Source organism: Nonomuraea sp. CX421 (assembly GCF_059358955.1).
This window is the reverse complement of sequence record NZ_JCADBK010000004.1, coordinates 510,518-552,324: the sequence shown is the minus strand read 5'-3', so window position 1 is coordinate 552,324 and position 41,807 is coordinate 510,518. Positions and strand designations below refer to the sequence as shown.

Sequence of the window (41,807 nt, the reverse complement as noted above, 5' to 3'; positions counted from 1 at the left end):
CTACGTAGCCCGCGAGCTCTATCGACTCATCACATCAAACGATCAAGAACACGTCGCTTGACATCCATAGGAGCATCGCCCCTGCGCGGGACGGCGTCCGGGCGGGGATTACGGGCGGCCGAGGGCGCGGTAGTGCCAGCCGGCGGATCGCCAGGTCTCGGCGTTGAGCGCGTTGCGGCCATCGACGATCTTGCGGGTGGCGACGGCCTGCCCCAGCACCTCGGGGTCGAGCTCGACGAACTCGGGCCACTCCGTGAGCAGCAGCACGACGTTCGCGCCGCGGACCGCCTCCAGCGCCGAGTCGCCGTAGCGGAGCTCGGGGTGCGCCTTGCGGGCGTTGTCGAGCGCGATCGGGTCGTAGACCGTGACCTGCCCGCCCTGATGCCCTATGGTGACCGCCACGTCGAGCGCGGGGGAGTCGCGGATGTCGTCGGAGTTGGGCTTGAACGCCGCTCCGAGGACGCCCACCGTACAGCCCTGGAAGGAGCCGCCCGCCAGCTCGCGCGCCAGGTCGACCATGCGGGCACGGCGGCGCATGTTGATCGCGTCCACCTCGCGCAGGAACGTGAGCGCCTGGTCGGCGCCCAGCTCGCCCGCGCGCGCCATGAACGCCCTGATGTCCTTGGGCAGGCAGCCGCCGCCGAACCCGAGCCCGGCGTTGAGAAACCGGCCGCCGATGCGGTCGTCGTAGGACAGGGCCTCCGACAGCTGCTTGACGTCGGCGTGCGCGGCCTCGCAGACCTCGGCCATGGCGTTGATGAAGGAGATCTTGGTGGCCAGGAAGGCGTTGGCCGCAGTCTTGACCAGCTCGGCGGTCGCGAAGTCGGTGACCACGATCGGCACCTCGCCCAGCGGCTGGTACACCTCCCGCAGCACCTTCTCCGCCCGCTCCGACCGGACGCCGATCACGATGCGGTCGGGGTTGAGGGTGTCCTTCACGGCGAAGCCCTCGCGGAGGAACTCGGGGTTCCAGGCCAGCTCGGGCTGGACGCCGTCAGGAGCGAGCCGGGCGAGCTTGTCGGCCAGGCGGCCCGCGGTGCCGACGGGCACGGTCGACTTGCCGACCACCAGGCACTCGCGGTCGAGGTGCGGGGCCAGCGACTCGATCGCGGCGTCCATGTACGAGACGTCGGCGGCGTACTCGCCCTGCTTCTGCGGGGTGCCGACGCAGACGAAGTGCACATCGCCGAACGCGCCCACTTCCTCGTAGGAGGTGGTGAAGCGGAGGCGGCCGGAGTCGAGGCCGCGACGCAGCACGGCTTCCAGGCCGGGCTCGTGGATCGGCAGCTCACCGTTGTTGAGACGGCGGATCTTGTCGGCGTCGATGTCGAGGCCCAGGACGTCGAAGCCGAGATCCGCCATGCACGCCGCGTGTGTGATGCCCAGATAACCGGTCCCGATCACCGTGAGGCGATATGGCACGAGTGAGCTCCTTTCGATCGCCAGGGCATGCTACCGGGCCCCCGCTATACCGTTCTGTGCCACCTGGCGTTTTGGGCAAACCGTACCCAGTGGTAGCAAGATGCTCGGACGTCCTAGTATCTGGGGTATGGACTTTCCTCTGTACGCACCCGCTGAGGAGCATGATCTGCTCCGTGAGACGGTCAGGGCGCTGGCCGACGAGAAGATCGCCCCGCACGCGGCGGAGGCGGACGAGACCGGGGAGTTTCCCTGGGAGGTCTACAAGGCCCTGGTGGCCTCCGACCTGCACGCGGTGCACGTGCCGGAGGTGTACGGCGGCGCTGGTGCGGACGCGCTGGCAGCGGTGATCGTGATCGAGGAGGTGGCGCGCGCGTGCGCGTCGTCGTCGCTGATCCCGGCGGTCAACAAGCTGGGCACCGTGCCGCTGCTGCTGTCGGCCTCCGAGGAGGTCAAGCGGCGCTATCTGGAGCTGGTGGCGCGCGGTGAGGCGATGTTCTCGTACGCGCTGTCGGAGCCGGAGGCCGGTTCGGACGCGGCGGCGATGAAGACCCGCGCGGTGCGCGACGGCGATGACTACGTGCTCAACGGCGTCAAGATGTGGATCACCAACGCCGGGGTGTCGGACTACTACACGCTGATGGCCGTCACCGACCCGGCCGCCGGGGCGCGGGGCATCTCGGCGTTCGTGGTGGAGAAGGCCGACACCGGGGTGTCGTTCGGGCCCAAGGAGCGCAAGCTGGGCATCAAGGGCTCACCGACCCGGCAGGTGATCCTGGAGGACGTGCGGATCCCGGCCTGGCGGATGATCGGCGAGCCGGGCACCGGGTTCAAGACGGCGCTGGCCACCCTCGACCACACCCGCATCACGATCGCCGCCCAGGCGCTGGGCATCGCGCAGGGCGCGCTCGACTACGCGATCGGCTACGTCAAGGAGCGCCGCCAGTTCGGCAAGCCGGTCGCCGACTTCCAGGGCGTGCAGTTCATGCTGGCCGACATGGCGATGAAGCTGGAGGCGGCCCGCCAGCTGACCTACCACGCCGCGGCCAAGTCCGAGCTGGCCATGCACGGCAAGCCGCAGAAGGACCTGACGTTCCTGTCCAGCGCGGCCAAGTGCGCCGCCTCGGACGCCGCCATGGACATCACCACCGACGCCGTCCAACTCCTCGGCGGCTACGGCTACACCCAGGACTTCCCGGTCGAACGCATGATGCGCGACGCCAAGATCACCCAGATCTACGAGGGCACCAACCAGATCCAGCGCATGGTGATGGCCCGGCAGCTTCTCAAGTAGGCGTTGACCAGCGAAAACCCCGCCTGCCGGTTGCCGGGGGCGGGGTTTGCCGTCTTGAGTTCGAGGGGCTGAACGATCACTGTTCCGTGAGAGACCTCACGCGGACGGAACAGGCGGTCATCGATCGCGCGACGTCCGCGCACAGACCACGCGCCAGCGGTGGCGGCAGATCCACGACCTGCCCGACAAGGGGGTGGGGCCTCCTGGAGTGCGCCCGCGGCCTGAACCTGTCCCTCAACACCGTCAGCTTTGGTTTCTCATGTCGGTGGTGACACAGTGCAGACATGCATCTTCGGGCGATGGGGACGCCCCGAGCAGACTCGGACGGGAGAAAGCAGCGATGGTTTCTGTCAGCAGGGAGAGGCCGGAACAGACGGAAGAGCGTCTGCGCCGGGTGATCGCCCAGGCCGATCTCCTCGTGCATGATGGTGTCTGGTGTTTTGAGGAGTTCACCATCGACCAGCCGCCGGTGCTCACCGGCGACGAACTGGCCGTGGTCCGTGACGACCAGAGCTGGAGCCGCCTCGTCCCCCACAGCCCGGAACACGAAGACGTCGAACGTTTTGGGATCTTCTCCTTTCACTTTCCCGCTGAGCTCGACAACAGCGGCTTCGTTGGTTGGCTGGCCAGTCACCTGAAGGTGAGGCTGGGGACGGGGGTGTTCGTCATCTGCGGGAGCAATCGTGCCCGTGGTGGCATCTATGACTATTGGGGGTGCCCGGTCGACCTGCTCGACGAGGCCGTCGCAGTGGTCAAGGCACTACGCGTGGCCTTCCCCGACACGGACAGTCACCCGGCAAGCACGGGTGGCATGGCTGAAGGATCAGCTCTCCGGCAGGTCCGCTGAGGAGATCGTGGACTTGGAGGATCCTGGCGGCCCGAGGCTGGAACAGCCCGGTTATCGATCGCCTGTCTGGGCGCGCTCATGTGAGCCCGGCATCATGTGAGCGTAGACACGCAGGGTGAGAACGGGATCGGCGTGCTCCAGATGCTCGGCAAGCTCTTTGGCCCAGACCCCGCCAGCGAGCACGACGCTGGCGTAGTAGTGACGCAACCTTCGGTGCCCCGCCGGTCGCGGAGGAGGCTATCTCCGCATGAAAGGGACGTCGTACGCAGGCGGGCCGTTCATTACATCAGTCAGGTCGCCATCGGTGAGTTCGAGGTTGAAGGCGCTGCCTGCTTGCCGTGGATCCCAGCCGCGATCAAGCGCCAGGCGTACGGTCGCCGTCACGAGCGCCGGCCGAATGGCGGTCGTCCGCTCTCCCCACCACGCGTCCGGTCGTGAGCAAGGAAGCGACACCAGGAGCACGCGGCCCGACGCGTCGGCCAGTTCCACCGCGAACGTCATCGGGCCCCAGCTGTTCCCCTGGCAGTACGTGGGCTTGCGACGAACGCGCCAGCGAAATCCAGTGCCGTCGACGGTGATGAGCCGCGAGCCCTTCTTCGGGATCGCCATGAAGCAACCTCCTGGCCTGTTCCGTCACTGTTCCGTGGGATGGCCGAGAGTAGCGGGAAACGACGAGAGCCAGTCGCAACCGTAACCCTTCTCAGGTTCCTGGTCGACAGGGTTCCTCAGGTGGGCGGGCAGGGTGTCGGAGATCATCCAGAACCAGATCCAGCGCTTGGTGATGGCCCGCCAGCTTCTCAAATAGCCGGCCTCGCGGGCGGAGACCCGGCGGACGATCGTTAACGCCGCCGGGTTCCGTGTCCGAGGGGCCCTGCCGCCGCGCCGAGGTTTTCGCGACCCCCGCAACCTAACGGTCGCCGTTGTGAACGGGGATGCCGCTGGGTATAGGCGCAGTCATGATCTACCTGAGGCGGGCAGCTCACGTCGCCGTACTCACTCTCGTGGCCCTCCCGATCACCGCCGTCCTCGCCACCTCGCAGGCGGCGGCCGAACCGCGCAAGCGATCACAGGCCCAGGCCGCAGCCCTCGCCCGGCTCAGGCTGGCCCAGCTCAAGGTCGCCAGGCCCTTATCGATCCGCGGCTACAGCCGCAAGCGGTTCCAGCCTCGATGGGCGCAGTACCAGGGCGCGTGCGACGTTCGCGAAGCGGTCTTGGTCCGCGACGGGCGGCGGGTACGCCGCAACGCCGCCTGCCACCCGGTCAAGGGCCTCTGGTACAGCCCGTACGACGGCAAGTGGCTGAGAAGCGAGAAGCACGTCGACGTCGACCATGTGGTGCCGCTCGCCTATGCCTGGCGCTCAGGAGCCAAGCGATGGAGCCAGGCCAAGCGGCGAGCCTTCGCCAACGACCTGACCCGCCCCGAGCTCCTCACCGTCAGCCACTCCGCCAACATCGCCAAGGGCGGCCAGGGCCCGCAGAGCTGGCGCCCGCAACGCCGCGCCCACTGGTGCCAGTACGCGACCTCATGGATCAGCGTGAAACACCACTACCGGCTCTTCGTGACCCGCAAGGAGAAAGTGGCCCTGCTCAACATGCTCCTCACCTGCCGTAGGTAGCGTTCCCGGCGATCCGCCGTGGAACGTACCAACCGTTCACGTGCCGCACCGGGTCGCGCGAGCGCGGCCCGTCAGCGGGACCGGCAGGTGTTGAGCCGGGCGGCCTGGCGCGTCAGGTGGTCGCGCTCGGCGAGGTTGGGTGCCTTCTGGGCGGCCTCGGCGTACAGCCGTGCCGCCGTCGCCAGGTCGCCGTCGCGCTCGTGGAGGTAGGCCGCCACCGCCGCGTGGCGGGGCAGTGAGGTGTCCAGCGCCGCGAGCGACGCCAGGCCGGCGCGCGGGCCGTCGGCCTCGCCGACGGCCACCGCGCGGTTGAGCCGGACGACCGGGCTGTCGGTCAGGCGCGCGAGTTCGTCGTACCACTCGACGATCTGCACCCAGTCGGTCTCTTCGGCGGTGGGCGCGTCAGCGTGGAGTGCCGCGATGGCGGCCTGGGCCTGGAACTCGCCCAGCCGGTCGCGGGCGAGGGCCGCCTGCAGGATCTCGACGCCCTCGGCGATCGACTCTGTGTCCCACCGGCCGCGGTCCTGCTCGGCGAGCGGCACCAGGCTGCCGTCGGGGGCGGTCCGGGCCGCGCGCCGGGCGTGGTGGAGCAGCATGAGGGCGAGCAGTCCTGCCACCTCGGGGTGGTCGATCGCGGCCGCGAGCTGCCGGGTGAGCCGGATGGCCTCGGCGGCGAGGTCGACGTCGCCGGAGTAGCCCTCGTTGAAGACCAGGTAGAGGACGCGCAGCACGGTGGCGACGTCGCCGGGCTGGTCGAACCGCACGCCGGAGACGGTGCGCTTGGCCCGGCTGATGCGCTGCGCCATGGTCGCCTCGGGCACCAGATAGGCCTGGGCGATCTGGCGGGTGGTCAGCCCACCGACGGCGCGCAGCGTGAGCGCGACCGCGGACGACGGCGTCAGCGACGGGTGGGCGCACAGGAAGTAGAGCTGGAGCGTGTCGTCCACCGTGGGCGCGGGCCCGGGGGGCGGCTCCTCGTCGACGAGGTCCTCACGCCGGCGGCGCGCGGCGTCCGCCCGGGTCGCGTCGAGGAACCGGCGCCAGGCCACGGTGACCAGCCAGCCCTTCGGGTCCTGCGGCAGGTCGGCCGGCCAGACGCGGATCGCCTCGACCAGTGCGTCCTGCAGGGCGTCCTCGGCCGCGGCGAAGTCGGCTCCGCGGCGGACGAGGATCGCGAGCACGCTCGGCGTGAGGCTCCGGAGCAGAATCTCGTTCACCCGGGAGGTCACTCCGTGATGGTGGGGGGCTCGGCCAGGAATGGGCGCACCTCGAGCCACTCGTGGATCGGCTTCCCGCCCGCCCCGGGGGCGGCCGACAGGTCCCCGGCCAGCTCAACGGCACGCTCGTGGCTGTCGACGTCGATCACCATCCAGCCGGCGATGAGGTCCTTGGTCTCGGCGAATGGGCCGTCGGTGACCGGCGGGCGACCCTCGCCGTCGTACCGGACGAACATCCCCTCGGGGGCGAGCGCCTGACTGTCGACGAACTCGCCGGTCTCTTCCAACCGGGCCGCGAAGTCGTTCATGTACTGCATATGGGCCGAGATCTCCTCCGGCGTCCACTGGTCCATGGGCACGTCGTTGACCGGCGCCGGGGCGCCGCGGTAGTGCTTGAGCAGCAAATACTTGGCCATCGTGTCTCTCCTCGGTGCTGGCGCGACCCATTGTGGTCGCCTCATCGCGGGGACGGAGCCGGTCACGGATTCTCGACATCGCCGCAGCGACCGAGCAGCCGAAAGTCCTCCCGCGTGGTCAGCCGAACAGAAGACCGGGGCTGCCGTACGTATCATCTCGGCATGGTGCCGAACCTGGGGCTACGGCTCAGCCGGCGAGCGGTGCTCCTGGCCGCCGGAGGGCTGCTCGCCGGGTGCTCCCAGCAGCCCGAGGTCGACAAGGTTCACCTGCGACTGGCCACCGGTCCGGCGGGGGCGGTGTACCGGCGCATCGGCGGCGCGCTGGCCCAGCACATCTCCGAGCAGGTGCCGGGCACCGCGGTGATCACCGTGCCGAGCGGGGCGTCCACCGACAACATCCGGATGCTGCGGGCCGGCGAAGTGCACCTCGGGCTGACCAGCCTGGACGCGCTGATCACGAGCGACGGCAGCGCGCCCGAGGGGCTCTCGGCGATATGCCGGCTCTACGACAGTCACCTGCACCTGGTGGTCATGGCGGGTTCCGCGATCGACGAGTTCCGGGACCTCAAGGGCAGGCGAATATCGCTGGGCGCCCGCGACTCGGGTACGGAGTTCACGTCGCTGCGGGTCATGGAGCTCGGCATGGTGCGGGCCGACGGCCGGTACCTCAGCCAGGCCGAGTCGGCGGCGGCGCTGCGCGACGGCGAGATCGACGCGATGTTCTCCCTGACCGGCGTCCCGACACCGGCCATCACTGAGCTGGCGCAGCGGCACCCGATCCGGCTGATCCCGTTGGACGCGCAGGCGGACGCGCTTTTCACGGCGTTCCCGGGCCCCTATGCTCCGGCCATGATCCCCGCGACCGCCTACGCCGACGTGCCGGCCACCCGCACCGTGGCTGTGCCGAACGTGCTGCTCGGGCGCAACGACCTGCCCGACGACCTGGTCTACGCCATCACCGACACGATCTTCACGCACACCCGCACGATCACCTCCGTCGGCCGCGACGACGCCGAGGCCGTTCCGGAAGCGTGGCAGATCAACGTGCGTACCGGGATCTCCACCGCGTCGGTGCCGCTCCACCCCGGCGCGGCCGCCTGGTTCCGCGACCGCAAACGCTGACCTGGGACGGCGACAGCCTGGCGACGGACTCCGAGACGGCGACAGCCTGGCGACGGACCCCGGGACGGCGACAGCCCGGAGCCTCAGTCCGGCGATGGAGCCGCGGCGTCGGATGTCGACGTCCGTGGAATGAGTGGCAACGCGATCACCGCGGCGAATCCGTGCCCGGACCCGTCCGGACGCGGCAGGCCGTCCTCCAGCCGTAGCTCGCCCCCGGCCGCCTCGACCAGGTCGGCGCAGATGGCCAGCCCCAGGCCGGTCCCGGACACGTTCTGGTGCCGCGGCGATCGCCAGAACCGCTGGAGCGCCTGGGCCCGTTCGGACGCGTCGATCCCCTGGCCGTCGTCACGGACGGCGATCGTGACCACGCCTCCGGGCGCCGCGCCGTCGCCGGGTCCGGTGCCCGCTCCGCCAGGGCGGCCGCCTCCCACCCCATAGGGGGCGACCCGGGCGGTCACCTGCACCAGCCGCGCGTCCGACAGCCGTAAGGCGTTGCTGATCAGCTCGTCCAGGATGCTGCCCAGGCCGCCCGACGGCTCCAGCAACCGGAGTCCCGGCGGCACGTCGACCGCCAGCGTCTGGCCCGCCGTCGCGGTCAGCGCCCGCCACCGGTCGACCCGGGTCGCCAGCACCGCGTCGAGATCCACCGGCGACGCTGTCCGGATGCTCTCCATCCGCGCGCTGGCCTGCAGCGAGTTCAGCAGCCGCTGCATCGCCTTCAGCTCGTCGACGGCGACGTCGTACACCTGCCGCCCGTCGCCGGTCGCGCGCAGATGTGGTTCCAGACTCTCCACGGCGAGCCGGAGGCTGGTCAGCGGGTTGCGCAACTGGTGTGACGCGTCGGACACGAAGGCCCGCTGCCGCTGCACGGCGTTCTCGACCGCGTCCATCATGGTGTTGAACGACTCGGCCAGCCGCCGCAGCTCCACCGGGCCGGCCTCGGCGTCCGCGCGGATCGTGAGGTCGCCCTGTGAGATCCGCGAGCTCGCCGCGTCCAGCTCCCGCACCGGCCGCAGCACCCACGCCGACACCGGCCAGGCGACGGTCACCAGCGCGATCAACGGCAGCAGCCCGAGCCCGGCGAGCTGAGCCCATCGCACGAGGATGCGGTGGCGCGTCCGCGACAGGTCGGAGATCGTCACGACGGTGCCGACGACCTCGCTGTCCCGGCCCACCGGCTCGGCGACCACGAGCGCGGAGTCGTCCCAGGGGGCCCATTTCCCGGATGGTTCGGGCCTCGCTCCGGCCAGCGCGGCGGTGACGATCCGGGGCAGCGCCGGCTCGGCCCGCGCCGCCTTCTGGTACGCGCCCGCCGGCCCGAGCAGCACCGTGCCCGACGTGTCGATCACCGCGACCGGAATGCCGTACAGCTCGTGGTAGCGCGCGAGCTCCTGCTGGAGCGCCTCGGTACGCCCGGTGGACAGCGCGGTCTCGGCCAGCGACGCGAACCGGCCGACGTCGTTGAGCCGGTCGACGTACGTCTCCTGCACCTCCCGTTCGGCCACGGTGACGCCGAGCGGCAGCCCGAGCGCCGCGACGAGCAGCACCGCGAGGGGGACCAGGACGACCAGCAGGCGACGGTGCACGGCGGGTCAGCCGGTGAGCTCCGGCCGGTCGGCCAGGAGCCGATAGCCAACCCCGTGGATCGTGCCGATGAGCACGGCCGGCCCGAGTTTGTGGCGTAACGCCGCGATGTGGGTGTCCAGGGTGCGGCTTGAGGACTCCCAGGTCGCGCCCCAGATCTGGTCGAGGATGACGTCGCGGCTGACCACGTTCGGCGCCCGCCGGGCCAGCAGCAGGAGCAGCTCGAACTCCTTGCGGGTCAGCGTCAGGGGCGTGCCGTCGACGGTGACCTCGCGGGTGCCGATGCAGATCCGCATCGGGCCGAGGACGAGCGGCTCGTCCGGGTGGCTCAGGGCGCGGGCCACGCGGGTGCGCCGCAGGACGGCGTCGATCCGGGCGAGCAGCTCGGGAATGCCGAACGGTTTGACGATGTAGTCGTCGGCGCCGGCGCGCAGGCCACGGACCCGCTCATGCTCCTCCGAGCGTGCCGTCACGGCGATGACGGCGGTCTCCGGGCGGTCGCGCAGCCTGCGGATCACGTCGAGTCCGTCGCCGTCGGGCAGGCCCAGGTCGACGAGGACCACATCGGACGGGGCGGCACGCACGGCCTCGGCGGCGGTGGCGATGCGGTGGACCTCGAAGCCCGCCTGGGCCAGGACGGTCACCAGACCGCGCGCCACGCGGTCGTCATCTTCGATGATGGTGATCCGCATACCGGATTGTACGACCCGGCTTGACGCGCGTGTTAGCCCATCAGTCTTGGGATTTCTCTGACATCTGCCGCATTCCTTGGGATTCCTCTGACACTATCCGCGTCCCCGCCAGCCCAGACTGAGGCGGCGCACTCACCGACGAACGCGAATGCGCTGACGAGGAGGCCGCGATATGAGAACGACCAGCAGGTGCCGGGCCGCCGCGCGGATGATCGCCGCGATCGGCGTCTTTTCGCTAGTCGCCGCCTGTGCCGGCAACGGGGGCAGCACCGGCGGAGGTGCCACCAGCGGTGGCTATCCGGACCAGAACATCACGTTCGTCGTGCCGTTCAGCGCGGGCGGCCCGACGGACACCGTCACGCGCATGCTCGCCGAGCCGATGGCCGCCAAGCTCGGCGGCAAGGTCGTCGTCCAGAACGTCGAGGGCGCCGGCGGCACGGTCGGCGCCGGCGAGGTCGCGCGGGCCGATCCCGACGGCTACACCGTGCTCATGCACCACATCGGCATGTCCACGGCGCCCGCCCTGTACCAGAACCTGGGCTACAAGCCGCTCGAGGACTTCGAGATGGTCGGTCTGGTCACCGAGGTGCCGATGACGGTCGTCGCCCGCAAGGACTTCGCGCCCGCGACGCTCAAGGACCTCGTGACCCACGTGAAGGCGAACGCCGACAAGGTCACGCTGGCCAACGCCGGCATCGGCGCCGCGTCCCACCTGTGCGGCCTGCTGTTCCAGAGCGCCGCCGGTGTCAAGCTGCAGGAGGTCCCGTACGAGGGCACCGGCCCCGCGCTGACCGACCTCGTCGGCGGCCAGGTCGACTTCATGTGCGACCAGACGACCAACACCAGCGGCCAGATCTCCGCCGGGGAGGTGAAGGCGTACGCGGTCACCACGCCGGAGCGGGTGAAGAGCCTGCCCGACGTGCCCACCACGGCCGAGGCCGGGCTGCCCCAGCTCCAGGTCAGCGTGTGGCACGGCCTCTACGTTCCGAAGGGCACGCCGCAGGAGGTCGTCCAGAAGCTGTCCGAGGCGCTGAAGACGGCCCTGGCCGACCAGAAGGTCATCGACCAGATGGCCAAGCTCGGCACCGCGCCGGTCGCGGCCGAGAACGCGACCCCGCAGGCGCACCGGGCCAAGCTCCAGGAGCAACTCGGCACCTGGGCGAAGGTCATCGCCGACGCCGGCGTCAAGGCCTCCTGAGATGGAGCGCCGCCGGTCCTTACCGGACGTCCTCGCCGGGGGCATCTTCGTCCTGATCGGTGGCGCGTTCGTGGTGGGGTCGCTCGGCTACCAGCTGGGCACCCCGCTGCGGATGGGCCCCGGCGCCTTCCCGCTGCTGGTCGGCCTGATCGTGGCCGCGCTGGGCCTGGCGATCGTCGTCAAGGGACTCATCGCCGGCGAGGTGGTCGCGTTCGGGCCGATCCCGTGGCGCGCGGTCGCCGTCATCGTGCTCGCGCTGGTGTTCTTCGGATTCACCGTACGGGGGCTCGGATTCGTGCCGACGTCGGCGGTGACCGCCCTGCTCACCACCCTGGCCAGTGCGCGCGTACGACCGGTCATGGCCGTGGCCGTGACCGCCGGGCTGACCACGGCCGCCACGCTCATCTTCGTCGTCGGACTTCAGGTGCGGATCCCGCTATGGGGCCCGTGGCTGGGGTTCTGACGCGACATCCGGAATGAGGCATGGAACTTCTCGACAACCTCGCGCTCGGCTTCTCCACGGCCCTGCTGGTCCAGAACGTCCTCTACTGCTTCGTGGGAGTGCTGCTCGGCACGCTGGTGGGCGTGCTGCCCGGCATCGGGCCGACGGCGACGGTGGCGATGTTGCTGCCGATCACGTTCAGCTTCGAGCCGGTGACGGCGCTGATCATGCTGGCCGGCATCTACTACGGCGCACAGTACGGCGGCTCGACGACCGCCATCCTGATCAACCTGCCCGGTGAGTCGTCGGCGGCGGTCACCGCGCTGGACGGGCACGAGATGGCCCGGCAGGGCAGGGCCGGCGCGGCTCTGGCGGCCGCCGCGATCGGTTCCTTCATCGCGGGTACGGTGGCCACCGTCGCGCTGGCCGTCGCGGCCCCGCCGCTGGCCCGCGTCGCGTTACAGTTCGGCCCGGCCGAATACTTCTCGCTGGTGCTGCTCGGCCTGATCGTGTCGATCGCGCTGGCGCGCGGCACCGCGCTCAAGGCACTGGCGATGATCGCGCTCGGCGTCCTGCTCGGCACGATCGGCCAGGACCTCTACACCGGCACCCCCCGGTTCGTCTTCGACCAGCGCGAGCTGTACGGCGGCATCGACTTCGTGTCGGTCGCCGTCGGCATGTTCGGGGTGGCCGAGATCCTGCGCAACCTGGAGAACGAGCAGACCCGTACGGCGATCGTCGGCAAGGTGAAGAACCTCTGGCCGACCCGCGAGGACCGGCGCCGGATGGTCGGCCCGATCCTGCGTGGCACCGGTCTCGGCGCCGCGCTCGGCGTCCTGCCCGGCGGTGGCCACGTGCTGGCCTCGTTCACCTCGTACGCCGTCGAGAAGCGGGTCTCGAAGCGGCGGCAGGAGTTCGGGCACGGCGCGATCGAGGGCGTCGCCGGCCCCGAGTCGGCGAACAACGCCGCCGCGCAGACGTCGTTCGTCCCGCTGCTCACCCTGGGGCTGCCCGCCCACCCAGTCATGGCGCTGATGGTCGGCGCGTTCATCGTCCACGGCATCACCCCCGGCCCGAACGTCATCACCGACGAACCGGCGCTGTTCTGGGGCCTGATCGCGTCGATGTGGATCGGCAACGTGCTGCTCGTGCTGCTGAACCTGCCGCTGATCGGCCTGTGGGTGCGGATGCTGCGCATCCCGTACCAGGTGCTGTTCCCGATGATCATCCTGTTCGCCGCGATCGGCACCTACTCGCTGGGGTTCAACGCGTTCGACGTCTACGCGATCGCGTTCTTCGGGATCCTGGGCTACATCCTGATCAAGTGCGGCTGCGAGCCGGCGCCACTGCTGCTCGGCTTCGTTCTCGGCCCGTTGCTTGAGGAGAACCTGCGGCGGGCGCTCATCATCTCCCGCGGCGACGCGACGGTGTTCCTGACCCGGCCGATCTCGGCGGTGCTCCTGGCCCTGACCGTGGCGGCGCTCGTCGTCGCCGTCCTCCCGGCGATCCGCAGGCGCCGCGAGGTGGTGTTCACGGAAGATGACTAGGGACTCTTCGGTTCTCGTTCGCTCTCGGGGTCCGTCCGGTTGAGCCGATCCGTGGGCTCCTCCGAGGTGGGTGATCGTCGTTGACGATCACGCACCTCGGAGAACGGGCGCGTCGGTGGTCAGAAGATTTCGTCGCGCTCACCGTTGAGGTAGTCGCGAGTTCGCTGTTCCAGCTCGGCCGCGTCGATGTGGTCCGAATCCACCAAAATGGAATCGAGCGCCTTCAGCCAGCTCTCGTAGTACGCCTCGCCTCCGGTCTCGCCTTCGGTGATGGCCTGCACCAGCCGGTCGCGGAAGTCGTTCCACCCGATGGCCTGCCGCTCCTGGAGCGCGACGGCGATCCCGAAGACGCGGCCCTGCCAGGGGGCCTCGAAGACGAGTTCGCCATTGCTGCGTGGGGGTGCGTCCGCCGCTTCCGCCATGTCGTTGATCACTACGGTCGGTTCCATGACTATCTCCTGTCCGGGACCAGTGCCGGGGCGACGCCGATCATCGAGTCTCTCGTGACGAGGCCGGCCAGTTGCTCCTCGGTCATGTCTTCGGTGCCGGCCGGACGCTCGGGAATCACCAGGTAGCGGATCTCGGCGCTGGAGTCCCACACCCTCACATCCACCTCGTCGGGGAGCTCGGTGCCGAACTCCTTCAGCACCGCGCGGGGTTCCAGGACGACACGGGAGCGGTAGGCGAGATCCTTGTACCACTTGGGCGGCAGGCCCAGGACCGGCCACGGATAACACGAGCACAGCGTGCAGACCACGACGTTGTGCACCTCGGGTGTGTTCTCGACGGCCACCATGTGCTCGCCCTGTGTGCCGGCGAAGCCCAGCTCGGCGATGGCGGCGGTCGCGTTGGCGCGCAGCCGCTCACGGTACTCCGGGTCCACCCAGGCGCGGGCGACGACCTTCGCGCCGTTGAGCGGTCCGATCTCGTGCTCGAAGGCGTCGACGATGGCGTCCACGGCCGAGGGGGTGAGCATGCCTTTCTCGTACAGCAACGACTCCAGAGCTCGGGCTCGCGCCTCGACCTCGCTCATCTGCTCGGGGTGATGTCCGCTCATGACCGGCTGTTCTCCATGTTCTCGCCGTCCGACGTTCGCTCGATCAGATAGCTCTCCCACAGATCGAGGTGCACGCACCCCGCTTGTGCCTCCGCCTCGTCGCCCCACAGGTCATGGGCGTCGAAGCGGACGGTGTAGAGAGGTTCGGGGTTCTCACCCCGAAGGTGGGCTCTGCTGTCCGGCAGTACGTGGGACCCGTGGTAGGCGATGATCGTGCCGCGCTTACCGCGGGCGTAGCCAGGCAGGCGAGTGTGGGTGCGCGAGATCCATGGGGTGGTGACCACCTTGTCGCCGATCGCGAACTTCGGCGTGGCACCCGTCTCTCTCAGGGATGGGCCACCGGTGGCGATGGCGTCGCGCACCGTTCGGGCCAGCTCGCCATCGTCTGGCACGGACTCAGGACTCGGCAGAGGTCTCCCGGACAGGATGTCCCGCACCCTCTCCACGCGCTCCGCCTCGTCGATGATGCCCTTCTGCACCAGCAGCGTCTCCATCCCCACCAGCCAGTGCTCGTAGTAGCTGGTCGAGAGGTAGGTGACGTTGCCCATGCGCTCGATCGCGTTGCGGTTCTCGTCCGCGGCGGCCACGCCCTGGCACAGCGAGGCGATGGCGATCGCGAAGGCCTGGCGTTCCCAGTCCGCGCTGAAGACCGGCTCGTCGGATTCGCTGACCACCGGCCCGAAGCCGAGGACGCCGCCGACGTCATGTGCACCGTTCATCTGTCACGTCCCCTTTCTCGTACCGGTATGACCGGCGAACCATCGAGTGAACGAACGATCGTTTTCATGGCGACTGCAGCCTTTCTCAGGAAGGGGTGAGACTGGTTCCGCTGTCGCGTCCCCGTGACCTCCACCACAGCGCGGCCCCGCCCCAGCAGAGGGCGAAGATCGCCGCGATGCCGTAGCCCAGCAGCTCGAAGTGCTCGGCCAGCGCGCCCAGCGGACCGAGCCAGTCCACCTGGCCATGCTCCGTCAGCAACGCCGCGAAGTAGATGGCGGCGACGAATCCTGCGATCACCACGGTCATCGCCGTGGTGGCCGTGTTGAAGAACAACGTGCGAGCGGGGTCGCGATATGACCACGAGTAGACCCTGGTCATCAGCAGGGAGTCGGCGGTGTCGAAGGTGCTCATCCCCGCGGCGAACAGGAGAGGGAGGCTTAGCATCCCGAGCAGCGGCACCCCGCCTTGCGCCGTGGCCGAGGCGGCGAGGCCCAGCAGGGCCACTTCCGACGCCGTTTCGAGGCCCAGGCCCATCAGCAGCCCGACCGGATACATGTGCCAGGAGGACTTGATCAGCGAACGTATGCGACTGCCCAGCAGCCGGTGGACGATTCCGCGCTTGGCGAGCAGCCGCTCCAGGCTCTCCTCTGCCACCTCCGCGCGACGCAGGCCGCGCCGCAGCACCAGCAGGTCACGCAGGACGAACGCATTGAGCACCGCCACGAACAGCAGGAAGATCAGGGCGACGAGTTGCGCCAGCAGGGCGCCCGTCGTACGCGCCGCATCGAGGTCGGACTGGTGCAACGCGGCCGCCCCCAGCGCGACGACCACCGAGAGCAGCAGCACGACCGTGGAGTGCCCCATCGCGAAGAAGAAGCCGACTCCCAACGGCCGCCGACCGCGCAAGAGCATGAGGCGGGTGGTGTCGTCGATGGCGGCGATGTGGTCGGCGTCGAACGCGTGACGCACGCCGAGGAGGTACGCGAGGATGCCGGCGCCCGCGAGCCCGCCGGCCGTGGCCGGGTCTCCGGAGTAGAAGAGATACAGGGTGATGCCCAGCACATGGAGCAGCAGGATGGCGCCGCCGATGCCGGCCAGTCGGCGCCGTTCCGCGCCGGTCCAGCCTCCGGCCGTGGGGACGGCATTGGTCGTGTCCGTCACGGCCGGGCCCGCTGCGCGCGCGTTCCGGCAACTCGCCCCGCGAGCGTCCGGTCGGGTGTTGCACTCTCGCCGAGATTCGCGGACGACGTGGGGGGTCTGATCACGATCTACCTCGTCTGTGAACCTGATCCTGCGAATCGGAGGAGAGGCCACCTTCCCAGTTGCAGCTGTTAGGGCGGCGTTTCGAAAGGTTGTCCGCAATTCGATAACTAACGAGACACATTTGCCTGCAAATGGACTTTAACACTGTTTGTCTTATTTGAGGAAGTGGTTTCGGTCCCGGATTTCGGCCAGGTCCGAGGCTGCTCGCGGCACCCTGGCGACCTTACGTGCTCGGCAGGTTGCGCAAGGTGGCCTCGATCCAGTCGTACGCGATCGTGGGCTCCGGCGGCCAGGGCGTGCCCTGGATGATCGCCACCAGCTCCCACTGCCTGGCCGCCCGCGGATCGTGCTCGTCGAACGAGCGCAGCAGCTCCTCGCGGCTCAGCCCCATGAGCGCCAGAATCCGCTCCAGAACCGGCTCGGACTCGGGTGAGCCGGGCTCGACGCCCGCCCGCGAAGCGGTCATCGCCTCCCGCGTGACCTGGGCGTTGACCTCGTTCCAGGCGTCGACCTCCCTTCCCTCCTCCCAGAACTCCCTGCTCTGGCGGTGCAGGCGGGCGCGGTAGTCGGCGTCGGCGAGCAAGTCGGCCAGCTCCAGCCACGCGTCGAGTTGCTCGACGGTCGGCTCCTCGGGAAGCTCGGGGAGCAGGGCGTCGCGCCTGCAGGCCAGCCACTCGTGCAGCGCCTCGACACCGCCGCCGACCTCGTCGACGAAGTCGTCGAGCAGGAGCTCCATCTCGGCCGCGCCGACCCGGCCGAGCGCGTGGAGCCTGCGCAGATCCTCCTCGACGGGATCGCCGTCGCGGGCCAGCGTCGCCCTGAGCACCGCTCTGGTCCGCTGGAGCGACCTGAGCTGCGTCTCGACCGTCTTGAGGTGCAGATCGAGTACGTTCCTCAGCCGGCGGTCGCCGAGCGAGCGGATCGTGGCCAGGTCGACCCCGATCTCTCTGAGCGTGCGGATCAGCTCCAGCCGGGCCCGGTCCTCGTCGCCGTAGATGCGGTAACCGGCGGGAGTGCGCTCGCGCTCGGGCAGGACGCCCGCGTCGGAGTAGAAGCGGATCGTCTTCACCGGCAGGCCGGTGAGCTTGGCCAGGCGGCCGATCGTATAGCTCATAATGCGGTTGAGTCTCCAGTAACGGGAGACTTTACCGTATCCGGCATGGCGAAGAACAAGGTAGCCAGGGTCGTCACCCTGCACATTCGGGCCGGTGAAGCGGGCCCGGCGAACGTCGGCAAGGACCTCGGGCCGCTCGGCATCAACCTCATGGAGTTCTGCCGGCAGTACAACGCGCAGACTCAGGACCGGCGCGGGTTCGTGATCCCCGCCGTCATCACGGTCTATGAGGACAGGTCGTTCGAGGTCGTCACCAAGCAGCCGACCACGGCCTCGCTGATCCGCAGCGTCGCAGGGCTCGACGGCGGCAGCCCGCGTCCAGGTCACCAGAGCGGTGGTTCGATCACCCGTGCCCAGCTCCGCGAGGTCGCCCAGGCCAAACTTCCCGACCTCAACACCGCCGACCTGGACCAGGCCGAGAAGATCGTCGCGGGCACGGCCCGCTCCATGGGCCTCACCCTCCGCGATTGACGGTCAACCTTCGAGCAGTACGTCCGCGAAGGCGTGCGCCATCGCGGCGGAGTCGGGCAGCCAGGCCCACTGCCCGTTGGGGTTGCACTCGATGAAGACCCATTGATCGCTGACGGCTTCGAGAACGAAGTCGAAGCAGCCGAAGACCAGGCCGAATCGGTCGAGGTAGCCGCGTAGCGCGTGCTCGATCGACGCGGGCACGTCGATCGGGTCGTAGCCGATCTGATCCGGGTCTCCGCCGCGCCAGTCGAGCGTGTCGTCGGGCGCGGTGATCCTGCTGGCGAACACCTGACGCCCGATCACGGTCACCCTGGCGTCAGCGCACTTGCGCACCTCCTTCTGGAACAGGTGCGCGGTCACCGAGATCGAGTCGTCGAGCTCGTGCTCGGCGACCCGTTGTGTCCAGATCGCGGCGACACGGTCAGCTGGCTCGCGGGGGACGCCCCGAAACGATTTGTAGACGATCGGGCCGTGCTCCGCGGCGAACTTCCGCGCCTGCGACACGTCGTTGGTGATCAGGGTCTCCGGGACGGCCAGTCCCAGTTGCGCGGCCATCCGCAGCTGGGCGGGCTTGAAGTCGGCCCGGTTGATCGCCGCGGGATGGTTGACGTACGCGGCGCCGTAAAGGTCCTCAAGGAGGCCGCCGAGTCCGTGCTGGGCCTCGACGGCGGCGAACTCCGCCTCCCTGACGGGCAGGTGAGCGAATCGGGCGGAGAAAGGGGTGGGGCGGCGGTAGTACACAGCCCTGACGTCGTCGAACTCGATGTCGCGACTCGGTGTGCGGAGCCGGCCGGCCCACTTCTCGCGGCCGGCTCCCATGCGTGCGCCGAACGACAGGGCGTCGCCGATCTCGGCGGGATCCACGCGGGCAACCCGTACGTCGCGCTCGATCAGCGCCTCGATCACCAGGTTGGCGGTGATGTCCTCCGCGGACGTGATCACCATGACGGCGCCGCGCGGGGGCCGCATCCGTTACCGCTGGCCGCTGCTGGAGTCATCCTCCGCGTTGGGCGCGTTCTTCGTGCTGCCTCCCGGCTGGGACACCGTGAGCGCCGCGAAGACGCTGGGGTCGACGATGCGCTGCTTCTCGTCGTAGAAGTGGCTGAGCTGGGTGGAAGGATCGACTCGTGTCGTGGCGTACGGGGGCGAGACTTCTGGCAGGTCTTCCGATGCTCGTCCCAAACCCCAGGGCCGCGTGGGTTTACCAGTGGACATGGCGCATGACCCCTTCGGGAAGTCGAGGAGGATTCCTGTGCTAAAGGCTACCTGTCGAGGAGGCTTTCGCCCTCGGGGTGAACGGGACTGTGGCCTGCACCGTACCCAGGTCGGGCCTGTACGGGATCACCGGCTCGCCTCGTTCTGAGGCGATGACGCCGAGGGGAACTCCGCGCCAGAGGAGCATTCGTGATAGTTCCGGGCACAAGACGGGAAACGTCTGCCTGCCGAACGAGACCGAATCGGAGATCCATATGTCCATGTCGCCGCAGTCCGCGGGCACGTTCGCCATCGGGGACAAGACGGTCCACCGGCTCGGGTTCGGTGCCATGCGCCTGACCGGACCGGGCATCTGGGGGCCGCCCCGTGACCACGACGAGGCCATCAGGGTGCTGCGTCGCGCCGTCGAGCTGGGCGTCGACTTCATCGACACCGCCGACTCCTACGGCCCGTACATCAGCGAGGAGCTCATCCGCGAGGCCCTGCACCCCTACCCCGACCAGCTCCTGATCGCCACCAAGGCCGGGTTCGTCCGGACCGGCCCCGACGCCTGGCACATGCTGGGCAATCCCGCCTACCTGCGGCAGGAGGTGGAGATGAGCCTGCGCAGGCTCGGCCTGGAGCGGATCGAGCTGTTCCAGCTGCACCGCGTCGATCCCGAGGTGCCGCTGAGCGACCAGGTCGGCGAGCTCAAGGCACTCCAGGACGAGGGCAAGATCGGCAGCATCGGGCTGTCCGAGGTCGGTGTCGAGGAGATCGAGCAGGCCCGGCGCATCGCCGAGATCGTCACGGTGCAGAACCGCTACAACCTCACCGACCGCGTCTCCGAGGACGTCCTGGAGCACTGCGAGAAGCAGGGCATCGGCTTCATCCCGTGGAATCCCATCGCGGCGGGCGCACTGGCCGAGCCGGGCGGCCCGGTCGACCACGTCGCCCGAGCCACGGGCGGCACGCCCTCCCAGGTCAGCCTGGCCTGGTTGCTGGCCCGATCGCCGGTGATGCTGCCCATTCCCGGCACCGCCAGCGTCGCCCACCTGGAGGAGAACCTCGCCGCCGCGAGCCTGTCCCTGACCGCCGAGCAGGTGGCCGAACTCACCACGCGCACCTGACGGCGCGGCGGGCGGCGCCGGCGAAGCTCCTACGTGGCGGGAGGCGGCGCCGGGATGCTCCTACGTGGCGGGAGGCGCGGCGCCGGGATGCTCCTACGTGGCTTCCCGCAGCGCCTGCTCGACGGCCAGGAGCGTGGCGTCGTCCAGCATCTCGCCGTGACCGCCGACGAAGTAGCGTTCCACCATCTCGAAGATCACCACGTCGCTCGCCGCGATCCGCTCCACCACCTGCCCCGTCCCCGCCCTGGCGGGCGCGTCGCTGCGCATCACGGTCAGGTCGGCGAAGTACGGCGTGACCCAGGGCGCCGAGTTCCGGGTGAACGAGTCGCCGATCAGGACGGTCTTCGGCTTGAACAGCGGGGCCTTCCTGGAGGTGTTGGACACCCCGAACCACAGGGGCGTCCCGCTGTCGTCCCGGCTCACCTGGCGAACGCCGTCGCGCTTCAGGCTCCACAGCTCGATGACCTCCTCCCGGGGGACGCCCATCAGCGGGCCGAGGTCTCCCGTCCTGGCCTGGCTGCCGGCCCGGGTGAGCGTGGTGCCTTCGGTGAGACCGGGCTGGACGGCCTCGGCGAGCAGCGTGCCGTACAACGCGGCGGAGCGGTCGTTCCAGTGGCTGTCGGTGCGCCAGTAGACCGGCTTGCCCGTCTCGTTCCGCATTGCCAGCAGGGCCGAGCGGAGGTCGACGTACCCCTCCGGATCGACGCGCTCCAGCGCGGCCCAGAACTCCCGCTTGCGCCGCTCCATGCAGCCCTTGCCGAGAAACCGCTCCGGCAGCCGCTCGGGATGGACGGTGGTCTTGTCGGGGGCCACGGTGAACACGAATTTCCTGCCGGACTGCCGGACGATCTGCGCGAGGCGGTGGACACGGTCCAGCGTCTCCTCGATCGACCACTTCGGCCTGCATCCCTCGGCCACGTCGTCTCCGAAGTAGAGCCATCCGTCGCGGCCCTCGATCACCCTCGGGTACGTCGGCGGCCCGCCGGAGTGGTAGGTCGGAGGCTGCTCGAAGAGCAGGTGGGACAGTGCGGCGTTGCCGCTCACCGCGTGCTGCCGCAGCGGCAGATGGGCGTTCGCCCAGGATTCGAGCTTGGGGATGACCGCCCATCCCTCGGTGAGGTCCGGGAAGCCGGGGAGCTTCCGGTTCTCCAGTTCCACGGCCCGCGCGCCCGTGGCGAACGCCACCACGGGGCCGAAGAAGAGCAGTCCCGCGGCGAGAACGGCCGCCGCGCGCCGGGCGCGCGGCCGGCGGACGCCGGTGTTCTCCCCGGGTCTCGTACTGTCGGACGACGTCATTGACCTGCCTCAGAACTGGTAGTAGAGGAACGGGCTGAACGTGCCGGCGGCGACGAGCACTCCGGCGTACGGAGCCGCCACCCACGTCATCACCGCACGCGCCGCCGTCGCCACGGGCCCCCGGCCCGTCTCGACCAGCCGGCCGAACGAGAACGAGACGGGGAACAACACGACGGCCAGCGCGAGGACGAGGATGAGCGAGCGCTGACGATCGAGCGCGAACACGACGAACTCATCCGGAGCGCCCGGCTGCCAGGTGAACATCGCGCCGAGCATGTGCACGGCCTCGGTCATGGTCTCCGCGCGGAAGAACACCCAGCCGACCACCACCAGCAGGAAGGTCACCGCCCGGCGCGCCACCAGGAGGAGGACGTTCTCCGGCAGCCGATCGAATCCGCACGCCCGCTCGAACACGAGCAGCATGCCGTGGTAGAGCCCCCAGGCGAGGAACGTCCAGTCGGCGCCGTGCCACAGCCCGCAGAGGACGAAGATGACGCACAGGTTGCGGTAGGTGGCCAACCGGCCGTGACGGTTGCCGCCGAGCGGGATGTACACGTAGTCCCGGAACCACCGGGACAACGACATGTGCCAGCGTCGCCAGAAGTCGGTGATGGAGTACGCCGAGTACGGGCGATCGAAGTTGTCCGGCAGCCGGAAGCCGAGCATCAGGCCGAGACCGATGGCCATGTCCGAGTATCCGGAGAAGTCGAAGTAGATCTGGATGGCGTAGGCGAGCGCCCCGAGCCACGCCGTCGCCGTGGTCATCTGCCCGTCCGCCTGCGCGAAGGCCGCGTCCGCGACCGGCGCGATCGAGTCCGCGATGATCACCTTCTTGGCCAGCCCGAGGGCGAAACGGGGGAAGCCCGCGGCCAGGTCGTCCAGTTTCCGGCGATCGGTGTCGGCGAGCTGTTCGGAGATCTCGTGGTAGCGGACGATGGGTCCGGCTACGAGCTGCGGGAACATCGCGATGTAGGTGACGAACTGAACCGGGCTCTTCTGCGCGGGCCGGCTGCGCCGGTAGACGTCCACCACGTAGGACAGGTGGTGGAAGGTGAAGAAGGAGATGCCGATCGGCAGCGCGAGACTGATGATCGGCGTGTGTCCCAGCCCGAGCGCGCTCGACAGCGCGTCGATCTGCTGGCTGGCGAATCCGGCGTACTTCCAGACGGCCAGGATCGTCAGATTCCACACCACGGTGGCGATCAGTAACCACAGGCGGGGCCGGGGCCGGTCGCGCAGCCGATCGGAGTCGATCGCGATACCGGCGGCGTAGTTCACCGCGATGGCTGACAGCAGGAGTCCGGTGTAGGCGCCCGCGCCCCAGGTGTAGAAGACCAGGCTGACCACGGCCACCAACGCGTTGCGCCACCGGCCGGGGAGCAGCCAGTAGGCCACGAGTGTGACCGGCATGAAGAACCAGAGAAAGATCGGTGAGGCAAAAGACATCGGTCTCCTGAGCGGCGACAACGGAGGTCCAGGAGAGCGCGCGAGGGAAAATCGGGTCCTGTGCCCGTTATGGGGACGCGCGCGAAATTTCCGGGCCGCACACGGAAAGGACGGACCGGATCACCCGGTCCATGACCTGTATCCCCACGCCTGGACAGCACCCGGGCCCTGCCGCGTCGCACCGCCCCGACGCCCTGGCCACCGGTCGGCGCGGGGACGCCGGACCAGTCTTGGCCGCCACCGTCGTGACCCCGGCCTCGGCAACCCTCAAGCGGCGCCGCTCTGGGTCATATGTGCCCCCGTCTCGCTTCGCGGGAGACCCGCGCGTCACCGGCTGTGCCGTCGCATCGGAGAACCACCGGCGAAGCCCCTGCCCAACCACCCCCGGTCGGACGCGGGACCACGGTCTTGGCCCACGCGAGCGGAACGCCCCCTCGATCAGCTCTTCGCGGACCTCCAGAATTCCGGTGATCTGAACATCGCGAAAGTGTAGCAATCAGGAGTAAAGCCCTTGTAAGCAGATTTAACAGCGCCATCGACAACATGTGGTTCGGTGGTTCCCGGACCGATCGCATCGCGCTCTGACCTGGCCGACCGCCCCGGTCAAGAGGAGCGAGGATGCCGCCAGGGTCCGCCCTGGCCCTGATCCGACAAGGGCCTGCGTAGTTCCTGCCAGATGGCGACGCTCACCGTGCCCCAGCCGATGGTGAGCCCGACGTAATCGGACAATTCGATCGGGACGCCCCACCAGATGCCGAGCGTGAGAAGGATGGTCATGACCAGCCAAACGACGGCCATGCCGTTCCAGAAGGACAGCATGTCGTTGCTCATGCCGTTGATCGAAACATGATGAGGAATGTGAGCGCTAGCCCACTTTTCCGCACGTAAGTGTTCCTCAGCACCTTGACCGGCGGAAAACGTGGGCTAGCGGGAATTGTCGTCCGGCGGGGGAGCGAACTCGCCATAGCGGACGGACCGGTTCTGGTCCCATCTGGGCGGCTGGCCCTGGCCTTGAGGGGGCCATGGGGGCGCCTGCTGACCGGATCCGTGCTGGAGGTGGCCGTTGTGCGGGGCCGACCCGTACGGCGGGGCGCCGTATCCGCCGGGGGCGTACCCGTTGGGGTCGTACCCGCCGGGGCCTCCCTGCCCGTACGGTCCCTGCGCCGGCTGGGCCGGAGGCGGGAGCTGGGCCTGACCTGCCGGCAGCTGCTGCCAGTGAGGCGGCGGCACCGCGCCGTACCCTCCGCCACCGGGCGGGCCGAAAGGCGGCTCGGGACGACGGCGGCGACGGCGCAGCAGCATGACCACGACCAGGATGAGCACGACGACGAGCAGCACGCCGGCCCCGATCAGCACCCACATCAGGATCGGCTTGGGTGACTCGTCCTTGCCCGCCGAGATCGCCTGCTGCGAGTCGCTGATGTGCTTGGCGACGTACGGGTGGTTCGGGAACAACGCCTGGACCTCACGGAACTTCGGCAGCGCGTCCTCGTAGTAGTGCCGGAAGTAGTCGTTCAGCGCCTCGTTGTAGCGGGTCGTCGTGACGGCCTGGGCGGGCTTGATGTTCTTCTCGCCGAGCTTCTCCTTGATGATGCTCACCGGCAGGACGAAGCTCTCGCTCTCCGAGGCCTCGCCGCCCTCGCTCACCGTGCCGGCGATCAACATGCCGATGACCTTGCCGTCCCTGCTGAACACCGGGCCGCCGGAGTTGCCGTGGTAGGAGGGCGCCTGGGTCTGGATGTACGGCACGCCGGTCTGCGTGGCGCGCTTGGCGTTGTACGGGCCCTCGGTCAAGGCCGGCTCCAGCCTGGACTCCAGGCTGAAGAACGCCGTGTTGGTGACCAGCCCGGGGAAGCCGCTGATGTAGAGGGTGTCGCCGGTACGCACGTCGGCGTCGTCGCCGAGCGGCACGGTCGGCAGGTTCTGCTGGCCGTTGACCTTGAGCAGCGCGAAGTCCTTGCCCGGATAGCTCTCGCCGACCGACACCAGCTCGGCCGGGACCGGCTTGGCGGTCTTGTCCACGCCGCCGCCGGGCAGGCTCTGGATCACCGACAGGCTCTGCTTCAGGTTGCGGAGCTTCATGTGGCCGGTGTTGAAGGTGACGTAGATCTGCTGCGCGAGCTTGACGATCTCCTCGTCGGCCTCGATGCCCCGCAGGCCGCTGATGATCTCCTTGGCGTCCTGCTTGTTGAACTTGGCCAGCGCCTGCTGCGCGAACAGCTGGCTGAGCTCGCTCTCGCCGACCTGCACGCAGTGCGCTCCGGTGACCATGTAGCCGTCGGGGGTGACCCACCAGCCGGTGCACAGGCCGCCGACCTCGGCGTCGACCGTACGCTCGGGGGTGGTCGCGGTGAGGTAGGTGTCGACGTTGGCCGCGATCCGCTGGAAGATCCACTTGGCGATGCTGCGCTCGTCCGAGGAGATCTTGCCGGACAGCACGGTGGCGGTGGCCTGCTCGACGAGCCGGTTGAACGCGTTCTCGTTGATGGTGCTGGTCGGCACGGCGACCGTGCCGGTGTAGGTGAAGCTGGTCAGCTGCACCGCCGGCTGGGTGCGCGCCGCCAGCCAGGTGCCGACGGGCACGTCGGGCCGCGCATCGGGCGCCTCGTCAGCCGCCGCGGGGAGGGCGGGCAGCGTCACCGCCATCACCACCGCCGCGGCTGCGGCGATCTTCGTAAACCTTTTCCTGAAATATCCGCTCACAGCTGGAAATGGTGGGCGATGGCTCTTGTGCTCGGCTTGGAACCAGCTTGGGGACCCGGCCTCATCGACGAGAACCTGCGTCAGTGGCTCCAGTCGCCTCCGGCCGTGCCAGGTAGAACTTGCGGCTACGTTTCAGGATGCGTCGTCACGGCGGAGGACGACGGATCCTCTGCCGGGCTTGGTGATGATCAGCCCGCGTTCGCGGAGAATCGCGAACGCCTTGCGGATGGTCGCCCGGCCGACGCCGAAGTGGTTCTGAAGTCGCACTTCAGACAGCACGGTGCGCGGAGGGTAGTCGCCGGATTTGATCCGTCCTCCGACCCAGTCCGCGATCTGCTCGTAGCGGTAGAACTCCGGATTCCAATCATCCGCGGTCCAAGGCGACTCAGGCAACATCACAGGCGGACCCTAAACCGACACCGACTTCTATAGATAGACCTAACAGTATAGACCGCGTCTGGGCTAGGCATGTACAGGTCGGACTAGGTTGAGCTAAGGTCGCCCTGTGACGCTCGGTTACGGGATGTCACTGAAGCCGTGTCGGGAGTAGAGCCAACCGAGAGGAGATCGCGTCATGGATCTGTACGGCAGTCACCTTGAAGGGGTGTCGTTCAGCAGGTTGTGTGGCGGTAACCAGCAGGAGGAGGATATGGAGAGCTGTGTCCTGATCGCTCCGATTCCTGGCATCGAGGACGCCTATGCCGTCTGTGACTCGAAGAACCCGGACGCCGGGACACTCCGGTTCACCGGTGACGAGCTTCGGGCCGCCGGACTGACCACGATCTAGGCATCACCCCGAGCACGGCGGTCCCTGCCTGGTCGAAGCAGACAGGGACCGCCGCCCCCAGCACTCTACGGGAGCGCCTGTCCATGCATTGGCACGCCTATCAGTGGCTCGGCGCGGGCGCCGACCGTGGCAACGAGGCCGAGCGCCGACCGGCCTCGCCCGACTTTCTCGCCTCGATGGTGCCGCCGATGCGGACCGGTGACTGGCTGGCCAAGCCGGCGTCGCGGATCGCGGCGACGTTCCACGAGGTCGAGCAGGCGGCGGGCTGGATGGCGGGCGAGTACGGCAAGGTGCGTGGGGCGTTGCTCCTGCCCGAGGGGATCCCGCTTGAGGAGCGGCTGATCGGCGCGCGTGACCTGCTGCCGCGTGGCGTGGACGTGCAGTGGGGCGAATGGCTGCACGGTGGCCGGTTCGTCACGATCGGCATGATCTGCTGCCCGAACCGGCATGTCCAACATCCCTGCCCGACCACGTCGTCCCGCTGAGCAGCCTGCGGCGGCTCGCCCACCGAGTTCACGCGGGTTCGGCGGGGGTCACGTGTCGGGAGCCTGACGACGTGATCGGCCTGAAGGTCGCCATGGTGGTGAAGGAGCTCTACGGCCCGCATGTGGCCCGCGTACGGGAGGGGCACGAGGTGATCGACTGGTCCGACCCGGTGCCCAGGTCTGAGTCCGTCAGGGTGCGGAGCCACACGTGTGAGTGCCTGGTGACGGTGTACGAGTTGTGCGCGGCCGGCGGGCTGGTACATATGCGCCGGACGGTGCGGGCGTCCGGCGGCAACGGGGTCAGCGAGAGCCCCTGGCTTCGTGCCGCCGAGGGAAACCGGCTGTGGGAGAGCCTTCTCGCAGGTGGCGCGCGGTAGCGCGAGAGGTTGTACTGACGTGGAACCGACCTCCGCTGGGGCCTGCTGGGCCGTGAAAGTGACGTAAATCATAGTGAGTGATTTGGTTCGGGAAAGCGGCTTCCGTGCCACATGCGTTGACCAGCCCGGCATGGCATGCGTGATTGACAAATTCTGACTGTGAGCGTCGGGTAAGTGACGCTCCCGCCGTTGACCGATCTTCGTTCGTCGATCACATTCCGTTTGATCGTTCTTATGTCTGCCTTAGGCGCGCGAAAGGCCTCTTTGCCGAGGTCTGCGGCAGCGTGCCCTTGAAGGGATGCGGGATGCGGAGTCGACGTCTGCCGATGTTGTTCGCGGCGCTGATCATCGGGCTTTGCTCGCTGGTGCTGATCTCGAGCGTCGGGGTGCCGGACGGGCTGGTGTCGCGTGCCGCCGCCGCTGCGCCTGATCCGGAGCAGTCGGTGGACGGGCGCTTGGTGCCCGGCAAGAAGGTGGTCAAGGGTGCGGAGGAGTCCGTGCCGAAGGTGGAGCGGAAGAAGCCGGTGTGGCCGAAGGCGGGCGCCGCTGAGGTGCGCATGCCTGAGGTTGGCAAGGTCTCCGAGGTCGGGGCGCTGCCGGTGCGGGTTGGCCCGGTCAAGGGCGCGGGAGTGGACCAGGTCAGGGTGGAGACCTTGGCGCCGGAGGCGGTGCGCTCGCTGGGCGGGTTCGGGATCGCCGCGAAGGTGGCGCGGGCGGACGGTGGGGGCGCTCCCGGCAAGGTGCGGGCGGAGTTCTCCTATGCCGGGTTCCGGGATGCCTATGGCGGAAACTTCGCCAATCGGCTGCAGCTCGTGCGACTGCCCGCGTGTGTGCTGGAGACGCCGCGTCCGCGCTCGTGTGTGGTGCAGCCGTTGGTGGTGGCGTCGGTCAATGACGTCAAGGCGGGGAGGCTGACCGCGGAGGTGGAAGCGACCCCGCTCGGTGCTGTCGCGCCGCGGGTCAAGCCGGTGACGCCGGGCAAGGACAAGAAGGCGGCGGCCGCGCAGGCGGCGCGGGCGGCGCTTGAGGCGCAGTTCGCGGCGGGGTCGGTGTATCTGCTGGCGGCCGGCCTGACCGGGCCGGACGGTAACTGGGGTGCGACGGATCTGAAGCCGTCGGGCACCTGGCAGGCGGGCACGTCCGGTGGCGGATTCGACTATGACGTGCCGCTGCCCGAGGCGCCGTCGCCCGCGGGCAACGGCCCGGATCTGTCGCTGCAGTACGACGCGTCGTCGGTGGATGGGCAGGGGCGGTGGACCAACAACCAGTCCGGCGTGGTCGGGGTGGGCTGGGATCTGAACGCGGGGTTCATCGAGCGGCGCTACCGCCGCTGCTATGTGGACAACTGGTACAGCGATGACACCGGTGAGTTGATCTGGAAGGCCGAGGAACTGGGCATCGGCGGGAAGGCGTTGTGCTGGGAGTCGCCGGACCAGAACGACGGTGACGCGTCCACCAACGACCAGACGCAGTCGGATCTGGTGCTGTCGGCAGGTGGCCGGTCAGCGTCGATCGTGCAGGATCGTACGTCCGGCGCTTGGAAGACGGTGCCGGACTTCGGCTGGAAGATCGAGCAGGTCGCCGGGGGCGCGGACGGGCAGCCGTACTGGAGGATCACCAGCCAGGACGGTCAGGTGTGGCGGTTCGGCTACAACCGGGACGCCCAGTGGCAGACGCCGTACGTGGGTAACGAGCACGACCCGCTGGTGGTGGCCGATGAGCCGTGTTACGACCGCTACTACTACGACGAGATTCCGCCGACGTGTACCGGGGTGTGGCGGTGGAACCTGGACCAGGAGGTCGACAGCAACGAGAACGTGATCGACTACTCCTACACCCGCGAGACCAACTACTTCTGCCTGCCTTCGTGCCTGCATGAGACCTACCGGGTGCTTCCCTACGATCGGGGCGGGTTCCTGGCCGAGGTGCGGTGGGGGCACAACACGCAGGTGGCCGGCAGCGTGCCGACGGCGCGCACGATGTTCACCACTGCGGCCCGCGATGGCGATGACATCCCCACCGACCTGCTGTGCACGACGCAGGTGGGGTGCGCCAACGATGCGATCGCGTTCTACTCCACCCGCAAGCTCACCTCGGTGCGCACCGAATCGAAGAACCCGGTCTCGGGCGTGTGGGATCCGGTGGACCGGCTGGACTTCACGCACGAGTGGATCTACCAGCGCACCGACTACGCCTGGGCCTACGACCCGGTGATGTGGCTGGACACCGTGCAGCAGACCGGTCTGGCGGGCGGGTCGCAGGTGGTGTTGCCGCCGCTGGACTTCGACGCGGTGATGCTGGCCGGGAAGATGGACTACGACACCATGTCGGACTGGACCGACCTGCTGTCGTGGCGGATGGTGCCGCGCATCGCAGCCATCCGCAACGGGATGGGCGGCCGCGTCGAGGTCACCTACGGTCAGGCTGATCCGTGTGGCGGCGGCAAGGGCCGAGTCGGTGGCAACTATCTGGCCGACCAGGTCGGCGACTGCTATCAGGTCGACATGGGCAGCGACCCCGACCAGGGGTACGAGACCTGGAGCCGGTTCTTCAAGCAGCTCGCGGTCAAGGTCGTCGAACGCGACATGGTGGCCGGCTCACCGGACATGGTCCACGCCTACGAGTTCGTCGGCAGCCCTCGCTGGAACGACCCGAGGCAGCCGGCCGAGCCCGGCCAGGCACCGCCCGCGTCGGACTGGCGTGGCTACAGCCAGGTCCGCACCGTCGAAGGCTCCGGCACCGATCCGTCCGCCTACACGGTCACCAGCCGCACGTTCCTGCGCGGCACCGGCGAGACGGTCACCAACTTCGACGGCGGCACGGTCACCGATGTGCCGATCCTGCAGGGCAACGTGCTGCAGGAGCAGTCGTGGAAGATGACCGCGCTCAGCCCGCGTGCCTACACCGAGGTCGACTCCACCCGGTATGAGTACACGATCCAGAACACCGGCAACGGACCCGGCACCATGGACCCGGCGTACGTGCTGACCACCCGGGAACGATCGCGCGAGAAGCTCAGCACCGGTGCCTGGCGCTACACCGACGAGCGGACCGCTTACAACGCCGACGGCCTGCCGATCAAGGTCAACGACTACGGCCAGGAAGGCGTGGCCGGCGACAACACCTGCACCAGCTCCACCTACGCCCGCAACACCGACGCCGGGCAGTGGCTGACCGCCTTCCCCTCCGTCGTCGAGGAACGAGCCGGCGACGACTGCACGACGGGGACGCTGATCGGCAAGACGATCACCTTGTACGACCTGGGCAGCGACCCGGCCACCAACAAGCCCAGCGATGGCAACCCCACGGAGGTCCGCTCCTACGCCAACGCGAGCACCATCTCCACCGCCAAGGCGACCTTCGACGACTACGGCCGCTCGCTGACCTCGACCGATCCGCTGGGCAGGACCACCGCCACCGCCTACAGTCCGGCGACCGGCTGGCCCGGCACCGGGGTGACCACCACCAACCCGCTCGGTCACACCGTCACCGCCAAGCTGTCGCATGTGCTGGGTGAGCCGGTCCTGGTCACCGACGCCAACGGCAAGGTCACCGAGATCGACTACGACGCGCTCGGCCGTACCACCGCGTTGTGGAGACCCGGCCAGCCGCGCAGCGGCGGCACCCCCACAGCCACCGTCGCTTACACCATTCCGTTCGACGGCTGGTCAGGCCAGCCCACCGCGCCGATCAAGACCACGGTCAACCAGTTGCTGTCCGGCACCGGCGGCAACGCCACATGGACCAGCACCCACAGCTACGACGATGGCCTCGGCCGCACCCGGGAGGCGCAGACCGCCTCACCGTCCGGCGGGCGGATCGTCACCGCCACCACCTACGACCCGCGCGGCCTGACCGTGACGGAGTCCGAGCCGGTGCACAACACCGACCCGCCCGGCAGCGGCCTGCTCAACCCGGCGACCACGGGTCTGCCGCAGTGGACCAAGACCGTCTACGACGACCAGGAACGGCCGGTCGCCGCGATCGCCTACCACCTGGGCACCGAACTACGCCGCACCAGCACCGCCTACCCGGGCAGCGAGCGCACCGAGGTCACCCCGCCGGTCGGCGGCAAGACCGCCACCGTCACCGACGTGTTCGGCCGCACTGTCAAGGTCGAGGAATGGTCCGACGCCACCAACCACGCCGACACCGGCTACGGCTACGACCTGAACGGCAACCTCACCACGATGACGGACGCCAACGGCAACGTCCGCACCTACACCCACGACTGGCTCGACCGGCGCACCGCCGCAACCGACCCCGACGCCGGCACCTCCAGCCACGGCTACGACCTGGCCGGACGGCAGCTCTGGAGCATCGACGGCAACAACCAGAAGATCTCCAGCAAGTACGACGAGCTCGGCCGCCGTATCAGCCAGTGGGCCGGCGAGCCGGACACCGGGACGAAGCTCGCCGAGTGGACCTACGACACCGTGGCCAAGGGCCAGCCCACCGCCGCCACCCGCCACGTCGGAGGCAGGGCCTACACCCAGACGGTCACCGGCTACGACAGCGACTATCGGCCGATCGCGACCAAGGTCACCGTTCCGGCCGGCGAAGGCGCACTCGGCCGCGACTACGCCTTCACCTCCGTCTACGACGCCGCCGGGAACCTGCGCGAGCAGACGCTGCCCGAGGCCGGTGGCTTACCGGCGGAGAAGCTGACCTTCTCCTACACCGACCTCGGCTTCGCCAAAGGCATGACCTCCGACCTGGCCGGCGGGTTCACCTACGTCAAGGACACCACCTTCACGTTGACCGGCAAGCTGGAAAGCCGGTCGCTCGGCACGAACGGCCAGATCAAACGCCTCCTCGAACGCGACTCCACGACCGACTGGTTGTCGCGCGTCACCACCCAGACCAAAGCGAACACCCCCACCCCGGACACCGTCCAGGACGACCGCTACAGCTACAACCTCGCCGGCAACATCACCCGTGTCCTGGACGCCGCCTCGGCCACCAGCGGCACCGTCGGCCAGTCCGAATGCTTCACCCACGACGGCCTGCTCCGGCTCAAGGCCGCCTACACCACCACCGCGAGCTCCTGCACCGGCACCGGCGACGGCCTGGGCATTGACCCCTACAACCAGGCCTACGCCTACGACAAGGTCGGCAACCTTACCACCCTGACCGACAACGGCCAGATCGCCACCTACACCTACCCCGCACCCGGCCCCACCGCGGTCCGCCCGAACGCGGTCACCGCCATCACCCGCCCCGGCGGCACCGACACCTACGCCTACGACAACGCCGGACAACTGGCCGCCCGCACCGTCGCCGGCGAACAGGCCACCCTCACCTGGAACCCGCTCGGCCAGCTCGACCAGGCCACCATCGACGGCCAGAACACCTCGATGGTCTACGACGCCGACGGCGAACGCTTGCTCCGACGCGACCCCGACGGCAGCACCACCCTCTACCTCGGCCCGATCGAGCTGCGACTGGCCGCAGGACAAGTCACCGCCAAGCGCTACTACAGCGCCTCCGACGCGTCCCTGATCGCCATGCGCCAGACCAGCGGCCTCACCTGGATGCTCGCCGGCCAGCACGGCAGCACCCAACTCGCCATCAACGACACCACCGGCTCTGTCAGCCGGGAGCGCTACCTGCCCTTCGGCAAGCGCCGCGGCACCGACGACCTGCCCTTCACCGACCGCGGCTTCCTCGGCAAGACCGAAGACCCCTCCACCGACCTCACCTACCTCGGCGCCCGCTACTACGACCCCGCCATCGCCAAGTTCATCTCCACCGACCCCGAACTCGACCTGCGCACCCCCGAATGGGCCAATCCCTACAGCTACGCCGCCAACAACCCCATCGACCAATCCGACCCCGACGGCCGCCGCGTCGACACCGGCAACGCGAAATCCGACAAGGCTTTCGCGAAGACCCACAAGGCCAGCGGCGTGAAGAAGCAGAAATATGAGATGAAGCTCGAGAAGAAGCACAAGAAAGCCGTCGCTGCTCAGGACCGGAAAATGAAGCGGCAGCGGGCTGGCGAGAATGCTCGGGACGCGCTGATACGCGATAAAAAAGAGGTGGGTGAGAACTTCCGACGCAGAACACAGCGCACCACCAACAAGGGGGAGATGTGCAAGCGCTCCCCGGACTGCGGTGCAGGATATGCCGAGGAGACAGACGATGCGGCCGTCGCCATTGGGGCGGTCACCGGCATCGGAGGCATCGCGAGAGGTACACTCCGCGCATTGCTGGGCAGCGGAGCCAAAAAAGTCGCTACCAGTGGCGCTAGGAGCTCTACTGCATCTAGCGCCGCGAATGGCGAGCGCCTTAGACAGCATCTAAGTCAACTCGAGAAGTACGGTAGGGCTGGCCATCGAACTCTCGGCAACGGAAGAATCAGATACTACGGAGAGATAAAGCCTGCGAGCAAGCCTGGTGAAATGATCGGCCGTAGAACTGTCCGTGAATGGGATCCCGCCACAGGCGCAAAGCGCACCTGGCAGGAAACCATAGACAGATCCGGGAGAATCCGTCAGGTTCGCCCTCAGGAAAGTATCACGGACGGGAAGAAGGTACACTACACATTCGACAGGGACGGAAACTATACCGGGAAATGGTAGCATATGGAGCCCAAACGCGATACCTTGCGCAAAGCAATCATAGACATGCTGGACGGGCATCGAACCCGAGAGGATGTCGCCTCATGGGCCGAGCGTTTGATGCTAGATCTAGAGGATACGAAACTATCTGATCCGGCGATCTGGGATTCTCTGCAAACGCTGGCTGGGGCAGATCTGAAAGATGCCCCAGACAGTTACCTTCATAACAATGAAGACCTCCGTGCTTGGATGGCTGAATTGGATTGAGGTCAGCCGCAACCTTGGGGATGGTGACATGTCCACTGTCGTAATTCCCATGCACAAAGAACCCGGAAGCGCCGTCGGGCTCGCTCGGATTCTCAACAAGTTCCCTGCAAATATGTGGACCTGGAGCATACTGGAACTTTGGGGAACAGGCACTGCACCTCAAGGGATGACGATGCAGTCTTTCGAAGACCTTATCTCGTCCTCCGATGTCGGCTATCCGCTGAGCTGGCGCGAGCTGATAGGGGTCGCTTCCGGTCTAGATCAAATTCACGACTGTCTGATCATGGCCACTGAATCCCGTCGCGCCCTCTCACGTCAAATTGTCCGGCAGGCTTCAAATCCAGAACTTCTCGTAGTGATCGAAGGTTTGGACAGCACTCAATGGGACATCGGGATCAACGAACATCTCGATGGAGCCGAGGAAATAAGAGAGCGGCTTACGTCACTGAGATGATCTCAGCGAAATCATTCGTGGCGATTGGGGATTTATGGGATGCAGTCGGTGATGTTCCGGGCTTTTCGGGAGGAGTCGTCGAAGGCCGGAGACAGGCCGGCTGCGTGGCACCCCGAAGACAGCCGGGCCCTGAGCCCGTTCCGGCAAGGCGGTCATGGCGCTGTGCTGGTTCCGCGGCGAGCACGACATCCCCAAACTCGGCCGCGACCGCCGCGTCTCGCGCGCCACCACCTACCGCGAGGTCGAACCCGGCTCCGTCCACGATCTGACCGCCGCCCGCACCGCGATTCACCCAGCCGCGGCCGGTGAACCGGGCACTCGCATCGCGCGGCAGGCACCCGCCGCGACGGTCCCCAGGCCCGCTGAACGCGGACGTGAAAGGGCGACCCTCACCTGGTACGCCGGTGGGTCAGGATTCCCACGACCAGCAGGACGATCGCACTGCCGTAACCGGCCACCGGCAGCAGACGCCACAGCAGCCACGGGATCCTTCCTTCCCAGCCCGCGCAGCCGAGCAGCGTGAAGTACGAGAACGCGATGAACACCCAGTCGAGCGCGACCACCGCCACGACCAGAATGGTGAGCAGCCCCACCATCGTGCTGAGCGGTCGCCTCGCCCAGGCGGCGACCAGGGTTGACAGTAAGACACTCACGGAGGGCAGGCCGTTCAGGACCAGTGTGTGTTCGAGCACGGGTTCACGCAGACGGAGCCATGCCCAATGAAGATCGGACCACAGCTCCGCCAAGCCGAACGGAAGCGAGTCATAGCCGGCGCAGCCGGCCGCACCGTCCCCCTCGAAGAGATGCGGCAGCCACAGGGACAGGAAACTCAGCACGCACATCACCAGTGCGGCCGACCACCATCGCAGATAGCGGCTTCGAGGCATGGGGCTGCCTTTCAAGGCGCATGATCGACAGCGTCGGCCGTAGTCCCTCCTGTGGGCACCCGCTGCCAGGGACGGACGCGACATTCACGCGGAGGGTTCGTGGTGAAACTGATCATGAGGAAGGCTCGCGAGCTAGATCCGATTGGTACCCGTAGGGTGCCGACCTGGTCGCGAAACCAGGTGAGAAGGAAGCCCGCGAATGGCCTCACGGCCAGAGTGCGAGGAGAGCGGGAAGGCTAGAATTTCATTCAGAAAGAGTGAGAAGGAAGCCCTCCCATAGCCTCGCGATCTTCACCTTATCAGGCGGGGATCAGCTCGTGCAGGGTCCCAGGCGTGTACACCCGCGCACCCTCCGGCAGGTCGGCCGGCGCCTGCAGCCCGATGTACGTCGTGTGCCCGGCCGTCGAGTTCTTCGCCCGCAGCAGGTCCGCCAGGTAGCGGACCCGCAGGTGGTCGCGCTCCACGATCGAGCGCACCAGCAGGGAGGAGGTGACGCGGTTTCCTTCTACCTGATTGCTGAAGGAGGGATGCCCCTTCAGGTAAAGGTGCAGCCACTTCACCCGCCAGCCGCCGTCGTCGCCGCGCAGGACGACGAAGGGCAGCGCGACGCGGCCCGCGCCGCGCAGGTCGGACTTCATCCGCACCGTGCGTGGTTCGAACGGCCTGCCCTCCTGTTCGGCGTTTCTGGTCATGTAGCCGAAGAACGCCTCGGCGGCCTCGTCGAACGCCTCGCCGGTGTAGATGTGGACCTGCGGGATGATGATCGGCCGGGTGGCGTCGGCGAGCCGGATGTTGATGAACTCCGACGCGCCGTCCTTCGCCTCGGTGAGGTCGCCGGAGTACTCGGCGAAGTCGTTGCCGTAGTTCGTCCACGAGATGTGTTCGGGGTCGCCGTAGTCGGCGTCCAGCATGAGTGCGGACAGGTCGTAGTCGGTACGCCGCCCGGCCTGCCGCCAGTGCACGAAGAACCGCAGGAGCTCGCCGTCCACCGCCGACAGCGATCCGCGCGGCAGCATCCCCAGGCCGGGGACGACGGCCTTGCCCGACAGGGGCAGGGCGACGTCGAGCACGTCGGGATCGATGACCAGCTCGCCCGGGTCGGGCAGGCGGCGGGTGATCTCCTCGTCCAGGACGGTGACCGCCCGCGACAGGACCTGCTCGTCGAGTGGCGCGCGGGCGTCGGAGGCCGCCCACGCTCTGCCGTTCCGGTTGGTGAAGACGCGGCCGGCGGCCGGGGCGAGGCGGTTCTGCAGGTGCTCGCGCAGCGACAGCAGGACGCGACCGGAGGCGCCCGCCGCCGCCTTCTCCGCGGCGTCCAGCACAGCCGGCGCGGAGTGGCCCGACCGCAGCAGGTGGTCGAGGCGGCGCAGCAACGCGCCCGGCGCGTTCTCCAGGAGCGCGACGGCGTCGCCGGTGCGGCCCGCCGACAGGGCGGCCTCGACGCGGCTGTCGAAGCTCGCGGCCTGGCGCACGCCTCTGGCCACCTCGAAGACATGGGCGGCGCGAGGAAGCCGCGGGTACTCGTGGGGGTGCAGCCGCTCGCCGAGCCGCTTCCACCGCTCCCGGTGACGGGGCACATCACCGAGCTTGGCCGGAACGGCGACGGCGTCCAACGCCTCAAGCAGGGCGCGGCGCTCGGCGCGGCGGAACGAGCGGAACCTGGTCGGCGTAGCCAGCGTGACGTCGCCGCCGGAGACACCGCAGGCGAGCCGCAGCACGTCGGTCACCGTGTCCACCAGCAGCGGCCGTCCTGCCGCCAAACGAACCTCGTTGACGATGGCGCGGCTCTCCCGCACCGGGATGCGCTCGGGCTCGTCGGCGCAGAACACGGCCAGCGTACGGAGCGCCGCCAGATCCTCCTCCGCGAGCGGGACCTCCGAACCCGCCAGCGAGAAGTAGAGCTCGCGCGCCTCTTCCTCCAGGCTCGCGCCCAGGTCCAGCACGGTCACCCGGTCGCTGGCCAGCGGGAGCAACTCGGCGTGCGCGGCCAACAGGTCGGCGTAGCTGTGCTGGTAGCGGCCGTACCCCGGCAGCGCGAGCAGGTTCAGCGTCGCCGGCTGGACACGCGTGGCGGCGACCGGGTCGAGCAGGGCCTCATGCAGGAGGCCGACCCAGAACTCCATGGTGTCGGGCACGTTCTTGGGGAAGTCGATGAAATAGGCGTTGTGCTGGACGTGGTCGCCGACCAGCGCGCGGACGGCGGCCAGCACACGGACGCCGAGATCGATCACAGTCTCGCCGCGCAGCCTCGCCAGGCGTTCGAGCAGGGCCGCCGAGCATGTGAAACCGACGCTCAGCAGCGCCGCGTCGAGCTGGCGGGCGGCCACCTCTCCCCAGCCGGGATGGGTATCGCCGGGTGCCTCGCCGATCGGAACGCGCAGCCGCCGGGCGATGACAAGACTCTCCACATTGTCCACCAGCGCACCTTATAGGTGGTGCACGCCTCAGGACTGTGGGTTTTCCTGGCGTGCGGTCCCGCCCGGCTCCGTCGCATGGGACAGGGGGCGGACAGGAAGTTCGCCGCGCCCACGCCAGAGGGCGAACCTGGCGACGAACTCAGCCCCCGATTTGGCACCATTTTTCCGCTTTCGAGCTAGCAGATGAAGCGGTAATTTCTTCTCATTGTGAGTTTCCTTGTGATTCGATGAGCGGTGTTTTCGTAGCCAACTGGAGGGCGACGTCCCGGTGAATCCTGGTTTCCTGATCAAGGATCCTCGCAGTCGCATCGAGTTACGGTTGAGTGCTGCCGCCTCCTCGCAGGAGCGGCTCGCGTTCCTCAATGACGCGAGCACGCGCATCGGCAGCACTCTTGACCTGGCTCACACCTGCCGCGAGGTCCTGGACGTCGCCGTGCCGAGGTTCGCCGACACCGGCGGGATCATGGTCCAGGAACGGCTCATCACCGAAGGAGAGTTCCCCGTCCGCCCCAAGGACGGCTCCGCGCTGGTCCGGCGCGTGGCCACCGCCGTGGCGGTCGACAACCCCTGGGACTGGAACACCGCCTTCCCGGTCGGCGAGGTCGCGGTCTACCCGCCGCTGCTGCCGCAGGGGCAGGCCATGGCCACCGCCAAGACCGTGCTGGTGCCCAGGCTGGAACAGGTGGTCGGCGACGAGAACGCCGAGGCGTTCGGCCGCCCGATCATCGCCCGGTTGCTGCCCGGCTGCTCGTTCCTCGTCACGCCGCTGGTCGCCCGCGGCAACGTGCTCGGATTCTTCGTGCTGGTACGCCGGGAGTCCAGCGAGCCGTTCCAGGACGGCGACATCGCGCTCGCGGAGGAGCTCGCGGCGCGCACCGCGATCTGCATCGACAACGCCCGGCTCTACGGTCGTGAGCGGCGCACGGCGCTCACTCTGCAGAGCGCCCTGCTCCCGAGCCTCCTGCAGGAGTCTCCGGGCCTGGAGATCGGCTACCGCTACCTGCCCGCCGGCGACCTGGCTCATGTGGGCGGCGACTGGTTCGACGTGATCCGGCTTTCGGACGACCGTACGGCGCTCGTCGTCGGCGATGTCATGGGCCACGGCATCCGGGCCGCGGCGACGATGGGCCAGCTGCGGACCGCCACCCAGACCCTGGCCAGCCTCGACCTGGACCCGGGTGAGCTGCTGTTCCGGCTGAACCGGGTGGCCCAGCAGCTCGACGCCGACCAGCTCGCGACCTGCGTCTACGCGACGTACGACCGGGCGACCGGGGCCCTCGCGATCGCCAGTGCGGGGCACGTGCCGCCCGTGCTGGTCAGGCCGAACGGCCTGACCGAGATCGTCCCGGTCGTGCCGGGGCCGCCCCTCGGAGTCGGCGGCGAGCGGCTGGAGATCTGCGACGCAACCCTGCCCGCCGGCGGCATGCTCGCCCTCTACACCGACGGGCTGGTGGAGACCCGTGACCGGAGCATCGTCGACGGCATCGCGGACCTGTGCTCGCTGCTGACCGGTCCGCCACGACAGATCGAGCAGATTTGCGACCTGATCGTCAAGGCCCAGCGTCCGGCTGACAAACGGGACGACATCGCTTTACTCCTTGCCAAGGCGATACCGGTGGAGCAAACCGCCCCTCTTTGTTAGCGCATTCGGGGTGAAGCGCGGTTTGTCGCCCCGCGTAGCGGCTATTGCCGCTGGAAACAGGGGAGTACGGCATTCGTGCCGCGATATCAGGTCATTTCGCGATTATTCGGACATCTCCGGAAGTGCTTTTCGCGATGACGGCGTTGTCGCTCTTGGTGTCCTTGAGCTGCGACCGCACCCTGCCGTGCGTGCTCTCGGCCGTGACCCGGTAAGCGCCGTCCGGGACCGTCGTGGTGACCCGCCCTTCGCGGGATACCGCGTCCACCTTGGACGGCCGCGCGGCGAACGAGAGGTTGATCGACCCGCTGACAGTCCGGGCCCGGACGCTGGACGACCTGAGCCGGTCGCCCGCGATCACACTGTCCTCGGCCAGCAGCCGCAACCTGCCTGACGTGCCGTACGCCCTGATCGGCCCGGAGGCCGACACGTCAATGTCCTGAGGCAGCCCGTCGAGGACCACCCCCTCGCCAGCCTTGATCACGAGTCGTGTCCCGGGCGGCACCTTGACGTGGTAGCGGGCGCCGCAGTCGCCGAGGATCATGGTGCAGTCGGCGCTCAGCCGCAGCGTGCCGTCCCTCAGCGACCAGGACGTGTTGCCCTCCTGGGCCGCCTTGCCCTTGGCCCACCGGTCCACCCGGATCTCCGTACCGGTGCCCGGCAGGACGCGCAGCCCGCCCAGTGACGACGCGATGGTGAGCCGGTCACCGGAATGCTGGAAGGTCCGGCCGTCGTGCACCTCCTCGGCGTCCAACCCGCATCCGCCCGCCATCCCAGCGCGACCAGAACCGCGCTTGCCATGATTCGCCTCATGCCGTCGATCCTGGTCCGGCGCGGGCGAGCCGCCATCGGTCATCCGGCCGACCCGCCTCCGCCGTTCGGCCGCCAAGTTGACGCCGTCATCCACGGCTTAACTACATGGCCTTGCGTTTACGGCCGAGAAGCTGACAGGGCGGCCAGCAGCCCTCGTACGTGCGACAAGGGGTCAGAGCCCAAGGGGCGCACCACCACGGTCGACACGCCCGCCTTCCACAACCCGCGCACCTGGGCGGCGGCCTCGGCGGGCGAGCCCGAGGCCGTGACCACCTCGTCGGGCGGCAGCCCTAGGAACGCGGCCTGGTCCTCGACGGCGGCCCGCATGACCTCGCGGGCGTCGTCGCCCAGGCACAGGTGGACGAAGGCCACCAGCTCGTGCCCGTCAGGCGGGTCGATGTGCCCGAGGATCGACGGGAGCTGCCGGGGCCCCAGCCCCTCGGGGATGATCGTGCCCTGCGCCAGCCGGCCCGACAGCGCCAGCGAGCGCGGGCCGACCACCCCGGCCAGCAGCGGAGGCGGCTCGGCGGGCGGGTGGACGAGGGAGACGCCGTCGAGCCGCACGTGACGGCCGCGCATGGTCACCGTCTCGCCCCTGAGCAACGCCTGGACCGAGGTGATCGTCTCCTCCAGCAGGGACAGCGGGGACGACACGGCGGCCCCCGCCTGCCGCATCCACGCGGGCACCCCGTGCCCGATGCCCGCCGCGAGCCGCCCGGGATGCAGGCGGGCGAGATTGCCCAGCTCCATGGCGAGCAGCGCCGGGTTGCGCAGGGGAGCGGGCGTGATGCCGATGCCCACGCGCAGCCGCGAGGTCATCGCCAGCGCCGTCGCCGCCGAGGAGATGGCGCCCGTCCAGCCGAGGTCCTCCACGACCCAGAGGTCGGACACCCCGTCGGCGGCGTCGAGCTCGCGGGCGAACGGCACGAGCCGCTCCGGCGGCAGCCCGCGGTCGAACATCACGCCCAACCTCATGCCTGGCTTCATGTCTGCCTTCACGATCGCCTCCAGCAGTCTGCGTCGAGCTTCACGGCACCCGCCAACGACACGCGCTCGCCTCTCACGGCGTCCTCACGCGCTCACCTCTCACGGCGTCCTCCAGTAATAGCGGAACACGCGGCCGACCTGGGAGTAGCCGGCCCGCAGGAAGGCCGCCGCGGTCGGGGTGTTGGCGGTGTCGGTGGCGGCGACGATGCGTTGCAGGCCCGCCTCGGCGAGGGTGCGGGTGCCCTTGGCCAGCAGGTCGTCGACATAGCCGTGGCCGCGGTGTTCGGGCACGACGCCGATGTAGGCGATGGAGTGGTCGTCGGGCGCCACCAGGCCCACGGGC

The 41,807-nt window shown here is 68.6% G+C and carries 39 protein-coding genes (1 of these 39 cut by a window edge); 16 read left to right on the top strand and 23 right to left on the bottom strand.

All coding sequences use genetic code 11. From position 1 onward, the window contains the following. Positions 1-108: 108 nt before the first annotated feature. On the bottom strand, positions 109-1,422 hold the full coding sequence (locus AC5L3X_RS11275; protein WP_494856813.1) for a UDP-glucose dehydrogenase family protein: 1,314 nt from the start codon (positions 1,420-1,422) through the stop codon (positions 109-111). 127 nt (positions 1,423-1,549) lie between these two features. On the opposite strand from AC5L3X_RS11275, the gene AC5L3X_RS11270 reads away from it, so the two are divergent. After that, complete coding sequence (locus AC5L3X_RS11270; protein ID WP_494856812.1) at positions 1,550-2,713, top strand: acyl-CoA dehydrogenase family protein; 1,164 nt, start codon at positions 1,550-1,552, stop codon at positions 2,711-2,713. A 340-nt stretch (positions 2,714-3,053) separates the two neighbouring features. After that, positions 3,054-3,560, top strand: coding sequence for a DUF6196 family protein (locus tag AC5L3X_RS11265; RefSeq protein WP_494856811.1), 507 nt, complete (start codon positions 3,054-3,056; stop codon positions 3,558-3,560). A 237-nt stretch (positions 3,561-3,797) separates the two neighbouring features. On the opposite strand, the gene AC5L3X_RS11260 is transcribed toward AC5L3X_RS11265, so the two are convergent. Continuing rightward, positions 3,798-4,169 (bottom strand): hypothetical protein, encoded by a 372-nt coding sequence (locus AC5L3X_RS11260; RefSeq protein WP_494856810.1) that lies wholly within the window; start codon positions 4,167-4,169, stop codon positions 3,798-3,800. A gap of 347 nt (positions 4,170-4,516) precedes the next feature. On the opposite strand from AC5L3X_RS11260, the gene AC5L3X_RS11255 reads away from it, so the two are divergent. Beyond that, on the top strand, positions 4,517-5,176 hold the full coding sequence (locus AC5L3X_RS11255) for an HNH endonuclease family protein (protein ID WP_494856808.1): 660 nt from the start codon (positions 4,517-4,519) through the stop codon (positions 5,174-5,176). 71 nt (positions 5,177-5,247) lie between these two features. Here AC5L3X_RS11255 and AC5L3X_RS11250 read toward each other — a convergent pair whose 3' ends face one another. Together AC5L3X_RS11250 and AC5L3X_RS11245 are read right to left on the bottom strand one after the other, a co-directional pair. After that, positions 5,248-6,393, bottom strand: coding sequence for an RNA polymerase sigma factor (locus AC5L3X_RS11250; RefSeq protein ID WP_494856807.1), 1,146 nt, complete (start codon positions 6,391-6,393; stop codon positions 5,248-5,250). 8 nt (positions 6,394-6,401) lie between these two features. Further along, on the bottom strand, positions 6,402-6,809 hold the full coding sequence (locus tag AC5L3X_RS11245; RefSeq protein WP_494856806.1) for a YciI family protein: 408 nt from the start codon (positions 6,807-6,809) through the stop codon (positions 6,402-6,404). Between the two features lie 162 nt (positions 6,810-6,971). On the opposite strand from AC5L3X_RS11245, the gene AC5L3X_RS11240 reads away from it, so the two are divergent. After that, a complete protein-coding gene (locus AC5L3X_RS11240; RefSeq protein WP_494856804.1) occupies positions 6,972-7,931 on the top strand; it encodes a TAXI family TRAP transporter solute-binding subunit in 960 nt (319 codons plus the stop codon). Positions 7,932-8,014: 83 nt separating this feature from the next. Here the strand turns inward: AC5L3X_RS11240 and AC5L3X_RS11235 are convergent, their stop codons facing one another. Both AC5L3X_RS11235 and AC5L3X_RS11230 read right to left on the bottom strand, forming a co-directional pair. Then, positions 8,015-9,517: a sensor histidine kinase gene (locus AC5L3X_RS11235; RefSeq protein WP_494856802.1), complete on the bottom strand. Its 1,503-nt coding sequence runs from the start codon at positions 9,515-9,517 to the stop codon at positions 8,015-8,017. Between the two features lie 6 nt (positions 9,518-9,523). After that, entirely contained in the window at positions 9,524-10,207 is a 684-nt protein-coding gene (locus AC5L3X_RS11230) for a response regulator transcription factor (RefSeq protein ID WP_494856800.1), read from the bottom strand. A gap of 172 nt (positions 10,208-10,379) precedes the next feature. Between AC5L3X_RS11230 and AC5L3X_RS11225 the strand changes: the two genes are divergently transcribed. From AC5L3X_RS11225 to AC5L3X_RS11215, 3 genes are read left to right on the top strand one after another with little or no spacing between them, the layout of a single operon-like run. Beyond that, the gene (locus AC5L3X_RS11225) at positions 10,380-11,405 is read left to right on the top strand and encodes a tripartite tricarboxylate transporter substrate binding protein BugD (protein WP_494856798.1); all 1,026 of its coding nucleotides are present in this window, start codon (positions 10,380-10,382) and stop codon (positions 11,403-11,405) included. 1 nt (position 11,406) lies between these two features. Then, entirely contained in the window at positions 11,407-11,868 is a 462-nt protein-coding gene (locus AC5L3X_RS11220; protein ID WP_189128445.1) for a tripartite tricarboxylate transporter TctB family protein, read from the top strand. A gap of 20 nt (positions 11,869-11,888) precedes the next feature. Continuing rightward, positions 11,889-13,394, top strand: coding sequence for a tripartite tricarboxylate transporter permease (locus tag AC5L3X_RS11215; RefSeq protein ID WP_494856797.1), 1,506 nt, complete (start codon positions 11,889-11,891; stop codon positions 13,392-13,394). A 119-nt stretch (positions 13,395-13,513) separates the two neighbouring features. On the opposite strand, the gene AC5L3X_RS11210 is transcribed toward AC5L3X_RS11215, so the two are convergent. The 5 genes from AC5L3X_RS11210 to AC5L3X_RS11190 all read right to left on the bottom strand — a co-directional run bounded on the left by AC5L3X_RS11210 (position 13,514) and on the right by AC5L3X_RS11190 (position 17,548). Continuing rightward, on the bottom strand, positions 13,514-13,843 hold the full coding sequence (locus tag AC5L3X_RS11210; RefSeq protein WP_189128443.1) for a nitrile hydratase accessory protein: 330 nt from the start codon (positions 13,841-13,843) through the stop codon (positions 13,514-13,516). Between the two features lie 2 nt (positions 13,844-13,845). Continuing rightward, the gene (gene nthA / locus AC5L3X_RS11205) at positions 13,846-14,451 is read right to left on the bottom strand and encodes a nitrile hydratase subunit alpha (protein ID WP_189128442.1); all 606 of its coding nucleotides are present in this window, start codon (positions 14,449-14,451) and stop codon (positions 13,846-13,848) included. Further along, positions 14,448-15,170 carry a nitrile hydratase subunit beta gene (nthB, locus tag AC5L3X_RS11200; protein ID WP_494856796.1) on the bottom strand — a complete coding sequence of 241 codons (723 nt, stop codon included), beginning with the start codon at positions 15,168-15,170 and terminating at the stop codon, positions 14,448-14,450. The genes nthA and nthB overlap by 4 nt, the downstream gene beginning before the upstream one ends. An 85-nt stretch (positions 15,171-15,255) precedes the next feature. Next, entirely contained in the window at positions 15,256-16,332 is a 1,077-nt protein-coding gene (locus AC5L3X_RS11195; protein ID WP_494856795.1) for a HoxN/HupN/NixA family nickel/cobalt transporter, read from the bottom strand. A 325-nt stretch (positions 16,333-16,657) separates the two neighbouring features. Continuing rightward, positions 16,658-17,548, bottom strand: coding sequence for a MerR family transcriptional regulator (locus tag AC5L3X_RS11190; RefSeq protein WP_494856794.1), 891 nt, complete (start codon positions 17,546-17,548; stop codon positions 16,658-16,660). A 45-nt stretch (positions 17,549-17,593) separates the two neighbouring features. Here AC5L3X_RS11190 and rplK point away from each other — a divergent pair, with 45 nt between their 5' ends. Continuing rightward, the gene (gene rplK / locus AC5L3X_RS11185; protein ID WP_494856793.1) at positions 17,594-18,019 is read left to right on the top strand and encodes a 50S ribosomal protein L11; all 426 of its coding nucleotides are present in this window, start codon (positions 17,594-17,596) and stop codon (positions 18,017-18,019) included. A gap of 3 nt (positions 18,020-18,022) precedes the next feature. Here the strand turns inward: rplK and tgmB are convergent, their stop codons facing one another. Beyond that, complete coding sequence (gene tgmB, locus AC5L3X_RS11180; RefSeq protein WP_494856792.1) at positions 18,023-18,964, bottom strand: ATP-grasp ribosomal peptide maturase; 942 nt, start codon at positions 18,962-18,964, stop codon at positions 18,023-18,025. A gap of 27 nt (positions 18,965-18,991) precedes the next feature. Continuing rightward, complete coding sequence (gene tgmA / locus AC5L3X_RS11175) at positions 18,992-19,234, bottom strand: putative ATP-grasp-modified RiPP (RefSeq protein WP_494856790.1); 243 nt, start codon at positions 19,232-19,234, stop codon at positions 18,992-18,994. 260 nt (positions 19,235-19,494) lie between these two features. Here tgmA and AC5L3X_RS11170 point away from each other — a divergent pair, with 260 nt between their 5' ends. Next, on the top strand, positions 19,495-20,343 hold the full coding sequence (locus tag AC5L3X_RS11170; RefSeq protein WP_494856789.1) for an aldo/keto reductase: 849 nt from the start codon (positions 19,495-19,497) through the stop codon (positions 20,341-20,343). Between the two features lie 93 nt (positions 20,344-20,436). On the opposite strand, the gene AC5L3X_RS11165 is transcribed toward AC5L3X_RS11170, so the two are convergent. From AC5L3X_RS11165 to AC5L3X_RS11145, 5 genes are all read right to left on the bottom strand, one after another. Continuing rightward, entirely contained in the window at positions 20,437-21,639 is a 1,203-nt protein-coding gene (locus tag AC5L3X_RS11165; protein ID WP_494856787.1) for an alginate O-acetyltransferase AlgX-related protein, read from the bottom strand. A gap of 9 nt (positions 21,640-21,648) precedes the next feature. After that, the gene (locus tag AC5L3X_RS11160) at positions 21,649-23,085 is read right to left on the bottom strand and encodes an MBOAT family O-acyltransferase (RefSeq protein ID WP_494856785.1); all 1,437 of its coding nucleotides are present in this window, start codon (positions 23,083-23,085) and stop codon (positions 21,649-21,651) included. 603 nt (positions 23,086-23,688) lie between these two features. Continuing rightward, positions 23,689-23,916, bottom strand: a complete 228-nt coding sequence (locus tag AC5L3X_RS11155; protein ID WP_494856783.1) for a hypothetical protein — start codon at positions 23,914-23,916, stop codon at positions 23,689-23,691. A gap of 93 nt (positions 23,917-24,009) precedes the next feature. Further along, positions 24,010-25,788: a S1 family peptidase gene (locus AC5L3X_RS11150; protein ID WP_494856782.1), complete on the bottom strand. Its 1,779-nt coding sequence runs from the start codon at positions 25,786-25,788 to the stop codon at positions 24,010-24,012. Positions 25,789-25,920: 132 nt separating this feature from the next. Further along, positions 25,921-26,184 (bottom strand): winged helix-turn-helix domain-containing protein, encoded by a 264-nt coding sequence (locus AC5L3X_RS11145; protein WP_494856826.1) that lies wholly within the window; start codon positions 26,182-26,184, stop codon positions 25,921-25,923. A 178-nt stretch (positions 26,185-26,362) separates the two neighbouring features. Between AC5L3X_RS11145 and AC5L3X_RS11140 the strand changes: the two genes are divergently transcribed. The 6 genes from AC5L3X_RS11140 (at position 26,363) to AC5L3X_RS11115 (ending at position 34,721) form a co-directional block, all read left to right on the top strand. Beyond that, positions 26,363-26,575, top strand: coding sequence for a DUF397 domain-containing protein (locus AC5L3X_RS11140; protein ID WP_494856780.1), 213 nt, complete (start codon positions 26,363-26,365; stop codon positions 26,573-26,575). Between the two features lie 83 nt (positions 26,576-26,658). Continuing rightward, positions 26,659-27,060 carry a hypothetical protein gene (locus tag AC5L3X_RS11135; protein ID WP_494856779.1) on the top strand — a complete coding sequence of 134 codons (402 nt, stop codon included), beginning with the start codon at positions 26,659-26,661 and terminating at the stop codon, positions 27,058-27,060. 71 nt (positions 27,061-27,131) lie between these two features. Continuing rightward, positions 27,132-27,437, top strand: coding sequence for a hypothetical protein (locus AC5L3X_RS11130; protein ID WP_494856778.1), 306 nt, complete (start codon positions 27,132-27,134; stop codon positions 27,435-27,437). 305 nt (positions 27,438-27,742) lie between these two features. Beyond that, positions 27,743-34,021 (top strand): RHS repeat-associated core domain-containing protein, encoded by a 6,279-nt coding sequence (locus tag AC5L3X_RS11125; RefSeq protein WP_494856776.1) that lies wholly within the window; start codon positions 27,743-27,745, stop codon positions 34,019-34,021. A 3-nt stretch (positions 34,022-34,024) separates the two neighbouring features. Continuing rightward, a complete protein-coding gene (locus AC5L3X_RS11120) occupies positions 34,025-34,267 on the top strand; it encodes a YxzC family protein (protein WP_494856774.1) in 243 nt (80 codons plus the stop codon). Further along, on the top strand, positions 34,230-34,721 hold the full coding sequence (locus AC5L3X_RS11115) for a hypothetical protein (RefSeq protein WP_494856772.1): 492 nt from the start codon (positions 34,230-34,232) through the stop codon (positions 34,719-34,721). The genes AC5L3X_RS11120 and AC5L3X_RS11115 overlap by 38 nt, the downstream gene beginning before the upstream one ends. 389 nt (positions 34,722-35,110) lie before the next feature. On the opposite strand, the gene AC5L3X_RS11110 is transcribed toward AC5L3X_RS11115, so the two are convergent. Both AC5L3X_RS11110 and AC5L3X_RS11105 read right to left on the bottom strand, forming a co-directional pair. Continuing rightward, the gene (locus AC5L3X_RS11110) at positions 35,111-35,557 is read right to left on the bottom strand and encodes a hypothetical protein (RefSeq protein ID WP_494856771.1); all 447 of its coding nucleotides are present in this window, start codon (positions 35,555-35,557) and stop codon (positions 35,111-35,113) included. Positions 35,558-35,907: 350 nt separating this feature from the next. Further along, on the bottom strand, positions 35,908-38,025 hold the full coding sequence (locus tag AC5L3X_RS11105) for a TerD family protein (protein WP_494856769.1): 2,118 nt from the start codon (positions 38,023-38,025) through the stop codon (positions 35,908-35,910). 319 nt (positions 38,026-38,344) lie between these two features. Here AC5L3X_RS11105 and AC5L3X_RS11100 point away from each other — a divergent pair, with 319 nt between their 5' ends. Beyond that, positions 38,345-39,667, top strand: coding sequence for a PP2C family protein-serine/threonine phosphatase (locus AC5L3X_RS11100; RefSeq protein WP_494856768.1), 1,323 nt, complete (start codon positions 38,345-38,347; stop codon positions 39,665-39,667). A gap of 91 nt (positions 39,668-39,758) precedes the next feature. Here AC5L3X_RS11100 and AC5L3X_RS11095 read toward each other — a convergent pair whose 3' ends face one another. From AC5L3X_RS11095 to AC5L3X_RS11085, 3 genes are all read right to left on the bottom strand, one after another. Beyond that, positions 39,759-40,418, bottom strand: a complete 660-nt coding sequence (locus tag AC5L3X_RS11095; protein ID WP_494856767.1) for a DUF4097 family beta strand repeat-containing protein — start codon at positions 40,416-40,418, stop codon at positions 39,759-39,761. Positions 40,419-40,594: 176 nt separating this feature from the next. After that, positions 40,595-41,452, bottom strand: a complete 858-nt coding sequence (locus AC5L3X_RS11090; RefSeq protein WP_494856766.1) for an LLM class flavin-dependent oxidoreductase — start codon at positions 41,450-41,452, stop codon at positions 40,595-40,597. 111 nt (positions 41,453-41,563) lie between these two features. After that, positions 41,564-41,807: the 3' end of a GNAT family N-acetyltransferase gene (locus tag AC5L3X_RS11085; protein ID WP_494856765.1), read on the bottom strand. Its footprint extends 587 nt past the window's final position; only the last 244 of its 831 coding nucleotides appear in the window; its start codon lies off the right edge, out of view — the gene reads right to left on this strand; its stop codon occupies positions 41,564-41,566.

Excerpts from the sequence above, each read along its gene's own strand:
- AC5L3X_RS11270 (WP_494856812.1), top strand. The coding sequence starts at position 1,550 with ATGGACTTTCCTCTGTACGCACCCGCTGAGGAGCATGATCTGCTCCGT.
- AC5L3X_RS11265 (WP_494856811.1), top strand. The coding sequence starts at position 3,054 with ATGGTTTCTGTCAGCAGGGAGAGGCCGGAACAGACGGAAGAGCGTCTG.
- AC5L3X_RS11260 (WP_494856810.1), bottom strand. The coding sequence starts at position 4,169 with ATGGCGATCCCGAAGAAGGGCTCGCGGCTCATCACCGTCGACGGCACT.
- AC5L3X_RS11255 (WP_494856808.1), top strand. The coding sequence starts at position 4,517 with ATGATCTACCTGAGGCGGGCAGCTCACGTCGCCGTACTCACTCTCGTG.
- AC5L3X_RS11245 (WP_494856806.1), bottom strand. The coding sequence starts at position 6,809 with ATGGCCAAGTATTTGCTGCTCAAGCACTACCGCGGCGCCCCGGCGCCG.
- AC5L3X_RS11240 (WP_494856804.1), top strand. The coding sequence starts at position 6,972 with ATGGTGCCGAACCTGGGGCTACGGCTCAGCCGGCGAGCGGTGCTCCTG.
- AC5L3X_RS11230 (WP_494856800.1), bottom strand. The coding sequence starts at position 10,207 with ATGCGGATCACCATCATCGAAGATGACGACCGCGTGGCGCGCGGTCTG.
- AC5L3X_RS11225 (WP_494856798.1), top strand. The coding sequence starts at position 10,380 with ATGAGAACGACCAGCAGGTGCCGGGCCGCCGCGCGGATGATCGCCGCG.
- AC5L3X_RS11220 (WP_189128445.1), top strand. The coding sequence starts at position 11,407 with ATGGAGCGCCGCCGGTCCTTACCGGACGTCCTCGCCGGGGGCATCTTC.
- AC5L3X_RS11215 (WP_494856797.1), top strand. The coding sequence starts at position 11,889 with ATGGAACTTCTCGACAACCTCGCGCTCGGCTTCTCCACGGCCCTGCTG.
- AC5L3X_RS11210 (WP_189128443.1), bottom strand. The coding sequence starts at position 13,843 with ATGGAACCGACCGTAGTGATCAACGACATGGCGGAAGCGGCGGACGCA.
- nthA (WP_189128442.1), bottom strand. The coding sequence starts at position 14,451 with ATGAGCGGACATCACCCCGAGCAGATGAGCGAGGTCGAGGCGCGAGCC.
- nthB (WP_494856796.1), bottom strand. The coding sequence starts at position 15,170 with ATGAACGGTGCACATGACGTCGGCGGCGTCCTCGGCTTCGGGCCGGTG.
- AC5L3X_RS11190 (WP_494856794.1), bottom strand. The coding sequence starts at position 17,548 with ATGAGCTATACGATCGGCCGCCTGGCCAAGCTCACCGGCCTGCCGGTG.
- rplK (WP_494856793.1), top strand. The coding sequence starts at position 17,594 with ATGGCGAAGAACAAGGTAGCCAGGGTCGTCACCCTGCACATTCGGGCC.
- tgmB (WP_494856792.1), bottom strand. The coding sequence starts at position 18,964 with ATGGTGATCACGTCCGCGGAGGACATCACCGCCAACCTGGTGATCGAG.
- tgmA (WP_494856790.1), bottom strand. The coding sequence starts at position 19,234 with ATGTCCACTGGTAAACCCACGCGGCCCTGGGGTTTGGGACGAGCATCG.
- AC5L3X_RS11170 (WP_494856789.1), top strand. The coding sequence starts at position 19,495 with ATGTCGCCGCAGTCCGCGGGCACGTTCGCCATCGGGGACAAGACGGTC.
- AC5L3X_RS11165 (WP_494856787.1), bottom strand. The coding sequence starts at position 21,639 with ATGACGTCGTCCGACAGTACGAGACCCGGGGAGAACACCGGCGTCCGC.
- AC5L3X_RS11160 (WP_494856785.1), bottom strand. The coding sequence starts at position 23,085 with ATGTCTTTTGCCTCACCGATCTTTCTCTGGTTCTTCATGCCGGTCACA.
- AC5L3X_RS11155 (WP_494856783.1), bottom strand. The coding sequence starts at position 23,916 with ATGAGCAACGACATGCTGTCCTTCTGGAACGGCATGGCCGTCGTTTGG.
- AC5L3X_RS11145 (WP_494856826.1), bottom strand. The coding sequence starts at position 26,184 with ATGTTGCCTGAGTCGCCTTGGACCGCGGATGATTGGAATCCGGAGTTC.
- AC5L3X_RS11140 (WP_494856780.1), top strand. The coding sequence starts at position 26,363 with ATGGATCTGTACGGCAGTCACCTTGAAGGGGTGTCGTTCAGCAGGTTG.
- AC5L3X_RS11135 (WP_494856779.1), top strand. The coding sequence starts at position 26,659 with ATGCATTGGCACGCCTATCAGTGGCTCGGCGCGGGCGCCGACCGTGGC.
- AC5L3X_RS11125 (WP_494856776.1), top strand. The coding sequence starts at position 27,743 with ATGCGGAGTCGACGTCTGCCGATGTTGTTCGCGGCGCTGATCATCGGG.
- AC5L3X_RS11120 (WP_494856774.1), top strand. The coding sequence starts at position 34,025 with ATGGAGCCCAAACGCGATACCTTGCGCAAAGCAATCATAGACATGCTG.
- AC5L3X_RS11115 (WP_494856772.1), top strand. The coding sequence starts at position 34,230 with ATGAAGACCTCCGTGCTTGGATGGCTGAATTGGATTGAGGTCAGCCGC.
- AC5L3X_RS11090 (WP_494856766.1), bottom strand. The coding sequence starts at position 41,452 with ATGAGGTTGGGCGTGATGTTCGACCGCGGGCTGCCGCCGGAGCGGCTC.